Raw genomic sequence first — 56,002 nt, 5'->3', positions numbered from 1 at the left:
CACGGGAGGGGTGCGAACCGATACCCACCACCTCGAGCTGGCCATCTGGACGCACATCAGCCACTAGGCAAACCACTTTGGAGGTGCCAATGTCTAACGCGACTATCATGTTGTGTTCATTTTCCATTATTTTGCTTCCTCGGCCAGCGCCTCTGTAGGCTCTGGCAACCAACTCACCGCTGCACCATTCGTGTAGCGAATATCAATCTGTTCAATCCTATCAGCCACCGCTACAAGCTCGGCCTTGTAGAGATAGATAAACCGCCGTAACCGTGCTTTCGTGTCCTCTCGACCAACAATTACGCGGATACCATTGTCTAACTTTACCTGCCACGCTCCGCGCTTTTCTAACGACAAAGCGACCATTTTCAAGCTCGCATCCTGAAACAACCGGCTTAAATCATGGTACTGCGCCATCAACAACTGCGTCTCTGTAGCCGGCCCATCTAGCTGCGGCAATTCGCCATACTGTTGCGGGCTATCGGGCCAGAAAATATCACCCTGATGGTTCAGCAACCCTTTACTTCCCCAGCGCGCCACCGGGCGCTGCTCTTCAATGACCACCTCTATTGCTGGCGGCCAAACCCGCCGAACCTGTGCTTGGCGCACCCAAGGATGCTCTTGAGCACGATCTTGCAGGGCGGCGATGTCTTGCTCAAGCAGGGGCGCAGAGATCGCACCCGCAACGCTGCTGGCGAGCGCTTGTCGATCTAAATACTGCGCATCCCCAACAACACGAACCTCGCGAATGGGCTGATCCAAATAACTGCGCCCCGCATCGAAACAGATTCCTACTACCCCTGCAAAAAGCCAGAATCCCACCAGTACGGTTAGCGGGCGCCAATACCAATCGCCATCTGCAGTCGCCGTAGCCTGATCTTGGGATACGTGCGCCGACGGGATCGCATCCTGATCATAAACATTAAGCTTCTGCAGACTGGCACTCATGCACAGACACCATCCAAAATGGTAACCACCAGCTCTTCAAAGCTCATCCCAGCGCGCTCTGCCGCCATCGGCACTAAGCTGTGATCTGTCATGCCAGGCAAGGTGTTCACCTCAAGCAGATAAAACTCACCCGCTTGATCTTGCATCAGATCAACACGCCCCCAACCACGACAGCCAATGGCATCAAACGCATTGAGCGCAATATCTGCAAGCTCACTATTTTGTGCACCTGACAGCGCATTATCGAAGTAGTAGCCCGTATCATTGGCTTCATACTTGGCGTTGTAATCGTAAAAGTCATGCGGTGTTTCCAAGCGAATCGCCGGAAGCGTTTGGCCGTTTAATACTGCAACGGTGAACTCCACCCCTGTTACCCACTTTTCAGCAATAACGCTGGTATCGTACTGGGCGGCATCTTGCCATGCAGAAGTTAACTCAGCGAGGCTATTCACCTTGTGCATACCAATACTGGAGCCTTCGTGAGCAGGCTTGACCATCAACGGAAAACCAAGTTGGTCAGCACACGGCGCCAAATCGTCTGCTGTTTTCAACACACAAAAAGGTGGCGTTGGCAGACCAGTACCGACAAATAGCTGCTTACTACGCAGCTTATCCATGCCTAAGGCTGAAGCCGATACACCGCTGCCCGTATAGGGGCGCTTAAGCGTTTCTAGCAAACCTTGAATCGTACCGTCCTCACCGCCACGACCATGCAGTGCGAGGAAAGCACAATCGTAGTCTGCATCACATAGCTGGCGTACTGGATCCAAATCATCCGCATCACCACACAGGTCGATGCCGAATGCATCAACACCTGCTCGCTGCAGTGCCGCCAGCACAGCTGTACCACTTTTTAACGACACCGGGCGCTCAGCTGAGTTACCGCCATATACAACGGCTACCCGCCCAAAGCGCGCCAACTGCTCTTGAGATGCTTGATAACTCATTCTGCCGCCTCCGTGAGATCAAGGCCTGACAGGCGGTGGGCAAGTGCGGTGATATTTCCAGCTCCTTGGGTTAATAACAGGTCACCCGGCTGCAACATATTATGCAAAAGCGCTGTAACCTCTTCGGCATCTTTTACATAGACAGGATCAACAGATCCACGCTGTCGAATACTGCGGCACAGACTGCGACTATCGGCACCTGCGATTGGTTCCTCACCAGCAGCATAAACTTCCATTAATAATAATGTGTCCACGCCGGAGAGAACTTGCACGAAGTCCTCGTAAAGATCACGAGTACGAGTGTAGCGATGCGGCTGATTAATCATCACTAAGCGCTTCTCTGGCCACCCGGCCTTAACCGCTTTGATTGTTGCTTCAACTTCACGCGGATGGTGACCATAATCATCCACCAGCATCACTTCTCCGCCAGGGACGGTTATCGGCGGTAAAACTTGGAAGCGACGCCCTACCCCTTGGAACTCTTGCAAGCCAGCACAGATTGCGTCATCTGCAATGCCTTCGTCCGTCGCAACAGCGATGGTAGCCAGCGCGTTGAGCACATTGTGTTCACCCGGCATGTTAACCACGATATCAAGCGGCTTGTGGCCATCCGGACGCATAGCGGTGAAGTGCGTATGCATACCCTGCTGGCGAATATTCTCAGCACGGTAGTCGGCCCCTTCGTTGAGTCCGTACGTCACCACAGGCCGGCTGACCGCTGGTAGAATCTCACGCACAACCTCATCATCGGTACACAACACGGCGAGCCCGTAGAACGGTAGGTTATGCAAGAAGTCGATGAAGGTTTGCTTCAGTTTATTGAAGTCGCCACCGTAGGTATCCATGTGGTCGGCATCAATGTTTGTGACAATGGCAACCATGGGCTGCAGATGCAAAAACGATGCATCACTCTCATCCGCCTCGGCGATGAGGTAGCGGCTAGCCCCCATACGAGCATTCGTGCCCGCACTATTTAAACGGCCACCAATCACAAATGTCGGGTCTCGATCACCCTCGGCAAACACTGAAGCAAGCAAGCTCGTTGTGGTGGTTTTTCCGTGTGTTCCCGCAACAGCAACGCCATGGCGATAACGCATCAGTTCTGCCAGCATCTCCGCACGACGCACCACCGGAGTACGTGCACTGCGCGCAGCACTCACTTCAGGGTTTTGATCATCAACAGCACTGGAGATCACCACAACATCAGCACCGCTCACATTATCTTCATGATGCCCAATAAAGACTTTGGCTCCCATCTTTTGAAGACGTTCAGTGGTTGCTGATGCTTTTATATCTGAACCGGTAATCGCATAGCCTTGGTTGCACAGTACTTCCGCGATACCGCACATGCCGACACCGCCGATGCCAACAAAGTGGATCACTTTAATACGGCGCATCTCTGGCACTTCGTATACGGTGGGCCCTTTTGCTGTCTTTGTCATTTCATACTCTCCAGACAAACCGCAGCCACGGCAATCGCGGCATCTATGCGTGCAACACTCTGGGCTTTTTCTCCCATCGCTTGCAGTGTTTCCCGGTCTGCTTCTGCTGTTAGTAGTTGTTTTATATCGTCTGTATTGAGCTGTGCTTGCTGTTTTAGCCATGCACCACCCACTTCAACCAAATAGCGCGCGTTTGCTGTTTGGTGGTCGTCCACGGCGTGGGGGTAAGGCACCAGCAACGCCGGAACACCAGCGGCCGCTAACTCACTGACGGTTAATGCGCCTGCCCGGCAGATAACAAGATCAGCCCACCCATAGGCTTGTGCCATATCATCAATAAACGCGGTAACCTCTGCGGTAACACCTCGCTGTTGATAGGCGCTTTGTGTGGTCTCTAAGTCGTGGCGGCCCGTCTGGTGACGCACCACAGGGCGCTGTGTTTCGGGTAGTTCGGCGATCACATCAGGGATCAAGGTGTTCAGCGCTCGCGCACCTAAACTGCCACCTACGACCAACAAACGTAGTGCGCCAGAACGCTCTGCATAGCGCTCACGCACAGGAGGTAACGAGAGAATATCCTCACGGACAGGGTTGCCGATTCCAACGCGGCTATGACCGGCTGGGAAGGCACCACTAAAGGCTTCAAGCACTTGATGTGCGATTCGCGCTGATACTCGGTTAGTCAAACCTGCAACGGCATTCTGCTCATGAATAACCAAAGGAACACCGCTCAGCTTGGCGGCCACGGCACCCGGCCCCGACGCGAAACCGCCCATGCCCAATACAACACTCGGCTTCACGTGGCGTACAACCTTCCAAGCCTGATAAACCGCCTTGACTAGTTTAAAAGGCGCGAGCAGCAAGCTCCTCAGCTTACCTTTTCCGCGCAAGCCCTGAACATCGATCGTATGCAGCTTAATACCGGCATCAGGCACAATACGCGCTTCGATACCTCGCTCAGTACCAATCCAATGGATCTCGATTCCTTGCTTCTCCAACTCACGAGCCGTTGCCAGTGCTGGGAACACATGCCCACCTGTTCCGCCTGCCATGATGAGTGCTGTACGTTGCCCCATTCGCTATGGCTCCTTACCTGAGGCCAGCGCATTTACCGAAAAACGCGACCTTTTAAGTTCATAATCAATACGCAATACAATGGCGATCATCGCGCTGCACACTAACAAGCTACTGCCGCCATAGCTGAGTAGCGGTGCAGTAAGCCCTTTAGTGGGCAATGCACCCACATTAACACCAATATTGATCAGCGCTTGGCCAGCAATAATGAGCCCAAAGCCATAGGCGACATAACCTTTAAAAAACTCGCCCTGCTTCTCAGCTTGGCGTCCGACTAAAAAGATGCGCGCTATCAATATGGCGTACAGCACCACAACAAAAAGAGCACCGAGCAACCCAAGCTCTTCGGCCAATACTGAGTAAACGAAATCGGTGTGAGCTTCCGGTAGGTAGAATAGCTTTTGAACGCTATTACCCAGCCCGGTACCAAACCACTCGCCACGACCAAAAGCGATTTGCGCTTGAGATAGCTGATACCCTGCACCGAACGGGTCTGCCCAAGGATCTTGGAATGATTTTAAACGTGCTAAACGATAAGGCTGCGCAATAGCCATGACCGCCACTAAGCCAACCGCGCCGATCAACACTGTTAGAAACTGGAACAAGCGCATGCCACCTAGGAAAATCATTCCCATCACCGTGGCCATCAAAACCACTGCCGCGCCGTAATCAGGCTCCAGCAATAGCAGGAAAACAAAAAATGCGAGCGGCAGCACAGGTTTTACAAACCCTTTCCAGCTACTACGTACCTCTGATAAGCGTCTAACAAGGTAACCTGATACATAGATCACCATGCAGAACTTCGCGACCTCAGAGGCTTGCAAGTTGATCGGCCCCAAACTGATCCAACGCTGGCTACCGTTAACCGCGCGTCCGATACCGGGAATAAGCACAATCACGAGTAGAATAGCGCCTAGCAAAAGCAGCCAAGGCCCATACTTTTCCCAAAAGCTAATTGGCAAACGCACCACAATCGCTGCCAATATGATGGCGAGCACAATGTAGATGCCGTGGCGTAGCGAAAAGAAGAAAGCACCGCCGAACTTCGCCGCCGCAACATCCATCGACGCCGATGTGATCATAATGAAACCTGTTAACACGAGCGCGATCGCTGCCCCCAATAACCAAGGGTCAAACGGCACTACACTGCGCTCTGGCAGCGCGTACCAGCTTTTCAGACCGCGCGTCGCGTTCATAATGCCGCTACCGCCGCTACCGCCGCGACAAAGGCGTCACCGCGTGCGCCATAGCTCGTAAACATATCGAGGCTAGAACAAGCAGGCGAGAGCAAGACGACATCACCGGGCTCAGCCAACTGGCACGCTAGCGCTACGGCAGCTTCTAAAGACGCAACATGGCTCACGGGCTGACCGCTAAGGGCCGCCTCGATGCGCGTTGCATCTTTGCCGAGTAACAGGGTGTGGCCGACATAGCGCTGAATCGGTGCTAGCAACTCATCAAACTCAGCACCTTTGCCATCGCCACCAGCGATCAAAATAATGTTATTGCCCGCCGGTAACTCTGGGCCCAAGCCTACTAGGGCTGCAACGGTGGCGCCGACATTGGTTCCCTTAGAGTCGTTGTAATAGGTCACGCCCTCTTTTTCTGCAACCCATTGGCAGCGATGCTCTAAACCTGGGAAGACACGCAAGGTTGCTAGCATAGGCTCTAGTGGCAACCCAGCTAACTTGCCTAGCGCCAATGCCGATAGCGCGTTAGCCACATTGTGACGCCCCGGCATACGGATCTCAGCGACCGGCATCAGCTTGTCTGTACCCAAAGCTAACCACTCGCCCGCATCATCTTCGATTAGACCAAACACCTGCGGCTCTGGCGTTCCTAGACGATACCCCCACAAGGGAACTCCCATAGGCAACAGCGGATGGGTGAGTATGTCATCGCGGTTTTCAACAGCGTTTTCACAGCCACGAAACACTCGATGCTTAGCTTGGTGATAAGCCTGCATACCGGAATAACGATCAAGATGATCTGGGCTCACATTCAAAACCGTCGCCACCTTCGCCCGCAGATCGTTGGTTGTTTCCAATTGAAAGCTGGAAAGTTCCAACACGCACAGGTCGATAGGCGAGCCATCTAGCATATCTAAAACCGGCGTACCTAAGTTTCCACCAACAGCCACGTTTAGGCCCGCCGCTTTTGCCATCTCCCCCACTAAGGTCGTGACAGTGCTTTTTGCATTGGATCCGGTGATTGCGACAATCGGTGCGTCCACCTGCTGACAGAATAGATCGATATCTCCGCTCAGCTTCACGCCACGGGCAACTGCGCGCTGTATTGCAGGATCCATTTGGCAAACGCCGGGGCTTAGCAGGATATGAGTGGCGCCCGCAAATGTCTGATCTGTTAGCGGTCCAAGGTGCAGAGCAACATTGGGGTAATCTGCGCGCAACGCCTCAAGGTTAGGCGGTGCTTCGCGCGTATCCGCCAAAGCGAATGCTGCACCACGCTTTTGAAGATAGCGCGCGCAGGACAGCCCGGTTATCCCCAGACCAATCACCACATAGCGCGTATCCGATGCGATCAGACCCATATGATCTCCTAACGTACTTTTAGCGTAGCTAAACCAATCAACACCAAGACCACCGTAATAATCCAGAAGCGCACGATAACGCGTGGTTCCGGCCAGCCTTTTAACTCAAAGTGATGATGAATCGGCGCCATGCGAAAGATTCTTCGCCCCGTGAGCTTGTACGATGCCACCTGTAAAATGACCGAAACGGTCTCCATGACGAAGACACCGCCCATAATGACGAGCACCAGCTCCTGGCGCACAATCACAGCCACAGTACCCAACGCTGCGCCCAGTGCTAGCGCGCCCACATCGCCCATAAAGACCTGAGCGGGGTAGGTGTTAAACCATAGAAAGCCTAAACCTGCGCCGACAATAGCGCCGCAGAAAACAATCAGCTCGCCAGATCCGGCGATATAGGGAATATGCAGATAGTTGGCAAAATCCACACGTCCTGAAAGGTACGCAAAAACGGCTAGGGCACCAGCCACCATCACGGTGGGCATGATCGCCAGACCATCAAGACCATCGGTCAAGTTGACCGCGTTTGATGTCCCCACGATAACGAAATAAGTGAACACAATGTAAAAGATGCCAAGTTCAATCATGACATCCTTGAAGATTGGCACAATAAGTTGTGTTTCGGCAGGACTTTGCGCCGTCGCATACAGTACCGTTGCAGCACCGAAACCGCCCACAGACTGCCAAAAGTACTTCCACTTCGCTGGCAATCCGCGAGAGTTTTTCTCAACAACTTTACGCCAGTCATCAACCCAGCCAACGGCACCAAAGATAGTAGTCACAATCAAGACAACCCAAACGTACTTATTGCTAAGGTCTGCCCACAACAGCGTGCTAATTGCGATAGAGAGCAAGATCAACGCACCACCCATGGTAGGCGTACCCGATTTGCTCAAGTGAGATTGCGGGCCGTCATCACGAACTGACTGGCCTATCTGTTTCGTTTTCAGATAGTTGATCAATATAGGACCGGCAAACAACGATAACCCAAGCGCCGTTAGTACGCCCAAGATGCCGCGCAACGTAAGGTACTGGAAAACGGTAACAGCAGAGAAATACTGGGAGAAAAACTCCGATAAAATTAATAGCATCGGGGCTACACCTCCGCTCGCATGTTCACAACGACCTGCTCCATCGCTGCACTACGCGACCCCTTTACTAACACTGTCATATCTGAATGAGCCAACTGACTTAATTCCTCTACCAACTGTTCTTTGCCTGCAAAGTGCTGAGCACCTGAAGGCCTCTGTTCTTCGTAAGCCATCTTGGCGTGCACTGATAATTCACCGACAGTAAAAAGATGCTCAATACCTTGCTGCGCAGCGTATGCACCAACTTGTGCATGAAGTTGCGCCGCATCGGCGCCGAGTTCGCCCATATCTCCGAGCACTAAGACACGCTCGCCCGGCAACTCCGCTAACATACTGATTGCCGCTTTGACTGAACCTGGATTAGCGTTGTAGGAGTCGTCTACCAAGCGGCAGCGGTTAACCCCTGTTTCTAAACGCATCCGCCCCGCAACCGGCTGAAATGCAGCTAGACCTCGCGCAACCGAGGCTAGACTGCGCCCATCAGCCAGCGCCAGTGCCGCGGCGGCTAACGCGTTTGATACGTTGTGCTGCCCCATAATCTTTAGCTCAACTGAGGCTTCACCCTGCGGTGCACAGAGTACAAAGCGGTAACAACCATTCGCTGACAACTGAATATCACGCGCATGATAGGTTGCTTTCGTATCCTGCTGCGAGAAGGTAACCACCCTCTTTTGTCCCAAGCGGGTAAGCCAATCTGCGTGATGAGGGTCATCAATATTGACCACCCCAATCCCATCATCCGCGAGTCCATCGTAGATTTCGCCTTTTGCCGTCACCACGCCTTGCAAACTACCAAACCCCTCTAGATGAGCACCCATGGCATTGTTAACCAGCGCGAGATGAGGCTTCGCTAAACCTACGCTATAAGCGATCTCGTTAGGGCCACTTGCGCCCATCTCAATCACGGCAAATTCATCTTTAGGTTGCAGTTCGAGCAGCGTCAGCGGCACACCGATCTCGTTATTCAGGTTCCCACGTGTTGCGAGCGTTTCACCTGATTCACGCATGATAGCCGCCAACATCTCTTTAACTGTCGTTTTTCCGCTACTACCAGTGATTGCATACAACCGGCCGGAAAAAAGCTGACGATTATAAGCGCCCAGCGCGCCTAATGCGATACGTGTATCGTCTACTACGAGTTGCGGCACATCCAGTGGTAGCAAGCGCTCCACAACGAGCGCAACGGCCCCGTTAGCAACGGCTTGATCAGCAAAGTCATGCGCATCGAAACGCTCACCACGCAGCGCCACAAATAATGCCCCTTGCGGCAAAGATCGGGTGTCCGTGCTAACCGCGTTTACGCTAATATTTTCGCCCTCCAGCCGAGCAGAGAGCGGTGCGACTAGTTCACTCAACGAAAGCGCTCGCATCATATGGCTAATCCTCCTTTGAGAAGTGCCAGAGCGACTTCCTGATCACTGAAATGGTGCTTAACACCCTGTATCTCTTGATAGTCTTCGTGCCCTTTACCGGCAATCAGAATAAAGTCGTCGGCACCTGCTTGCTCAATCGCCATCCCAATGGCAGCCGCCCGATCAACGTTATACTGAACTGACGCCAGATCGCTAAAGCCTGCGAGAATCATATCGATAATATCTTGAGGCACCTCAGAACGCGGATTGTCACTGGTAACAATGACATGATCTGCTAACGCTTCTGCGACTTTTGCCATATCCGCACGCTTACCGGTATCTCGGTCGCCGCCACAGCCAAACACAACCCACACGTTAGCACTGCAGTGAAAACGACTTGCTTGAAGCGCTTTCTCTAGAGCATCAGGAGTGTGAGCATAATCAACCAACACAGTAGGCTTTGCAGGTACAGATAGCAGCTCCATGCGTCCAGGTACCGCGTTCACTGTTGTAGCCGCTGCTGCCACTTGCTCTGCGGTATAACCCATGCCGAGCAGCATCGTGGTAACTAAGCTCAGGTTAGCGACATTAAAACGCCCAATCACCGCAGAGGTGATCGCGATCTTTTGGCCGCCAGACTGGAGAGAGAACGATACGCCATCCGCATCAAGATGAACGTTTTCAACACGGTAGTCCGCGCCTGAGTGCTCGCCTACACTCTTAACCATCAGCCCACGGGCACTTAAATCGCCGAGTAGCATCGACCCGTACTCATCGTCCGTGTTAATCACTTTAACCGGCGCATCGTAATCCAAAAACAAGCGCGCTTTTGCGGCGCCGTATTCTGCCATGGTGCCGTGATAGTCTAAGTGGTCCCGGCTGAGGTTAGTGAAGCCCACGGCATCAAACTGCACCCCAGCTATCCGAAATTGATCAAGTGCATGTGAACTTGCCTCCATCACCACCGCTTCTGCACCTTGCTCTAGATACTGCGCTAAACACTGATGCAAACTGATAACATCAGGCGTGGTGTGTGATGCGACTTCAAGCTGGCCAAGAAAACCGTTTCCGACGGTTCCCAGCACAGCGGTTTTAACGCCCAAGTTTGACAACATCTGCGCAGCAAAATGCGCACACGACGTTTTGCCGTTGGTACCCGTGATCGCCAATACGCGTAACTGTTCGCTTGGAGCACTTAGCATATCGCTCACCCAAGCGCCGGTAGCTTTGGCTAACTCATCAACAGTGAAGACCGGTATCGTCAGGGCTTCTGGCAGCGGTAGATTTGCGTTATCACTATCAATGACTGCTGCCACCGCGCCCTTTTCTTGCGCCGCAACGAGGTAGTCAATACCACGATGATTAACGCCATCTCGCGCCACAAAAAGCGCACCCGCACTGACCTTGCGGCTATCAATGGCGATACCCGTCACTTCAAGATCGGCATACGCTGCTCCGATCTCGACGATACCGAGTTGAGTTAACGTCTTGGGGATAAAATTCAAACCTAATTTCCCGCTACTTGTTGCTGTTTACTTTCTGGCCACTTGTCAGGCGCAACATTTAAGATGCGCAGCGCATTAGCCGATACCCTCGAAAATACAGGCGCCGCCACTTCACCGCCGTAATACTCCTGGCCTTTCGGATTATCAACCATGACAACCACAACCAAGCGAGGGTCAGACACCGGCACAATACCGGCGAAGAATGATATATATTTATCGTCTGCATAGCCTGTGCTTAGCACTTTATGCACCGTGCCGGTCTTACCTGCCGAGCGATAACCATGCACAGCCGCTCGGCGGCCTGTGCCGCCTGGGCGGGTCACTGTTTCCATCATCTCAAGCACTGAGTCAGCAATATACTCAGGCATGACACGCCGGCCAGTAGGCATTTCGTGTTGTTTTAACAGTGTGGCGGGTAAAGCCACACCACCATTGGCCAGCGGTATATAAGCCTGCGCGAGCTGTAACGGTGTGACAGACAGACCGTAGCCGTAGGACATCGTAGCGCGCTCCACAACGCGCTTCGCTGGATAAAACGGCAGACGCCCAGTTCGCTCCCCCGGAAACCCCGTCTCCGTCACCTGTCCCAAACCGATATTGTGTAACAAGTTGCGAACCGACTCAGGCTCCATGCTCAACGCAAGCTTACTCACGCCGATATTACTGGACTTGGTGATAATGCCAGTCAGATCTAGCTCACCATAGTTACGGTGGTCGCGAATGGTGCGCCCTTTGATGCGCATAAAACCGGGTGAAGTATCGACAATAGAATCCGCTTGATATTGGCCACTCATCATCGCTGCTGCGACAGTCAGTGGTTTCATTGTGGAGCCGGGCTCAAAGGTATCGGTCACGGCACGGTTACGCAGCCCATTCCCATCCACTTCACTGCGGTCATTTGGGTTGTAGGCAGGCTGATTCACCATCGCTAACACTTCTCCAGTGCGCGAATCTAGGATTACCGCAGAGCCCGAGTCTGCTTTGTGAGACGTGACAGCCGCTTTCAACTCGCGATAGGCCATGTACTGAATACGCAGATCAAGGCTGAGCTGCACATCCTTGCCCGGTTTCTCCGACTCGATCGATTTGATGTGCTTAATTGTGCGCCCAACGCGGTCCTGCATCACCAGCTTTCTGCCGGGTTCTCCCCGTAGCCAGTCGTCAAAGGCCAGCTCCAACCCCTCTTGCCCGTTGCCATCAATGCCTGTGAAGCCAACCACATGAGTCGCAACTTCACCCGCTGGGTAATAGCGCTTATATTCGCGATCAACATGCACACCGGGTACTTTTAGGTCACCAATCTGATCTGCAAGTTCAGGCGTTACTTGACGCTTCAAATAGATAAACCGCTTATTGGCTTGCTTAGCCACCCGAAGCGTCTCTGCCAGATCAGCACGCGGCATATCCAAGAGCGTTGCCAAGTACTCTAGAGAGGGATGAAACGAGTCGGAACGAGCAGGATCGGCCCATATCGTCGCCACCGGCGCACTGACAGCCAGTGGCTCGCCATTACGATCACTCACAATACCGCGGTGCGCAGGAATTAACGTGGTGCGCAAGCTACGCGCATCCCCTTGGCGCTGCAAGAAATCTTGATCTAGCGTATAGAGCGATACGAGCTTAGTAACAATACCACCGCCCACGAGCACCAACAGCACAAAGACGAAACCCAAACGCCAGCCACGCGCAGCCGCCGACAGGCGGATATCCTCTTGCTTAGCGCTCATATTGGACGATCTCGACATGGTCTGGTGAGGGAGTCGCCATCTTTAACTGCTGAGTGGCTAGCTGCTCCACGCGGCTATTCGCGCCTAACGCACTTTGTTCCAGCAATAACTGACCCCACTCCACTTGAATTTCATCCCACTGCTGGATCAACTGTTGTTGATCATTAAAGAGGCGACGATACTCAAACGCGGAGTAGATCACACTAAGTGCACTAAACACCACCAGCACGGTTAACAATGCAGAGACAACCAATGGGCGCACCACGGCATCAGCAGGCAGTAAAGACTCCTTCACCTGCGCTTGTGCCTGTGGTTTAGGTTTGGATTGCGCGCTTCGCTCTGGCTTAATCCAAACGCCTAATTTGTCTCCAATTGAAAGATCCATGTAGTGGCTACTTTAACTTGGTTGCAACACGCATAACGGCGCTACGTGACCGCGGGTTATGATCAACTTCGCGCGCCGACGCTCTAGACATTTTGCCAACCGCCTTTAAACGCTTGTTGAGCATATCGTCAGTAATTGGAATACCCGGCGGCAGGTGCTCATCCCCTTTTACATACTTGCGGATAAAGCGCTTCACGATGCGGTCTTCTAACGAGTGGAAGCTGATAATCACCAAACGCCCACCCACCTTTAACGCTTCGAGCGAATGCTCTAGGCAGTCCTCAAGGTCTTGCAGCTCTCGGTTGATATGAATACGAATGGCCTGAAAAGCACGTGTTGCCGGGTGTTTACCCTTCTCCCACGCAGGGTTAGCGTCAGCAACAATCTTGGCGAGTTGAGCCGTTGTTGTGATGGGCGCTTCCTGGCGAGCGGCGACGATAGCTTTCGCCATCCGGCGGCCAAACTTATCCTCACCGTAGGTAAAGATCACATCAGCGATTTCTGCCTCAGAAGCGTGAGCGAGCCATTGCGCGGCGCTTTCACCCTGAGTGTTGTCCATCCGCATATCGAGGGGGCCATCGGCCTGAAAGCTAAAACCCCGCTCAGGGTCATCAAGCTGTGGAGAACTCACGCCAAGATCCAGCAAAATACCATCGACACTGCCAAATTTGCCGCGTGCTTGAGCAAACTCATCCAGTTGAGCAAACGAGCCGTGCGCAATCTCAAATCTTGGCTCATTGGCGAACCTCTCTTGAGAGTGAGCAATCGCTTCTGGGTCTTTATCGATCGCCATTAAACGACCAGCGTCAGACAACTCATTCAAGATAAGTGATGAGTGCCCGCCACGGCCAAACGTGCCGTCGATATAAAAGCCATCTCGGTCCTCAACGAGCGCATTCACCGCTTCGTCCAAGAGCACAGTAATATGTTGATATGTTTCTTCTGTCACCAAAGTGGCTCCAATCTGTTTACAGCGAAAGCGTCGCTAACGCTTCAGGAATCGTGGTGCTGCCGACATCTTCCAAGTAGCTATCGCGAGTTGCGTTCCATCGATCTTCATCCCACACCTCGAACTTACGGCCCTGTCCAAGTAAAATGATGCGCTTTTCAAGCCCCGCATACTCTCGAAGCGGAGCAGGCACAAGCACACGCCCGCTTTTGTCCATATCAAGATCGGTTGCATGACCAACCAGCAAGCGCTGCAGGCGTCTTGTCATCGGATCGAAGCTAGGTAGCGCATCTATCTGGCGCTGAATCTTTTCCCATTCGTCGGTTGGGTAGAGCAGTAAGCAGCGCTCCTCGGTATCGATGGTCATCACTAAGTGGCCAGCACATTGATCGGCAATCTGGTCACGATAACGTGCCGGGATCGCCATGCGCCCCTTCACATCAAGGTTGACCTGATTTACGCCCCGAAACATGAATCACCACTCGCTCGCCACTCGACGACCAAAATAAGACACAAAAACCCACAATTCCCCACTACGACACACTATAGAAACTAACCCTATCTAATGCAAGGCGATACCTCGCGCAAAACCAACGACTACGCGACCTGCAAAGAAGCTCAGATAGAAAAGTTCTTGTGAGTTCAACGCATTAGGGAAATGCTAGGAGAGCACGAGATCCAAAAACAAAGCGGGGATTTTTTTCAGCGTATTGATGAACCCAACACCGATATAGAGAAAGCGGCGCAGCTGCGTGATTGCAACTGCGTTTTGACAGGCACGAACGCCCAATAATTAGTGCTTAGGGCGCCCAATCGCGATAGAGATAACCGCAACAACAGCCAGCGCCGCGCAGTAGTAAATCGAACCCACCAGCGCAAGCGGAGAGAGCTTCGCGATAGACGCTGCAAGCAATACCTGAGCACCGTACGGAATAAAACCCTGCACAACACAGGCAAAGATATCCATCAAACTCGCACTGCGACGAGGGTCAACCCCATAACGCTGTGCTAGATTCTTCGCAACATGCCCAGTGAGCACGATCGTAACAGTATTGTTTGCCGTAGCTAAGTTGGTTAAGCCAACAACCGAGGCGATACCTAGCTCGCCAGCTGCAGCTGGTCGGCGCCGCGCAGGCACCAGACGCTCAACAAGCTCGCAGATATACTCTAAACCGCCACGCGCTTGCACCAAAGCACCCAGCCCCCCAATAAACATAGAGAGAATCATGATCTCCTGCATGTTCGTAAAGCCTGCGTAGGCATCCTTGGAAAGCACCGCAAAACTGTAATCAGGGACCAGTAAAAAGCCTGTAAGGCCTGCTGCCAAAATACCAATAAACAACACAACCAGAACATTAACACCAGCCAGCGCCAAACCAAACACCAACAAATAAGGCAGCGCCAAGAAGCCATTTGTAAGCTCCGAAACCTCAACTGATTCGGCGTCACCAGCCACCGCTAATAGAGCGACCGTGATCAATGCTGCGGGAAGCGCCAACTTGAAGTTAAGTTTGAACTTATCGCGCATTTCGCAGCCCTGTGTCCGCGTTGCTGCGATAGTAGTATCGGAGATGATCGATAAGTTATCCCCGAACATAGCACCGCCAATCACCGCCCCCATCGCGATTGGCAAATCCAAACCCCCTGCCTCAGCAACACCCAGCGCAATCGGCGCAACCGCCGCGATTGTGCCCATCGAGGTACCCATTGCCGTTGCTATGCCCGCACTGACAATAAACAGCCCTGGCAACACCGCCCACTCAGGAACAACAGACAACCCTAGCGCCACAGCCGCATCAACACCACCAATAGCTTTGGTCACGCTCGCAAAGGCACCAGCCAACAAGTAGACAAGTACCATGGTGATAATGGTGCTGTGACCCATCCCTTGAACAAAGTCATCCAACCGGCGTGTCAAACTACCTTCTGCTAACAACACCGCTAATGCGATCGCGGGAATAATCGCCACGGGGGCTGAGATTTGATAAAAAGCAAACTCGACGCCTTGGTTTTGGTAGTACAGCCCACTACCGACAAACATCGCCAAAAAAAGCCCTAACGGCAGCAGCGCCACAGGTGAAGATCTCATTACATAACCTCTTAGTACTCAGAAACCGCGCAAAACGCAGCCGGTAATTATACCAAAGTCTAACCACGTAAAAAGAGACCAGCACAGGAACGTTTATTCCATTTAAGAATAAAGCAATACAAAAGCTTTAAGGGCACCAATGCTCAGCACTCGATAAGGCAAAAATGCTATTTAAATAGGGGGGGAATAAAAAGAGTAAATCGAAGAGTTTGAAGAAAACCTGAGTCCGCCTATAAGCCGGGTTCTGTAATAGACAGCCATTCATCTAGGGTGCACATCGCTATGCACCTCCAGCAACCTACCCGGATCCAGTGCGGGTCACACCTAGCGGATCCCTATTTGGTCTTGCTCCCAGTGGGGTTTACCATGCCGTGGAATGTTGCCACCCACGCGGTGCGCTCTTACCGCACCCTTTCACCCTTACCGTCATCTTGCGATGCTTAGGCGGTCTACTCTCTGCTGCACTTTCCGTCGACTCACGCCGCCCAGACGTTATCTGGCACCTTACCCTGTGGAGCCCGGACTTTCCTCCCTTCCACAAATGTGGAACAGCGACTGTCCGGCGGACTCAGGGCGCAAAGAATACCAGCATATAGCGACAGCGCAACTTATTTACGCTCAAGCGCCACTTGGTACAGTTTGTTTTTCTTGTAACCTGTAATTTTTGCAGCCAGTGCAGCCGCCTGTTTAACAGGCAGCTCCTCCAGCAACACATCAAGTGTTTTCAACGCGGCCGCATCAATATCTTCACTTACCTGCGCTTGAACACCCTGCACCAACACGACAAACTCACCTTTCTGCTGATTTGGATCTGCCTCAACAAAAGCGATCAGCTCTTGTAATGCTGCACCATGAATAGTCTCAAAGGTTTTAGTGAGCTCTCTGGCAAGCACCACATATCGATCGGCACCCAATACCTGTTGCATGTCACTCAGTGATTCCACAATGCGATGGGTTGATTCATAGAACACTACAGTTCTAGGCTCATCGACAAACTGCTCAAGAAACTGTTGGCGATTACTCTTCTTAGCCGGTAAAAAGCCCTCAAAGATAAAACGATCGGTCGGCACGCCCGCGGCACACATCGCAGCGATGACCGCGCTACATCCCGGGACAGGAACCACCTTAAAGCCCGCCTCCCGGACGGCGCGCACAACGATAAAGCCCGGGTCGGAAATAAGTGGCGTACCAGCATCCGAGATTAACGCAACACTCTCTCCGGCAGCCAGCTTATCGATAATCGTTTGCTGGCGCTGGCGTTCATTGTGATCATGCACTGATATCATCGGAGTTTTAATGTTAAAGTGCGCCATTAAACGGCTACTATGGCGCGTATCTTCCGCCGCGATAAGAGCAACGGACTGCAAAACCTCCACCGCTCTGGGTGACATATCATTTAAGTTTCCGATTGGTGTCGCCACAACAAAAAGAGATGCGTCCGCCATTTTAATTCCATCCATATTCAGGGTGCTAAAGTATATGACGAATGTGAAACGCCTGTCTCTCACTGTTGTAGTTTCAAGCTTGTTTGCTGGCTGCGCCGCGCCGCCAACCACCTCGCCCACTGTTTCACAAAGCAGCGCAATCGAAATAGCAGACTACGATAGCGAAGTGCAAGCCCTGCTGCGCCGCGCTGATATCGAGCAACCGATCGCAGCCGCTGAATTAAAACTACGCGCAGCAGAGCGTTTGGTTACACAAGGCCAGCCAGAGCAAGCAGCCAAGGTACTGGCAGATGTTGATACATCTAACCTGCCGCCAAAGTTGCGCTTTGACATCATTCGTATTCAAACCGAGCAAGCACTGAATAATCAGCAAGGCGAGCAAGCCTTGAGCTATTTAGCGTATATGCCATCGCTTAGCACTCTTCCGCCGGAAGACCTGGCGATTTCAGAACAGCTCTATATCGATGCATACCAACTCAGTGGGCAAGCGCTTGAGCAAGCCCATATCCTCATCGATAGCACACAATATATCCAAGATGAGGCGCAACTGCGTGATCTGCATGAAAAGATCTGGATCGCACTGCAACAAGTGGATGACGCTGCGCTTTTCGCAGCAATACAACAACCAAATAACGACTATGTTTTCCAAGGCTGGCTTGAGCTCGCGGCCGCCACACGTGCAAACAGCGGCAGTGATATGGACAGCTGGCTGGCCATATGGGAGGCTCACCCTGCAGCGCTTTTCCTGCCCTCACCCCTACTTGATAGCTCGACACCACGCGCAGGCGGAGATGCCATCGCAGCCAATCGCATAGGCGTGCTGCTGCCACAAAGTGGCAGACTCGCACAGGCAGCCAATGCGATTAAGCAGGGAATCATTACCGCACACCAAGCAGCCCAGCAAAATGGTTTTGCTCCTGAACTCGCCTTTATCGACAGCAGCACACTGAGCACGCCGCAAGCGATCTTCGACGCAGCAGCCCAGTACAATGTTGACATGCTGATTGGGCCGCTCGATAAGAGCAAAGTGACCGAACTCAGCCAAATGGACCAGCTACCACTCCCTGTGCTTGCTCTAAACTACGCGGATAACGGCGCATACAACCTCTATCAGTACGGCCTATCCGCCGAAGATGAAGCCAAACAAGCAGCAATTAAAGCCATTAATGATGGAAAGCGAATCGCCCTAGTACTCACGCCTGATACCGATTGGGGGCAGCGCTCACAACAGGCTTTTATCGAGCAGTTTACTGAGCTTGGCGGACAGATCGCTGATGCTGCTAGCTTTACCGCAGCTAACCTTAACCAAACCATCGCCACCCTTTTACAAGCGGATCAGAGCCAAGCACGCGCCAAACAGCTGCGCAAGATCACGGGCTTAAAGTTCGAGTTTGAAGAGCGTAGCCGTCAAGACGCCGATGTACTTCTGCTCGCAGCAAGAGCACAGGACGCGCGCTTAATAAAACCGGTCATGGCCTACTATTTTGCTGGCAAGTTACCGGTGTATGCGACCTCTCAGATCTATGGCGGCACACCAAATTCACAGCGCGATGTTGACCTGAACGGCATCACGTTTGGTGAGATGCCGTGGGTAATGCTACCGCCAAGCACCATTCATCAGCAGATCGCGGCGCAACACAGCAACGCGAACTCACGTTTCGGACGTCTCTATGCGATGGGAGTTGATGCTTTCAATTTGCACCCCTATTTGCAGCAGCTCAGCAACGAACCGAATAGCGAACTGCCTGGCGAAACCGGCACGCTATCGGTTAATCCTCAAAATCAAGTATCACGCAAGCTGGTGTGGGCCACCTTCAATCAAGGCGTACCCCAACTACCAAGCAGCAGCGATGCACCAACCAATCTAGAGTAACCATGAATCAGGGACGACCAAACGGCAAGGATGCCGAGAATCATGCAGCAGCATGGCTGGCCGAGCGAAATATCATCATTTGTCACCGTAACTACCACTGCAGATACGGAGAGATAGATCTCATTGGCCTTGATGCAGACACGCTTGTTTTTTTTGAGGTTCGCTATCGGAGTAATCAACGCTACGGTGGCGCGGCAGCATCGGTTAACTATGCTAAACAAGCCAAACTCATCAAAGCTGCATCGCTTTACCTTGCTGCATCGCCGCAATACGCAAACCATGTGTGCCGGTTTGACGTAATTGCCTATGAAACCCCTGAACTGAGTCAGCCATTGTGGTATAAAGACGCCTTTAGAATATGACGCTGGATCACGCCTGAATGGAACTAGAAGACAGAATTATTAACCTGTTCCACAACTCGATGGACACCAATGCCCACACCATCGAGCAATACACTCCTCTGATTGCTCATGCGAGTGAGCTGATGCTCGCGACGCTTGCATCTGAGCTCAAAATTCTGTGTATCGGTAATGGCGGTAGCGCTGCTCTAGCGCAACACTTCAGCGCACTTCTTCTAAGCCGCTTTCGCAATGAGCGCCCAGGCCTACCCGCTCTCGCACTCGGTGCCGATAGCGCAGCATTGACAGGCGTTGCAGAGGAAAGCAGCTTCAGCGATGTGTACTCAAAACAAGTACGCGCATTAGGGCAACCTGGCGACATCTTGCTTGTTGTCTCCAGCCAAGGAAAATCTAACAGCCTCGTTCAAGCGGTTCAGGCAGCTCACGATCGAGAGATGTCGGTGATTGCAATAACCGGCGGAGATGCGTCAAATATCTCCGCACTTTTGCGCCCTGATGAGGTCGAAATCAGCGTTCCATCAGAAGACAACGCAATGATCTATGGCGCTCACGTGCTCATTCTTCACTGTTTGTGTGACCTTATTGAATTCCAACTCTTTGGAGCTTAGCAATATGAACAAGAAAGTTCTCAAGCCTCTCACTGTAATCTGCTTGCTTAGCACTCTGGCAGGATGTTCGAGCATTATCAGCGCAACGCGAGAAGAGCCGATCAGAGAAGATGCCGGCAGCCGCACGATGGGAGCCTATGTTGAAGATGAACTTATAGAGAACAAAATACTAGTCAATCTCAGCAAAGGCTCTACAAGCGTCAAAGAAGCACATATTGGCGTTACCAGCTACAACGGTGTCGTTCTTTTAACAGGACAAGTGCCAAGTGAAGCAGCTAAGTCAGAAGCAGAACAGATCGCGCTAGCTACTCAAAAAGTACGCAAAATTCATAACGAGCTTGAGATCGCCGGCCCAACCTCTACGATCATGCGTACCAACGATGCCTACCTCACTAGCCGAGCTAAGCTACAATTGCTCGCTGATGAGAGCGTGGAAGGTGGCCGCATCAAAGTGGTCACTGAAAATGGCTCAGTTTATTTGATGGGTCTTGTAACGCGAGAGGAAGCCGAGAAAGCGATCAATATCGTTCGCACTATTCCCGGCATTCAACGTATCGTTAAAGTCTTCGAATACATCTCTCAGCGTTAAGCTATATTATTTTACAACCTTAAGGGCCGGTCTACTGCTTTGCGGCGGGGTCGGCTCCGGGGGTGTCGGCTCTGGCTGAAGCTCGTACAGATCCGCACCCGGCTCCATACCAAATCCCATACCAGCCCCTGACTCCCGTGCATAGATAGCCAACACAGCAGCCATCGGAACATACACGTTCATCGGTACACCACCAAAACGCGCGCTAAAGCTGATAGCGTCATCATCTATCATCAAGCTTTGAACCGCGCTAGGACTGATGTTTAAGATAATCTGTCCGTCGGAGATAAACTGCTCGGGCACCATTACGCCTGAAACCATTGCGTCCACGGCAATATGAGGGGTTTCATTTGCATCGACCACCCACTGATGCAATGCTCTTAACAAGTAAGGACGGCTTGGATTCATATCGCCTCCAAAATAAAAAGGGATGACATGTCATCCCTTCTGGAAAAGACCTGCTCTTAGTCGCGCATTTCGCGCTCAGCATCCGAGAGGCTCTCGCGGAATGCTTCACGATCAAAAATACGCGCCATGTAATCTACCAAGTGTGGACACTGCTCTTCTGTAATCTCTACACCGAGTGCTGGCAAACGCCACAACAAGGGTGCTAAGCAGCAGTCAACGAGCGTAAACTCTTCACTCATGAAGAATGGCTTCTCACCAAAGATTGGCGAAACCGCAACCAAGCTATCACGCAACTCTTTCCGCGCCTCTTCTACTTCCTCGTCAGTGCCTTGATCGGCTACTAGGAAGTCTACCAGCTTGCACCAATCCTTCTGGATACGGTGCATGTACAAGCGACTCTCAGCTCGAGCCACAGGATAAACTGGGAGAAGTGGAGGATGCGGGAAGCGCTCATCTAAGTACTCCATCATGACATTCGGCTCATATAGCACCAATTCACGATCAAGCAACGTCGGTAGACTATTGTAAGGATTTAGCGCGGCAAGATCCTCTGGCAAGTCCTCTACACGACTATCGATTACATCTACCGCAACCCCTTTCTCAGCCAGCACAATACGTACACGATGACTGTAATGGTCAGAGCCATCCGAGTAGAAGGTCATGGAGGAACGTTTAGCGACTACTCCCATCAAGAAATCCCCGTTTCACTTTCTTTAATAACGAAACAAGCACGGCCTGCAAAAGACAGGCCGTGCACAATGAACTGATTTTAACAGATATTATCTGTCAATATCAGTGCACATCTCTCCAGTACTCTTTCTTCAGCGCTAGCGCGATAAAGAAGAAGATGAAGAGGAAGATCAATACATTTGTACCGATACGGTGTGAATCCAATTTCGACGGCTCACCCATGTAAACCATGAAGTTTACAAGGTCGTAGATTGTCTTATCGAACTCTTCCGGAGTTTGCTGACCTTTCGCTGTGATTGAGAAGCAACCACCCATCTCCAGACCAGTCAACGGATCAATCTTACGCTCGCTATGAAGCAATTCTTCTGGTGTACAGTTCAGAGTTTGAACACCTTGCAGATACTCCAACACGTTCGGCATACCCACATCAGGGAATACTGTGTTATTTACACCCCATGGACGGCTCTCATCTTTATAGAAGCCGCGCAGGTATGTATACAACCAGTCAGCGCCACGCAAACGCGCTTCCAAAGTAAGATCTGGTGGCGGATTACCGAACCACTTACCAGAATCTTCCTTCGTCATCGCAATCGTCATTTGCTCACCTACTTTTTGGTCGCCCAAAAGCAAGTTTTCTTCAGCAAGCTCAACAGGAATACCCAAATCGTTTGCTGCACGCTCGTAACGCTGATAACCCGCAGAGTGACAACCTAAACAGTTGTTCACAAAAATCTGCATACCGCGCTGTAAGGATGCTTTATTGTGTAGATCAACATCCATATGATCCAACGGAACACCCGCACCACCCGCTGCAAAACCTGTTACAGGAAGCAGTGCCATAACAAAAGCCACTAAATACTTTTTCATTAGCCTGTCACCCTTTCTGGAACTGGTTTAGTTTTCTCCATCTTCGTGTAGAACGGCATGAAGAAGAAGTAAGCGAAGTAAAGGGCCGTACAGATCTGCGCAACTAGAGTACGTGTCGGTGTAGAAGACACAACACCCAAGTAACCTAGAATCACGAAGCTTACTGCGAAGATCAACAACCAGACTTTACTCATCCAGCCTTTGTAGCGCATTGATTTTACAGGGCTACGATCCAGCCAAGGCAGAACGAACAGGATAGCAATCGCTGCACCCATCACCACAACACCAGGGAACTGAGAACCAGCAATAGGTGGAATAGCACGTAGCATCGCGTAGAACGGCGTGAAGTACCATACAGGAGCGATGTGTGGTGGTGTTTTCAGTGGGTTAGCAGGCTCGAAGTTAGGTGCTTCGATAAAGTAACCGCCACCTTCTGGGAAGAAGAACACGATCGTACAGAAGACGAACAAGAACACAACTACACCAACAATATCTTTGACCGTGTAGTAAGGATGGAATGGGATACCGTCACGTGGGACACCGTTCTCATCTTTGTTCTCTTTGATCTCGATACCGTCTGGGTTGTTAGAACCCACTTCGTGCAGTGCAATAATGTGCAATACAACCAGTGCCAGCAGAACAATCGGCAATGCGATAACGTGCAAAGAGAAGAAACGGTTTAGTGTAATACCAGAGATCAGGTAATCACCACGAATCCACTCTGCCAACTCAGGGCCAACAAATGGAACTGCTTGGAACAGAGATACGATTACTTGAGCACCCCAGTAAGACATTTGTCCCCATGGAAGCAAGTACCCCATAAATGCTTCTGCCATCAGCGCTAGATAGATCGTCATACCGAAGATCCACACCAACTCACGCGGCTTACGGTAAGAACCGTACATAATGCCTCGGAACATGTGTAGATAAACAACGGCGAAGAACGCTGAAGCGCCTGTAGAGTGCAGGTAGCGCAACAGCCAACCATACTCAACATCACGCATAATATATTCAATTGAAGCAAACGCACCTTCAGCAGAAGGGTTGTAGCTCATTGTTAGCCAGATACCTGTAACAATCTGGTTAACAAGCACAAGTAACGCCAGCGAGCCAAAAAAGTACCAAAAGTTAAAGTTTTTTGGCGCATAGTACTTAGAAAGGTGGTCTTCCCACATTGCAGTTGCTGGGAAACGATCATCGATCCACCCCATCAAACCGCCATTTCCTTTATTACGGTTACCGGCCATTATGCAGTCTCCTGATCCACACCAACGATGATGATGTCATCACCCTCAAATTTATAAGGAGGAATTACCAAGTTCGTTGGCGCTGGCGAGCCTTTCATAACTCGACCAGAAAGGTCAAAACGTGACCCGTGACACGGACAGTAGTAACCACCTACCCAATCCTCGCCCAAATCTGCTGGTGCAACCTCAGGACGATATGTCGGCGAACAGCCCAAGTGCGTGCAAATACCTACCAAAACTGCCACATCCGGACGAATAGAGCGCATTGCATCTTTGGAAACGTAAGCTGGCTGCTGCTCAACCGCAGAGTTCGGATCTGCTAATTTGCTCGCATCCAAGTTCTTCAGATTTTCTAGCGCTTCTTCCCCGCGGCGCACGATCCAGACTGGCTTACCGCGCCACTCAACGATCATTTGCTGACCAGGCTCTAGCTTGCTGATGTCAGCTTTCGCTGGTGCACCGGCAGCCTTCGCTTTAGCACTTGGACTCCACGAAGCTACGAATGGGACTGCTGCTCCAACGGCTCCGACTGCACCAACGGCAGACGTAGCACCAATCAGGAGACGGCGCCGACCCTTATTCACGCCCTCATTGCTCATCAAGTTTCTCCCCCTCAATTGACTAGGCTACTTACTCACGAAGTAGTCGCCAGCCACTCAGTATAAAAAACCAATAAAATCCGGTTCTTGAAAATGGCCCAAATAGTAATGAAAATACCCTTATCTTACAAGGTGAAATACAGCCCTCTGAGCACCTATAAGACTAAGTATTGACCTGATCCAGACCCAAAAAAAAACGCCCGCCCCAATAGAGGCAAGCGTTTCCTTGATAATCGTACCAGCAGGGGCTGGCAGCCGATTAGCGCTTCGAGAATTGTGGCTTTTTACGTGCTTTACGTAGACCCACTTTCTTACGCTCAACTTCACGAGCGTCACGCGTAACGAAACCAGCTTTACGTAGTGATGGACGCAGAGTTTCGTCGTATTCCATCAGTGCACGAGTAATACCGTGACGAATAGCACCAGCTTGGCCGAAACCGCCGCCGCCTTTAACTGTTACGTATACGTCAAACTTCTCTAGAGTTTCTGTAAGCTCTAGTGGCTGACGAACGATCATACGCGCTGTTTCGCGACCGAAGTAAACTTCGATAGTACGATCGTTAATAGTGATGTTACCTGTACCTGGACGCAAGAAAACACGAGCAGTAGACGTTTTGCGACGACCTGTACCGTAATACTGAGTTGACATAATCTACTATCCCCTTAGACGTTCAGTTCTTTTGGTTGCTGAGCCTGGTGTGGGTGTTCTGCACCAGCGTATACTTTCAGCTTAGTGTACATCGCACGGCCTAGAGGACCCTTTGGCAACATACCTTTAACTGCAAGCTCGATAACTTTTTCAGGCTTGTTCTCGATCATGATTTCGAAGTTAGCCTGTTTCAAACCACCTGGGTAACCTGAGTGGCGGTAGTACATTTTGTCTGAACGCTTGTTACCAGTAACAGCAACTTTTTCTGCGTTGATTACAACAATGTAGTCCCCAGTATCTACGTGAGGAGTGTATTCTGGCTTGTGCTTGCCGCGTAGACGACGGGCAATTTCAGTAGCCATACGACCCAGAGTTTTGCCCTCTGCGTCAATCACATACCAGTCGCGTTTAACTTCGGCTGGTTTAGCAACAAAAGTAGTCATCGATTGTTCGCCTTTCTTTAAACTAAGCCTAGCAATTAAAAATAATTACCGACTTACCTTATAATTATTGGTTGCCTATCGAATTTTGAGAGACAACTTACGAATACCCATATTTGGGAGCGCGCATTATACACAGACCATACAGCTTGTGCGAGCATTAATTACCCGAAATTAAGCTTTATGGGCGCGAGCCAAATACTCGTGAGACTGCATCTCTAGAAGACGGCTTTGCGTACGCTCGATCTCAAAGTTCAGGCGACCATCAGTATAAATTTCGTGAATCGGTGCTTGCGCCGAGAGAATCAGCTTCACACCGCAGTCGTAGAACTCATCGACCATATTGATAAATCGGCGTGCCGCATCATCGTTACTGCGCCCTAGCTGAGGAACATTGGATACTAGAACAGCGTGATAAACCTTAGCCAGCTCAATGTAGTCGTTTTGCGAGCGCGGCCCTTCACACAACTCTTTAAAGTCAAACCAGATCACATCCTCGCATGAACGACGCGATTGAATACCACGGCCATTAACTTCAACAATCTCAGCATCAACCGCCTCATCAAGATCAGGCGATAGGCTCTCGAAGCTAGTATTCAAGCTCGCATCCGCTTGGCTATCCAATGGGTAGTGATATAACTCCGCCTGCTCCAATGCACGTAAACGATAATCCACTCCGCCGTCGACGTTAACAACTTCAGTGTGCTTATTCAGCAATGCAATAGCAGGTAAAAAACGAGCACGCTGTAAGCCATCTTTGTAAAGGCCATCGGGAACAATGTTAGAGGTCGCAACTAACGAGACTCCGTTCCCAAACAGCTTCTCAAATAGCCCGCCTAAGATCATCGCATCGGTAATATCTGATACAAAGAACTCATCAAAACAAATGATGCGCGCTTCTTCGGCGTACTGTTCAGCGATTGTATCGAGTGGATTTTTTGTTCCATCGAGGGCTTTAAGGTCTGCATGAACACGCTGCATAAAACGGTGAAAGTGGGTCCGCATCTTACGCTCGATTGGAAGGCTATCGTAAAACGTATCCATCAGATATGTTTTACCCCGCCCGACACCGCCCCAAAAATAGAGCCCCTTCACAGGTTCAGGCGCTTCTGCTTTACGGAAGCGGCTTGTAAATTTGCCCAGCACCGATGCTTTAGGCTGCGGCTGATTCTCTTGCGCAATGAGATCATCGAACAAGCGCTGTAGATGTTTTACAGCAGTCTCTTGAGAGGGGTCATACGAGAAGTCGTCTCGTTGCAGATCCTTTTTATAACGCTCTAGCGGTGTCATAAAAGCGAAGCACTCCACACATATCGCTGTTCAGAAAAGAGGCCGCACTTTACCGATTAGCCCAACATTTGGCAAATCAACAAAAGGCGTACTCTATAAGAAGCCAAGCCACTCTAAGCTAAATGGCAACAGAAACGCGGTAATCACACCGGTCAATCCCATTGCCAATCCAGAGAAAGCGCCCGCTTTGGCACTAATACCAAAAGCATAGGCGGTACCCATACCATGCGCAGTGACGCCGATAGCAAAGCCTTTCACTTCATCATCTAGGCCACCTAACAGTTTGAATACCCAAGGCGCAAATGAGCCACCCAACGCTCCGGTCACCAAAACAAGCCCTGCAGCCAACGAAGGGTATCCACCTATTTTTTCAGCCACACCAATCGCGATCGGCGAGGTAACCGACTTCGGCGCTAAAGACATCAAAACCGCATGTGGTAGCTCAAATAGCCAGCCAATAAGGAGTACAGAAACGACCGCCACTCCTGCTCCGATCAATGCGGCAGCAAATAAAGGAAACCACATACGCTTGATGCGCTCTGCGTGATCTACCAGAGGAACCGCCAACGCGACCGTCGCTGGGCCTAACAAAAAATGGATAAACTGTGCTCCCTCGAAGTAACGCTCATAACTCGTGCCGGTCAGCAGCAAAAAAATGATGATAATCGACAGCGAAAGCAGAACCGGGTGCAAGAAAGCCGAGCCACCCATACGTCGATTGAGTTCCATACTAAATGCAAACACTGATAGCGTCACAATGAGCCACAGCAGCGGAGAGGCAGAGAAATAGACCCAAAAATCCATTAATGACGCCCCTCTTTAGAGCGCATCAGAAAACGCAGCAAACCTGCGACAACCAGCAATGTAATAAACGCACTAACCGATAACGCCAGCACTAACGCTAACCAATACTCGGCTAGATACTCCAAATGCACCATCAGGCCAACACCCGCCGGCACAAACAGTAACGACAAGTGCTTCAAAAGACCCTCACTGAACAAACGCAGCTGCTCAGGTACGTGCCCAAAAATGAGCAGTGCAAAAAACAGCAGCACCATACCCACAACGGGCCCCGGCACCGGCGCATCTAACGCCATGACAAGCACTTCCCCGCACAGCTGAAAAACCAGCAGTATGAGCAAACCTAAAAAAAGCATCCTTACACCTCTGCGTGAAACGACGTCCAACCTTTAAATAGCGCCAACACCCCAAACAGGATAAACAAAGCGCCAGCGATGCGATGCACCCAAAGTAGCGAGATGCGCTCAGCTAGCCGGTTGCCTAATAACGCGCCCAAAAGCGTCGTACCAACCAATGCAAGACTAGCCCCCAGCCAAACAGAAAACGCACTCGATTGGGTCGCAAGGGTTGCCACCATCAGCTGCGTTTTATCACCAAACTCGGCGATAAAAATCGTCATGCCTGCAGCCAAGAACACACTTGAGCCGACGCTGGCGGATTCTTCAGTTCCGTCTTCATCATCAACTCGTAAAGCTGCAATACCAAAGCCGATGAAAGCCAAGCCTGCCAGCACCGCGGCGACCCATGTCGGTATCCAAGTAGCCACCACAGCTCCCGCCAAGACTGCAACCAAATTGAGTACTAGGAAGGCAACAATGGCACCACTAACAACGGGGAGGAGACGGTAGGTTGCGGCCATAGCCACCACCACGAGCTGGCTTTTATCGCCAAACTCAGCCAAAAAAACGAGCGACAGCGCTTCAGCCAGCTCGGACAAATTCAACATCTTGATTTCCAACTAAGCGGTACTAACCGCGACGGCGTACCATCTCGACAAAATTGCAAGGCTTGTGACGACTATCTAGCTGCTCAGAGATGATACGTCCCCACGCAGTACGACACGCACCGGTCGAACCTGGAATACAGAAGATCAGAGTTCGATTAGAAACACCCGCAATCGTACGCGATTGAATCGTCGAGGTTCCGATCTCCTCATACGATACGGCTCTGAACAGCTCGCCGTAACCAACAATCTCTTTATCAAACAGCGGCGCTACTGCCTCAGGCGTGCTATCGCGAGAGGTAAAGCCCGTTCCACCGGTAATCAACACGGCGTGCACCGCATCATCCGCGACCCATTGAGCAACAATGGCGCGAATTTTATACATATCATCCACGACGATTTCGCGCCTAACCACATCGTGTCCATCAGCTTCAGCAGCCTGCTGTAGATAGTCGCCAGAGGTATCATTTTCAGGTCCCCGAGTATCGGAAACCGTTAAAACCGCTAAGTTAAGGGGTTGTCGCGCGTCGCTGTCGTTCGCATGAGCCATGTTTTTATCCTCAAGTCACTAAAACTACTGGCCGCCAAAAAGGATAGGCTTATCCATCGCTAACAGCAGTTGCTTTAAGTCGTTATTATGGGTCTTCCAATCCCCGGGTTGAAACCAAGGGAACGCTTGCTGAAACACCGGCTCAGCCCAGCGCCGGCCAATCCAAGCGAGGTACTTTACCATTCGTACAGCCCGCAAACCATGCAACATCGGTAGCTCACTACGAGGAAACTCTCGGTATTGCTCATAACCTTCTATGACTTCGGACAGCTGCTGGCGCTGCTCAACTTCCGTACCTGAGAGCAACAAGAAGAGATCTTCAATGGCAAAACCCATACGCGCATCATCAAAGTCGAGTAGCTTGATCCCATCGGCCACCAGCATGTTCCCAAGATGCAGATCGCCATGGATCACTAACGACTGTGCAGCCATCGCTTGCTCAGCCAGCACCGCTCCAATCTCAGCGACTATCTGGCGAAAGTCAGCCTGCTGAGCGGTCGGCACCCAGCACTCGAGCAGATAGTTTGCAGAGGTTTGCAACTGCTCAAGCGGCATAAGTGCATGGCGTGCTGCGAATCGATAGGGTTCGGTCCAAGCATGTAACCGACCGACCAACTCACCAATAGCATACAGCGAATCCAAGTCTTCCAAATTAGGCGCTTGGCCGATAATTTTTGGATAGAGCGCAACATCAAAACCAGCCTGCTTAACCAAAGCGCTGCCGTTCTCTCCTATTAGCGGTGCTACCACCGGCAAACCTGCTTGCGATAGCGCAGCTAGCAAGGAGGCCTCCTCTTCAATTTGCGCCAAAGCCCAACGTCCGGGACGATAAAACTTGGCGATTAAGGCACCACCCTCTTCTAGCCCCACCTGATAAACACGATTTTCGTAACTATTTAGCGGATAGCAGCGGCCATCACTGTAATAACCCTGCTGCTCAATCGCATCTATCACAACATCAGGCGTTAATGCCTCGAATACATTTTGCTGACTATTCATACACCGTTATCATATCCGTCATTCGGGGCATGCTAGTATACAACCCAACCGCTATTCATCTAGGCACCACTGTAAACTTGGCCTAATCGCTTTAGAATGGAGTCCGCAATCGATGCCAAAGCTCACAAAAGTCGTAATACCTGTTGCAGGCCTCGGCACCCGTACATTGCCTGCGAGCAAAGCGATTCCTAAAGAGATGCTGACGGTTGTGGATAAACCGGCTATTCAGCATGTTGTCGAAGAGGCGGTTGCTGCAGGGTTTACCGAGATTATCCTTGTAACCCGCAGCGGTAAAAGCGCCATCGCTGACCATTTCGATTCTCACTCAGAGCTAGAGCAAATATTAGAGAGCAAAGGCAAGTTAGAAATCCTAGCGAGCATTCGTCGCCTGCTACCGCACGGCGTATCTCTGTGCGCAATACGCCAGCCCGAACCCAAAGGCTTAGGCGATGCAGTACGCTGCGCAGCACCCTTAGTTGGACAGGAAGCCTTTGCAGTGATGCTTCCTGATATGCTTATTCACCACCCCAGTAATGTAAACAGCACAGACCTGTGCGGAATGCTCGCACGTTACCATCACCAAAACTCACCACAAGTGATGGTCGAGGCGGTCGCTGAAGCGAACGTAGTCCACTACGGCATTATCGCCACATCACAACCTAGCCAATCGAGCTGGCCGCAAACTCTGAAGATCAAGCAGATCGTTGAGAAGCCCTCTCACCAAGATGCGCCATCCAATCTTGCCGTGATGGGCCGTTACATTCTGCCGCCGGAAATTTTTGCCATCTTAGAGAACACCCCTCCCGGAGCCGGTGATGAAATACAGCTAACTGACGCCATCGCACAACTGTTAAAATCAACCACCACGGAAGCTTACCTGATGCAGGGTAAAACCTACGATTGTGGTAACAAACAAGGCTTGCTGCGGGCAAACTTGATCTTTGGCCTTAACCACACCAGCGAAGGCCAAGACTTCCGCGCGTTCGTAAGCGATATTATTTCTCAATCAGGTGGAGAGTAAGGATTGACCATTACATCAAGCTCATCTTGGCAGACACTGCAAGATCATGCACAACAGATGCAACACAGCCACCTGAAAGAACTGCTGCTCGACGAAAGCCGCTTCAAGACCCTAAGCTTTGCCCACGGCCCGCTACTGATTGACTTTTCAAAGCAACGTATCGATCAGCACACGCTCAAACACCTAGTGGAGCTTGCAAAGACCGCAGACTTGCCGGGCTGGATAACACGCCTATTCAACGGCGACCCAATCAATACCTCTGAAGCTCGGCCAGCATTGCATACTGCGCTGCGTGAGCAAGCGCAAACATCACTCGAGGTGGGCGGGCATAACATTATTCAAGATGTGCAAACCAACCTGTCTCGCATGGAGAAAATTGTCGAGCGCATCCATTCAGGCCAGTGGCGCGGTTATGCGGGGGAGCCAATCGACACCATAGTCAATATTGGCGTGGGAGGCTCGGACCTTGGCCCTTATATGGCATGCAGCGCTCTGCGAGGTGCACGCGTCAACGCCGGGCGCCACTTAAAAGTGCACTTTGTATCCTCTATGGATGGCAGTGAGCTGGCCGACATTTTAGGCTCTTTGAACCCAGCCACCACGCTCTTTATCGTTTCATCCAAGTCATTTACCACTATTGATACGCTCAGCAATGCCCATACAGCGCGAAAGTGGCTGCGCGATGCCAGTGGCGTCAACGACACCATCATCAACCGCTGCCACTTTATTGGGATCTCAGCTAACCCAGCGAAAATGTCCAGCTGGGGGATTGCCGACGATAACCAGCTCGAGTTCTGGGATTGGATTGGCGGACGCTATTCCATGTGGTCCGCCATTGGCTTGCCCATCGCTCTGCGCATCGGCATGGATGGTTTTCGCGAGATGCTGCAAGGCGCACACTCCATGGACCAGCATTTCCTCTCTGCGCCACTGAACGAAAATCTGCCCGTTTTGCTGGGTTTGATCGGCGTTTGGAACGTGAACTTTCTCGATATTCACGCGCATGCCATTCTTCCCTACGATGGCCGTCTCATCCATCTGCCCGCCTACCTCGAACAGCTCGAAATGGAGAGCAACGGCAAAAGCGTTAACCGCGTCGGTGAGTCACTCGATTACCGCACCTGCCCAGTACTGTGGGGTGAAGTCGGCCCAAATGCGCAACACGCGTTTTATCAGCTGCTGCACCAAGGCACTGAATCGGTGATGTGCGACTTTATTGTCTCAGCACGCCGCTATGAAAAGACCGACAACGAAAGCCTGCGTTCACAGCACACCCTGACGCTAGCGAACTGCCTTGCGCAGTCTCGTATTCTTGCGATTGGTAGCGCTGTTCAACAGAATGATCAGCCCGTTCCAGGTCACAAGCAGTACCACGGCAATCAGCCATCGACAACTCTGCTACTCGATGAACTAACGCCCTTCTCCTTCGGAAGCTTGATCGCCCTTTACGAGCACAAAGTTTTTGTACAGTCCGTCATTTGGGATATCAACCCGTTTGACCAGTGGGGTGTTGAACTCGGCAAAACGATGGCAACCTCACTACTTAAGCCTCTGCAGCATCAAGCGAGCGACTCCGAGTTTGACCCATCCACCCATGGCCTTATGCGCCACATCCATCAGCAACAGGAGCGCTCGTAATGGAACTGACAATTTGGGGACAAGAGCTGGTCGGCTGGGTGGCCGCAGCGGTGCTAAGCCAGCAAGGGCATAATATCTATTGGGTTACCGAGCAGACCGATGCTGACATTTTGTCGTTACTCGACAGCACAACCATCAATGAACCCCAACTCAAGGCGCTCGTTCAAGAGGGCAGCCAATCCGGTAACATTGGCCTCATAAGCCCACAGCAGGCTTTAGGTAACGACCGCCACCTATTTGCTCTGGCCGCAAACGAGTTACTGCTCGCAAAGAGTTATGTCGCGCAGATTGCCGCGTTCAATGATGATAACCGAGTCCATATCATCAATATGAGCCACTTTGGCGTCGGGAGCAGTGATGATCTGCAGCGCCAGTTCCCGGAGCAAAGCGCCAGCATTGTGAGCTACTTTGCTGAAAACATGTCTGAAGGCGAAGCCATCAGCCAATTTGCCTCGCCCTCCGCGATCACGTTCGGCTGCCACGCCTCATGGGCTACCAAAGACTTTCGCGCGCTACTGGGTACACTCATTGCTCCTAGCACTGAGTTTTTCGAAGTCACCCCTCGCGAGGCAGAGCTAACTAAATTTGCGATTACCGGCATGCTGGCACTACGTATCGGGTTTATTAATGAGATGGCCAACCTCGCTGAACAACTTGGCGCCGATATCGATATCATCCGCCGCAGCATGGGCGCAGATCAGCGTATTGGCCCGCACTACTTAGCGCCGGGTTGTGGCTTTGGTGGGGGCAATTTCTCCCGTTCAATCCGCGGCTTAGCGAGCTTGTTGGAGCGTAATCAGCAATCTGCGCTGCTTGAAACCGTGCTTGAAGAGAACGAGAAACAGAAAGAGCTACCCTTTCGTCGCCTTTGGCAGTACTTCGATTGCAACCTCAAGGGCCGCACCATCGCCATCTGGGGCGCATCATTCAAACCGGGCTCAGCATCCATCGATGGAGCGCCTAGCATCCGCTGTATTGATGCCATTATTGCGCAGGGCGCCCACGTACAGGTACATGACCCGGAAGCGCTCGAAAACGTGCGTAGCCACTATCAATACCACCCGCAAGTTCACGCGACCGATAATAAACTCGAGGCGCTGCGGAACGCCGATGCGTTGCTATTGCTAACAGATTGGCCAGAGTATCTAGACATTGATCATCACGTAGTAAAAAGCGAACTGATCACCCCCCTGATTATCGATGGCCGTAACATGTTTGATTATCAAACCATGCGCGATAGCGGTATCGACTACTTCGGAGTAGGTAAAACATGCGCGAACTAGACATACCTATCCATGACGTCTGCCAACTGGCACAGCAGGCAGGCGCGGCGATCATGACGATCTACGAGCAAGGCTTTGAGGTAACAACAAAAGCCGATAACTCACCACTGACAGAAGCCGACTTAGCATCACACCAAATACTTGAGTGCGGATTGCAACAATTAACGCCAAGCTTTCCGGTGTTATCTGAAGAGTCATCAGCTACCGCTATTGCGCAGCGCCACAACTGGCAAACCTTTTGGATGCTGGATCCGCTAGATGGCACAAAGGAGTTCGTAAACCGCAACGGCGAGTTCACCGTCAACATTGCATTGATTCATAAAGGCGACCCGGTATTCGGCGTTGTTTATGTACCTGTTACCAAGGAACTGTATTGGGGCGGCGAAAGCTATGGTGCTTGGCGGCAATTCGACAACAAAAGCCCCACGGCGATTAGCGTGCGTGAGCCTCAAACGCCTCCTATTGTGGTGGGTAGCCGCTCCCATTTAACGGATGAAGTTAAACAGTTTATTGAGCAAATACCGGCAGCGGAACTCACGTCCATTGGCAGCTCATTAAAGTTTTGTTTGTTAGCACAAGGCCAAGCAGACCTCTACCCAAGACTAGGCCCGACGTCCGAGTGGGATACCGCAGCAGCAGACGCCGTATTAAGAGGTGCAGGTGGACAGGTGATTGACTTAAATACGCAGCAAGCGATGCGTTATAACCAACGAGAGACGCTGCTTAACCCTAACTTTGTTGCCTTCACAGCGCGCGGAACATGGTGGGGTGCACTGCTTTTGGCACATACTCGCTATCAAGAGCGCAACGGCCTTTAACCGCTGCGCCCAACCAAACCTAGGCTTTATAGCCGTTCGGATTTTCCGACTGCCAGCGCCAGTGATCCGCTACCATGCGCTGCATATCATAATGCGCAGACCAACCTAACTTCTCTAAACTGTAAGCTGGATCAGCGAAGCACTCGGCAATATCACCGGCACGACGATCAACAATTTGGTAGGGAACCTCTTTCCCACTCGCCGCAGCAAACGCCTTAACCACATCAAGTACCGAGTAACCGTTACCTGTGCCTAGGTTGTACGCCTGACAGCCATGCCCTTGCTCAAGCACTGCTAACGCTTTTAGGTGGCCATTCGCAAGATCTTCAACATGAATATAGTCACGCACTCCCGTGCCATCAGGGGTTGGGTAGTCGCCCCCAAAAACGCTGAGCTTATCTCGCTTACCGATTGCGACTTGAGCAACAAACGGCATTAGATTATTGGGGATGCCTGCAGGGTCTTCACCAATCAAGCCGCTTTCATGAGCGCCAACAGGGTTAAAGTAGCGCAGCAATGCAATGTTCCACTGCGTATCCGCCGTTGCGATGTCACGCAGGATATTCTCTACCATCAGTTTCGACTGACCATAAGGGTTCGTGGTAGACAACGGAAAGTTCTCTCGGATTGGCACACTGGCGGGATCGCCATATACCGTCGCAGACGAGCTAAACACTAAATTCTTACAGTCTGCTTCTGCCATCGCGGCAAATAAATTGAGGGAACCCTCAACGTTGTTCTGATAGTAAAGCATCGGTTTTTCAACGGACTCGCCCACGGCTTTTAAGCCCGCAAAGTGAATCACCGAATCGATACGGTGCGCCTCAAAGAGCGCCTTCAGCGCTGCTTTATCGCGGATATCACCTTCGATAAAAGTCGGCCGAGACCCAGTGATGCGCTCGATGCGATTAAAAACCTCAGGATGGCTATTGCTCAAGTTATCGAAAACAACAACGTGCTCACCTGCATTGATTAACTGTACTGCGGTATGACTACCAATATAGCCTGCGCCCCCTGTAACAAGCACTGCCATGCTGCTCTCCAACTGCCTAATGATCGGTAGCTATAGTGTAGCTAAAGGAGGTGTCTAGCACCTGAATCAAGCCTACAAAGTACGCTATCAACAGGATAATAGCGCGACACAAGGTATAGTATTTTAATACTTTCCAAAAATCGTATTACAAAAGCTCTATTTTATCGCACGCTTGCTCCATCACTTAGCAGGAGCAACCCAATGAACAAGACCGACCTTATCAGTACCGCTGTCACAGAGCACTTAAAGGAGGGAGATCTCCTATTCATCGCGATCGATAGCTTTCTCTATCGGCAAGTGGCCCAAGGCACGGGAAGTTGGTGTTCTCACGTTGGCGTTGCCATTCAACAGCACGGCCGCTGGTACGTTGCCGAGAGCGCAATACCCAAGGTGCGTATAACGCCGCTAGATAAGTTCATCGCACGCGCAAAGAGTGGACGTATCGCTGTCCACCGATTCAACAAGGGCATATCCGACACTCAATTAAGCGCATTGAAGCAAGCTGTGCAGTCACACCTTGGAAAGTGGTATCACTTAGGTTTCAACTATGACGACAAACGCATGTTCTGCTCAAAGTTCACCGCATTGGTGCTCGAGAGCGCCTTGGGTATCAAGCTTGGAGAGGTGGAAACGCTGGAACAGCTGATCACGAAAAACCCACAAGCCAATGTGGGCTTCTGGCGCTGCTGGTATCTGGGCTTTATTCCTTGGAAACGGCGCACCATAACACCAGAGAGCCTGTTGAAAGACCCACGCCTACTGCCAATCTTTAATCATTAGGCATAAAAAACGGGGTTCCAAAGGAACCCCGTGAGCCAAGGGACTTGCTTAAAAAGTATTGGACGCGCTTACAGCGTCAAGCGGCGAATATCGCTCAACAACGCGTTAACGTACGTCAAGAAGCGGCCAGCATCACCACCATTGATTGCGCGGTGATCATAAGATAGGCACAGCGGTAACATCGTACGTGGTTCGAACTCTTTACCATTCCAGCGCGGCTTGATGTCAGCTTTGGAGATACCCAAGATACCGACTTCCGGCGCGTTAACGATTGGCGTGAAGCCTGTACCACCGATACCACCGAGGCTTGAGATCGTGAAGCATGCACCTTGCATTTCGTTCGGCTTCAACTTGCGATCTTTAGCTTTGCCTGCCAGCTCAAGCGCCTCTTTAGATAGTTCGTAGATCGTCTTCTTATCTGCATCTTTGATAACCGGAACCATAAGGCCGTTTGGTGTATCGACCGCAATACCGATGTTGACGTATTTCTTGAAGACCAAGTGCTCGCCATCAGCGTGTAAAGACGCGTTGAACTTAGGATTTGCCACCAACGCTTTGGCAACTGCCTTGATCATAAACGGCAGCGGCGTAAGCTTGACGCCCTCTTTCAACGCTTCCTCTTTCATCGACTTACGGAACGCTTCCAGCTCAGTGATATCCGCCTCGTCAAACTGCGTAACGTGCGGGATATTCAACCAGCAGCGCGCCATATTGTCGCGTGTCACTTTGGCAATTTTACTGAGCTTCTCAACTTCAACTTCACCAAACTTGCTGAAGTCCACTTCTGGAATCGCAGGGATACCAGAGCCAACAGCGGCGGTTTGCTTTGGCTGCTCAGCGAGTTGCTTCAATGCGCCTTTTACGTATGCCTGCACGTCTTCTTTGAGGATTCGACCTTTACGGCCTGTACCCGCAACCAACGTCAGATCGACACCAAACTCACGTGCCACGGCACGTACCGCTGGGCCAGCATGAACCTGACGGTTTTTCTTCTCCAGTGCGACAACATCTTGTACCGCAGGCGCGCTCGGTGCAGGTTGCGCGGGCGCACTTGGCTTAGCGACAGGTGCCTCTGCTTGCGGAGCAGGAGCAGGAGCAGGTGCAGGTGCAGCACCAGCAACTTCTAGCGTTAGAATAAGGTCGCCTTCATTACAAGTTGCGCCCTCTTGAATACTAACTGCTGCAACAACACCAGACGCTGGAGAAGGCACTTCCATAGACGCCTTATCAGTCTCTAGCGCAATCAGGCTATCACCTTCAGCAATCTCATCACCGACTTTGACCATCACCTCGATTACGTCAACGTCTGTTGCACCGCTCAAATCTGGTACAGCAACGTCCTGTGCGCCGCCGCTAGCCGCTGGTTGTTCTGCAACTTGCGGCGCAACCGGTGCAGCTTCAGCCACTGCTTGTGGCGCTGCCGCTTCTGTCGCACCGCCAACACGCAGTGTTAATACGAGATCGCCTTCATTGCAGGTACTACCTTCTGCAATCGCAACACTTTCAACAACACCCTCAAGTGGTGATGGTACTTCCATTGACGCTTTATCTGTTTCCAGCGCGATAAGGCTGTCGCCCTCTGCCACGCTATCACCGGCTTTGACAAGCACTTCGATCACGTCAACATCCGTTGCACCGCTCAAATCTGGTACACGTACCTCTTCAACAGAGGTTGCAGCTTGTGGCGCGGCGGCAGCCACAGGCGCTGGCGCTGCTTCAGCAACAGGTGCCGGTTCCGCTGCCGGAGCAGCCGCTGCGGCTTCACCTGCTTCTAGTACTAAAATGGCATCACCTTCGTTGCAGGTGTCACCCTCTTTAATCAAAATTTCGACAACAGTACCGCTTTGCTCAGCAGGTACTTCCATCGATGCTTTATCCGTCTCCAGCGCGATCAGGCTATCGCCTTCAGCAACTGAATCACCCGGAGCAACCAGCACTTCTACAACATCTACGTCTTCTGCGCCGCTTAAATCTGGAACTGTAATGGTGACTTTACTCACAATAATGTCCTCTACTTATCCTTTGCCAATAGTCAGTTCAAACCGGACTTAAACAGTCCACGGTGCTGGACGATCAGCCTTGATGTTGAACTTCTTAATGGCTTTAGCAACGACAGAGCCATCAACCTTACCCTCTTCCTGCAACGCTTTAAGCGCAGCAACAACAACGTAGTAACGGTTAACTTCGAAGAATTCACGCAACTTGTTACGCGTATCTGAGCGGCCGTAACCATCAGTACCCAGAACTTTGTAACGGTGCGGAATGTATTCGCGTAGCTGGTCAGCAAACAGACGGATATAGTCAGTAGACGCAATGACTGGACCTTGACGATCTTGCAAGCATGCGGTCACGTACGGCACCTGCTGCTCAGCTTCTGGATGCAGCATGTTGTGGCGCACCGCAGCCTGAGCATCACGACGCAATTCATTGATCGATGTTGTGCTCCATACGTCGGATTCGATACCAAACTCTTCACGCAGGATCACAGCTGCTTCGCGCACTTCACGTAGGATTGTGCCGCAGCCCATCAACTGAACTTTAAGCTCAGCATCTTTACCCTCTTCCAGAAGGTACATCCCTTTAATGATGCCCTCTTCAGCGCCTTGCGGCATCTCTGGGTGAGCGTAGTTTTCGTTCATCGTCGTGATGTAGTAGAAGCGGTTCTCGCCCTCTTTGTACATGCGACGCAAACCATCTTGTACGATCACGGTCAGCTCATAGCCGTACGTTGGATCGTAGGAAACACAGTTTGGAATCATTTGTGCCATCAATTGAGAATGGCCATCTTGGTGCTGCAAACCTTCACCGTTCAGCGTTGTACGGCCAGATGTTGCACCGATCAGGAAGCCACGCGCTTGCATATCGCCAGCAGCCCAAATCAGGTCCATGACACGTTGGAAGCCAAACATGGAGTAGAAGATGTAGAACGGCACCATAGTGCAGTTGTTGTTCGCGTATGAGGTAGCACACGCGATCCAAGCAGACGTCGCACCCGCTTCGTTGATACCCTCTTCAAGGATTTGGCCTGTTTTTGACTCTTTGTAGAACATGATCTGGTCTGAGTCGTGCGGCACATAGCGCTGGCCCGCAGAAGAGTAAATACCGAGCTGGCGGAACATACCTTCCATACCAAACGTACGTGCTTCGTCAGGAACAATCGGCACAACACGCTCACCCATATTCTTGTCTTTAACCAACGAGCTCAGCACGCGGTTCAAAGACATCTGGGTTGACAACTCACGGCTACCACTGCCTTTTAAGTTGTTAGAGAACGCTTCCAGCGCTGGTGTTTCCAAACGCTCAAACTCGGTGCGGCGAACGGGATAGAAACCACCCAACTTCTCGCGGCGCTCGAACATGTACTTCATCTCTGGTGAATCAGGAGATGGACGGTAGTAAGGCACATCCTTCAACTGCTCATCAGATAGCGGGATGTTGAAGCGATCGCGGAAATCTTTCAGATCATCCAGCGCAACCTTCTTCATAGAGTGCGTATCGTTCTTCGCTTCACCAGACTTACCTGTACCGTAACCTTTAACGGTTTGCGCCAAGATAACAGTCGGCTGGCCTTTATGGTTCATAGCAGCGTTGTAGGCAGCATAAACCTTGTAAGGATCGTGACCACCGCGGTTCAGGTTCATAATGTCGTCATCGGACATATCCTTAACCATTTCGAGTAGCTCTGGGTACTTACCGAAGAAATGTTCACGCGTGTAAGCGCCACCGTTGGCTTTGTAGTTTTGCAACTCACCATCGCAAACCTCGTCCATACGCTTCTGTAGCAAGCCGTGCTCGTCTTTCTCGAACAATGGATCCCAGTGACGACCCCACAGGCATTTAACGACGTTCCAGCCTGCTCCACGGAATACGCCTTCCAGCTCTTGTACGATTTTGCCGTTACCACGTACCGGACCGTCCAAGCGCTGCAGGTTACAGTTGATAACGAATACAAGGTTCTCAAGCTGCTCACGACCCGCCAACGCGATCGCGCCCAAAGATTCTGGCTCGTCACACTCACCATCACCTAAGAAAGCCCATACTTTACGATCACCACGGTTGATCAAGTCACGTGCAGATAGGTAACGCATCACGTGAGCTTGGTAGATCGCCTGAATTGGACCAAGACCCATAGAAACCGTCGGGAACTGCCAGAAGTCCGGCATCAACCAAGGGTGTGGATAAGACGACAAACCATTGCCATCAACTTCGCGACGGAAGTTATCCATCTGCTCTTCTGTCAAACGACCTTCTAAGTAGGCGCGAGAGTAGATGCCTGGCGAGATATGGCCTTGGAAGAACACCATATCTGATTCTTGGCCGCCTTCATTACCACGGAAGAAATAGTTAAAACCGATATCGTAAAGCGTCGCCGAAGAGGAGAAGCTCGAGATATGCCCACCAAGGCCGTCATCGTTGTCATTGGCACGCATAACCATTGCCATCGCGTTCCAACGAATGAATGAACGAATGCGACGCTCCATAAACAGATCGCCAGGCATACGCGCTTCGTCTTTAGGCGCGATAGTATTGCGATAAGGTGTTGTTAGCGAGCAACCTGCATCGATGCCGATATCTGATGCTTTGCGGCCAAGCTGAGCTAAAAGGAAGCGGGCGCGCTCATCACCGTCGCTTTTGGCAACAGATTCTAAAGCATCCATCCACTCTTGAGTTTCAATTGGATCTACATCTTCAACTGTTTTATCTAGCACTTTGCCTTCTCCACGTATGCTTGTTAAGCACTATCCCTTAGGTTTTATGGAACCTTTAATAAGGTTTCTATGAGAGCTTCAGCACAAACTACACGCCTATCTCTTCTTGTAGTTAATTTTGTAGTAATACTACAAAAATGAACAAATACTGTCTAGATTAATTGCTCAAAAATGCCGCAACCACTGAATCTTAGAGCATTTTGTAGTTTTGCAAAAAACTACAATTTATGGCGCAATATTCGATCGACGCAACGCCCTTTCCAGACGTGTATTCTCTTTACCCTGCTCTAACAACGCATCCTCAACATAAGCTAAATGATCGTGCGCAGCGCGCTGGGCTGCTTCAGGTTTTCCGGAAAAAATGGCTTCCATCAACTTATAGTGTTGATCGTGAATCTTCTGTCGATATCCTGGCTTTGGATAGATATTCTGCAGGTTATCACCGATATGTTGGCGCAGTAGGCTAAACAGAGCACGCATCATATGGAGTAGCACCATATTGTGGGTCGAAGCAGCAATCGTGAGATGGAAATCCACGTCAGCCTCAACCTCTTTAAGAAACTCTTTCTTATCGTGACACTCTTGCAGTGTAGCGTAGCTCGCTTTGATAGCTTCCTTATCAGCTTTCGTCGAGCGCAGCGCTGCATAATAGGCAGTTACCCCCTCGAGCGCATGACGGAACTCTAGTAGGTCATATTGCGCTTCAGGATGCGTCTTAAAAAGCTCCAGCAAAGGGTCCTTGAACGAATCTCCCAACTCCTCCGAAACGTAAGTACCGCCACCTTGGCGACTGTAAACCAACCCTTTTGCAGCGAGTTTCTGCACAGCTTCGCGCAATGAAGGACGCGACACTTCAAACTGCTTCGCTAACTCCCGCTCAGGTGGCAAACGCTGCCCAGGCTTTAGAGTCCCTTCCAAGATCATCTCTTCCATACGCTCAACGATAACATCAGAGATTTTCGGTTGTTTTACACGCTGATAACTCATTTCAATCAATCCAACCAAGATGCACAAGTGCAACAAATTTTTAACTAAACAACATTTAGGGCTCTGCTTTTTTGCACTACACTGAAGTTGACGTGAGTGTCAGAAAAATAACAAGCAAACCTCACAAGCAACGCTCTCTCGGCTGTTGCACCCGTAACAACGTCAGCATGGGCAGCTGGTTTATTCAGCGTCACAGACCCGACAATTGACGAAAAAATTATTGACAAGCTCTGAACAAAATAAATACAGTACCAGTTCAATTGATGGTAAATTGGTAATACCAATTTTTCAAGTCATTCGGTGTAAGATCTACTCAAGTAGATATTTGACCCCGATAGATTCATTACAAAAACAAAAACGTCATTGAGGATGAGACATGAAAAAGTTCACTAAAACTGTGATCTCTGCGACTATCCTAGCTGCAGCTGCAGCTTCCGCGACACCAGCCCTTGCGAAGAACGTTCTACTTAAAACACCTATCGCGTTTGGTTCACACCTTCCTGCACTAGGCACGCCTATCGTTTGGGTTGCAGACCAACTGAAGCTTGTTTCTGATGGCTCCCTGAAGATGAAAGTATACGAGCCAGGCAAGCTGGTTAGCCCGAAAGAGATCTTAGGTGCAGTTTCTTCAGGCAAAGTGAACTCAGGTTACGCAACAGCAGGTTACTGGCAGGGTAAAATGCCAGCTGCAGCACTGTTCTCTGCTGTTCCATTTGGTCCAGAAGCAGGTGAGTACATGGCATGGATGTACTACGGCAACGGTCTAAAACTGTATCAAGAGATGTACGACAGCAACGGTTACAACGTAAAAGTTATTCCGTGTGCAATCATTTCTCCAGAAACATCAGGCTGGTTCAAAAAGCCAATCGAGAAACCAGAAGACCTGAAAGGTTTGAACATGCGTTTCTTCGGTCTGGGCGCATCAGTAATGGAGAAACTGGGTGTTTCTACGACTCAGCTACCGGGTGGTGAAATCTTTGGTGCCCTAGAGAAAGGCGCGATCGACGCATCTGAGTTCTCTCAGCCAGCCATCGACCAACGTCTGGGCTTCCAGAAGATTGTTAAGTACAACTACTTCCCAGGCTGGCACCAGCAAGCGACTATCTTCGAACTGCTAGTGAACAAAGATACTTGGGGCAAAATGTCTAAAGGCCAGCAAGCTATCGTGGAAAACACCTGTAAAGCTTCTATGACCAACGCTATTGCGGAAGGTGAAGCGATGCAGTTCCCTGTGATGCAGAAAGCGAAAGAGAGCGGTGTTGAGATCCGTTACTGGAATGACGAGATGCTAAACACATTCCGTAGCGCGTGGGATGAAGTAGCCGCAGAGAAATCCGCAGCAGATCCATTCTTCAAGAAAGTATGGGATGACATGAGCGAGTTCCGTAAGGGTTACGACCTATGGGAATCTAACGCATTCCTGCCTCGCACTCGCTAATTTAATAGCACCCTCCAAGGCAGGTCACTCACTCGGGTGATCTGCCTTTTTATCATAAGAAATAACGTAGGTAGTTCACGTGACTGAGAATGAATCCCTTCCCTCAGTACCCCTGTCTGACATGATAGATCGCTTTATCCAGCGTATCGGTGTGACAGTCGCTTGGTGCTATGTACTGTTAGTACTGGTTATTATTTTGCAGGTTATCCTGCGTAAAGGATTTTCAAACGGCTTAGTTGCTCTGGAAGAGCTACAATGGCATCTGTACGCAATTGGGGTCATGTTTGGCCTATCCTATGCGCAGACCACTAACTCCCATATTCGCGTTGATCTGTTCTATTCACACTTCCGCGCCAAAACAAAACATATTATTGAAATACTCGGCATTCTGATATTGGTCTTACCATTCGTGGTGATTATCTTCCTACACAGCCTTGATTTCTTCTATGAGTCATATCGCATAAACGAGAGCTCGGAATCCCCTTCAGGCTTACCTTACCTATGGGCGATGAAAGGCGTTATCCCGGTAACGTTCGGGTTACTTGGGTTGGCTGTGCTGTCCCGCTTGTATCGTGATGTTGTTTTACTGTTTCGTGGAGAGTAAGAATGGACGCCAATGAAATTATGGTCATTGCGATGTTCATCTCGTTCATCGCGCTTCTATTTACCGGTATCCCTGTTGCTTGGGTTCTTGGCGGCATCGGTATTATTTTCGCCTTTATCGGGCAATTTGCTGACAACAACCTCGATACCATCACAGGCCTCGATTACACGACGCTTGGCCTGGTCGTAAACCGACTCTGGAAAATAATGGACAACTGGATTCTGGTTGCCCTACCTATGTTTATCTTCATGGGCATTATGCTGGATAAGTCCGGCGTTGCAGAAAAGCTCATGAAATCAATGCAGGAACTGTTCGGTCGCGTTCGAGGCGGTCTAGCTGTGACTGTGACGGCTATCGGGATTATCCTTGCAGCATCGACTGGTATTATCGGTGCGTCGGTTGTGCTTTTGGCAGTAATGTCACTTCCAGCGATGACAAAGCAAGGCTACGCCATGCCGCTAGCGCTGGGCACCATTGCATCCGCTGGTACACTGGGCATTCTCATTCCACCTAGTATCATGCTTGTTATCATGGCAGACCAATTGGGCTTGTCCGTGGGCGACCTGTTCATGGGTGCGGTATTCCCAGGCTTAATGCTTGGCGGGATGTACATTGCTTACATCTTGACTTACGGTTTCTTAAAGCCTGAGGCAGCGCCCATACCTGCTGATGCAAAACCGGTTAACATGACAACTGTAATCAATGTTTTGAAAGCCGTTTTACCTACGGTTTTGCTAATTTTCGTTGTATTGGGTTCTATCTTCGCGGGTGTCGCAACACCAACAGAAGCATCCGGTGTTGGCGCGCTCGGAGCCACCCTGCTAGCGATGTATAACCGCCGCTTCAACTTTAAGGTGCTTAAAGAGGTGATGGCGGGCACGATGAATACAACGGCATATATCTTTGCCATCTTCATCGGTGCAACGTGTTTTGCGCTTGTACTGCGCGAGCTCGGCGGCGACGAGTTGATCGAGTCGTTCCTAACAGGCCTACCGTTCGGTCCATACGGCATCATCTTCTTTATCTTGGGTATTATCTTCCTACTTGGCTTTTTCCTTGACTGGATCGAGATTACATTGATCATTTTGCCGCTACTGGCACCTGTTATCTCTGCACTCGGCCTAGATATCAATGGATACGGCGTTGTTGATAACCCTGAGCTGGTTTGGTTCGTTATGCTCGTCGCGATGGCCTTGCAGACCTCGTTCTTAACGCCGCCCGTTGGGTTTGCTCTCTTCTATCTCAAGGGTGTTTGCCCACCGAACGTTAAGCTGACCGATATCTACAAGGGTGTTATCCCCTTCATCATCCTCCAGTTGATTGCACTGTTGGTGCTCGTCTTCTGGCCGCAGCTTGTGCTTTGGCTCCCCGCCAACGCATACAGTTAGATCGACCTCTCTGGTGGCCAAATCTGGCCACCAGCTTTGTTAACAATGTTGGATTACCACTATGCAACAGCAAGCCCTTGTGGACACCCTTCGCAATATTGTTGGTGAGAAGAATGTTTTAACCAACGAGAACCAAACTGAACACTACCGTACTGGTTTTCGCTCTGGGCAAGGCAGCGCACTCGCCGTTGTTTTCCCAACAACTCTGCTGGCGCAATGGCAAGTTCTAAAAGCCTGCGTGGAAACAGATACCATTGTGATCATGCAGGCAGCCAACACCGGTTTGACCGAAGGCTCTACCCCTTCTGGTGATGACTATGACCGTGAGATCGTTGTTATCAACACAACCCGGATGGACAAAATCTACCTGCTTAACAGTGGTGAGCAGATAGTTAGCTTTCCCGGCGCAACGCTCTTCAAACTAGAAAAACTCCTAGCGCCTCTCAATCGAGTGCCCCACTCCGTCATCGGCTCGTCCTGTATTGGTGCCTCTATCGTGGGCGGTATCGCGAACAACTCAGGGGGAGCTCTGGTCAAGCGCGGGCCCGCATATACTGAGCTCGCACTGTTTGCGCAACTCAACGCCGAAGGCGAACTAGAGCTTGTGAACCACTTGGGCATCCACTTAGGCAACACGCCCGAAGAGGTCCTCACTAACCTCGAAAACCACAACTTTAAAGAGTCCGATATCGACTACGGCCAGCAGTTGGCCTCTGCACAGGATTACATCGAGATCCTGCGGGATGTGGATGCTGATACACCAGCGCGCTACAACGCAGATACACGCAGACTTTACGAAGCCAGCGGCTGCGCAGGCAAACTGGGTGTTTTTGCAGTGAGGCTTGATACTTTCCCAACAGCGGAAAGAGAACAAGTTTTCTATATCGGCACGAATAACCCAGCACACCTAACACAGCTACGCCGGGATATTCTTACGAACTTTAGCAATGTGCCTGAAGTCTGCGAATATATGCACAAGGATATTTATGATATTGCCGAGAAGTACGGCAAAGATGTCTTTGTGATGATCAACTACTTAGGAACCGATCCGCTACCAAAGCTATTTGCGATGAAAGGTGCGATTACCGCATACCTAAACCGCTTTAGTTTCCTACCAAAGGATATTCCTGACCGAGCCATGCAACTGGCCAGCAAGCTGTTTCCCAACATCATCCCCAAGCGAATGCGCGAATATCGCGAGAAATATGATCACTATCTCATTCTTAAAATGAGCAACGACGGGATTGATGAAGCCAAAGCATTCCTGCATTCATTCTTCGCAGACAAACAGGACGCCGACTACTTCGAGTGTGATGCCGATGAGGCGAAAAAAGCCTATCTACACCGCTTTGCAGCAGCAGGTGCGGCGGTCCGCTATCAAACGATGCACCAAAATAAAGTCGAAGACATTCTCGCTTTGGATATCGCCCTACGCCGTAATGATGAGCAATGGGTAGAACAGTTGCCGCCAGAGATCAGCCAGCATATTGAGCACTCGCTCTATTACGGACACTTTATGTGCCACGTATTCCATCAGGACTACATCCTGAAAAAAGGTGCGGATGCAAAGAAAATTAAAGCACAAATGCTCGAGCTATTGGCCGCTAAAGGCGCAAAGTATCCCGCTGAGCACAACGTCGGCCACCTCTATGAAGCGGAAGAGGGCCTGCGCGACTTCTACAGCGAGTTAGATCCAACCAATAGCTTTAATCCGGGTATTGGCAAAACACCAAAACATAAATGCGGCTGCTCACACTAAGTGGCCGTTGTTCGCGAATAGATAAAACTGAGGTAAGTACGATGTCCCTGCCAGAAGTTAGCACGATTCTTTACACAACATCGATGGGCGACCACACCAGCCCTGTATTTAAATATGCGGTTAAACTGGCCGACAGCTTAAATGCAAAGATTGTGATCCTGCATGTTGTTGAACCCATCGGGACGATGGGCTCTGCCCTTATCAAAAACTATGTACCGGATGAGCTGATTAAGCAGATGCATGATGAAGGCATCAACCAAATTATCAATGAGATGCAAACACGCGTAGAACGGTTCTGCGAAAATCAGCTCTCCGATCTGGCCAACCCTATCTCCCCGAACTTCGAGTTCGCAGTGGTCGAAGGTAACCATACCGATACCATTTTGCATGAAGCGCAGACACGTGGTGCGGATATGATTATTATGGGAGCCGAAAACACCTTTGGGCACCATAGCTCAACAACGCAACAGGTTGTTAAGCAAGCAAAAGTTCCTGTGGTGGTTGTACCAACAGGTAAACAACTCAGCTAACCCCTTACCAAGGAAGACCGATGGAAAGCACCACCCTAGATCTACTAGAACGGATTTTTTTAACGGTCTTCCCACTTGTTGCAATCGTTAGCGTTGGCTACGTCTATGCCAAAAAACGCCCGACTGATATGTCGGTTGCGAATGCGATCAATATCGACATCTTTGTTCCTGCACTGATCTTCTCAGTACTCTCGGCAAAGTCCTTTGATCTGCTCAAATATCAAGAGCTCGCCATCGGGGCGGCTATCATTGTCTTAGGCTCCGGCCTGCTGCTATTCCCAGCCTGTAAAATCCTTAAGGTTAGCCCGAAGACGTTTTTACCCCCCATGATGTTTAGCAACAGCGGAAATCTGGGTTTGCCGCTGGCGGTACTTGCCTTTGGTGAGGCAGCGCTTCCAGCAGCCGTGGTGCTCTTTCTCGTTGAAAACTTACTCCACTTTACGGTGGGGCTGTACATTCTAGACCCAAAAACTAACCCTATTCATATTCTGCGTATGCCGATGATTATCGCCACTATCGCAGGTTTGGTGTGGAGTGGCTTTGACTGGACTGTACCGACAGCGGTCGCCACCTTCATCGATATGCTAGGACAGATATCAATACCATTGATGTTGTTTGCATTGGGTGTGCGCATGACCAGCGTTGACTTTTCAAACTGGAAAATAGGATTGTGGGGCACCATCCTCTGCCCACTTAGCGGGCTTGTGATCGCATTAGCGTTAAGCCCCTTCCTCAATCTCGATGCCGAACAGCTTGCGTACTTGATACTATTCTCGACGCTTCCGCCTGCAGTATTAAACTATATGGTTTCGGAGCGCTACCAACAGGAACCTCATACTGTTGCTTCCATCGTGCTGCTAGGCAATATGGGCAGCCTCTTGGTTATTCCCGTTACACTCTTCTTTGTGCTGTAACGTATGCATATTGGTATCGACCTTGGGGGAACAAAAATTGAGTTGATTGCCCTCGATAATAGCGGCGTGGAGCTGCTCCGGCAGAGAGTGGCAACACCTCAAGGCGATTACCTCGGCACTGTGGATACAATAGTCACTTTAGTGACGCACGCAGAGCAGCGTCTTGGTGCAACCGGCACGGTTGGTATTGGCATCCCTGGCACGATATCTAGAGACTCGGGAATCGTAAAAAATGCCAACTCCACCTGCCTAATCGGCCAACCATTACAACAAGACATAGAACACAGATTAAAACGTGAGGTTCGTTTCGCCAACGATGCCGACTGCTTTACGTTATCGGAAGCCACCGACGGTGCCGGCCAAAATGCAGATATTGTCTTTGGCGTTATTCTAGGCACCGGCGTCGGCGGCGGTATTACCGTTTGCAAGCAGTTACTCGAGGGGGCTAATCAAATTACTGGAGAGTGGGGACACAACCCTCTACCTTGGCCACAACAGGCTGACCTCCCCTCGCCACCTTGCTACTGCGGGCGCTCAGGATGCATAGAAACCTATCTAAGCGGGCCGGGGTTTAGCAAGCTGATCGGGGGTGAGCTAAATCTTGAGAAGTATTGGCAGCAGCACCATGAATCCGAAGCATGTGACCATTACCTAGATCGCTTAGCGCGATCACTCGCAAGTGTGATTAATATCCTAGATCCGCACACCATTGTATTAGGTGGCGGCCTGTCTAACATCGAGCGGCTTTATTCCGAAGTACCGAAAAGGTGGGGGAAGTATATCTTCTCAGACCGCGTTCATACGCAAATAAAACGAGCAGTCCATGGTGATTCAAGCGGTGTCAGAGGAGCGGCATGGTTATGGCCGCTCCGGTCAGGCAACTAGAAGCTACCCTGTATTTCAGACTCTATTTGCGCCAAGGCATCGTTTGGATCTGCAGCCTGTGTGATTGGACGGCCGATCACCAAGTACGTACTGCCCTGCTCTAGCGCTTTACGTGGCGTCATAATACGCTTTTGATCACCAGCATCGCTATTTGCTGGGCGGATACCCGGCGTGACTAAGCTGAACTCAGGCGCTGCTATTTCGCGAAGCATCGGTGCTTCCTGGGCCGAACAAACCACACCGTCCAAGCCGCACTCTTGTGTTAGCATCGCCAAGCGTTTTACGTGTTCTTGAGGCTCGATATTCAAACCAACCTCAGCTAAATCCTGCTGCTCCATGCTGGTCAGCACCGTCACACCAATGAGTAACGAGCGCTGCCCGTTCACTTGCTCTAGCTCCTCACGCGCAGCACACATCATCCGGCGCCCGCCTGACGCGTGTACATTTACCATCCAAACTCCCATTTCAGCAGCTGCACGCACCGCTTTGGCAGTTGTATTAGGGATATCATGGAATTTTAGATCCAGAAAAACATCAAAGCCTTTTGCGTGTAAGCGCTCAACCATCGCCGGACCAGAACGAGTAAACAGCTCTTTACCTACTTTAACTCGGCACTTAGAGGGATCAAGACGATCAGCCATCTCCAATGCATATTGCTCTGCTGGGTAATCCAACGCCACGATGATTCGCTTATTATCTTTGCTCACACTCAATTCTCTAATCTATCAATAAGTTGGGCTTTAACTACTCGCCTTCCAATCCTTGAACTGGCTTCGTAGAACTCCATTTCCTGCAGGAGGGACAATGCCAAAGCAACACCTTGCCAGCATATCCGCAATTCTGACACCGGTAACGTGGCTTTGTCATCTCTAATGTGCCAGTTAAACTACGCAGCGTTCTCAAGCTATCACGCGCACTCTCACCACCATAACTCAGATGCAGATCAATAAGGCGGTTGAAGCCCTTAATCGTTGGGTAATGCTTCAGCTCATCTGTTATGTAAGCTCCAGCAGCATATGCACCGCGGTCTTCCTTGATTAACTCAGCAATTGCGAGCATCACGGACGCCGATGGGGCAACGCTCATGCAGTGCTCAAAATAGCGCAGCAACTCATCGTTAGTGCCCAACTCGTCATGGCAGCGCCGCATCATTGAAACCGTTTCAGAAACAAATGCAACATCTTGCTTTTCGACGCGTTGCAAGTGCTTAATCGCCAGCTTCCAGTCCTTATGCGTCATCTGCAACTGCGCCAAGAGCAACGACGTGCGCACGCAGTTAGGATCAATCGACGCTGCTTTATCTAGCAAGCGCTGCGCTTCATTCAGGTCATCACTGTTGATCTGGTGAGCCGCCCTTTCACAATAGTAATGTGCCACTTCATGTGCTATCTCAGCGCGCGCCTGAGGCTCCAGCAGAGCTGAGGCCTGAGTAGCTTTGAACCACTCTCGCTCTTTCTCATACAGCTTAATGAGCAGACGCAATGTATGGTTCCGAGTTGAAGCAGGGGGGTCTTGACGGACAATATCGCTAAGTAGCGTTTCAGCACGGTCTAATAGACCTATTGCATCATAATCTTTGGCTAGCGCGATTTGCACTTTCAGGGAATCTGAGCGGGAAAGATCTGGCCTTGCTAACAAATTCTGATGGACTTTAATGGCCCTTTCGACATCGCCTTTTCGACGGAACAAACGAGCAAGCGCAAGATAGGCGGGTATTGTTTCGCTATTGACTTCGAGAGCACGAATAAAGGCGTCTATTGCCTCATCCGTGCGATCACTCAGCAGATAATTAAGGCCGACGAAGTACTCATCATGGAGTGGTGCCGGCATGGCTGGTCGTGTCTGTTGAGATCTACTACGGTTGCCAAGCAACCATCCAACAATCAATGCAACAACTACAACTGAAAAGACCAGCCAATCGTCCATCGCTAGGTTGCGTCTTTAAGCGCAGCATTCCTCAGTTGATCAAGTTCACGACCATTCGCTGCAGCACGACGGCGCGCACCCATCAAGCGAGTTTTAAGCGCAACAATAGCTACGCTACTCAACATAAACCCGAGGAAACCGCCCAAGACAAACGCTGCGATAAGCCAAAGAGACAGACTCATCTCTGGCAGCGTTATAAACACCAGATCTATTGCAACCTTATCCGTGTTGTGAATCGTGAACATAATGCCAACCATCAAAATAACTACGGACAGCAGCAATACAATCAGTGTTTTTAACCAGCGCATCTTTACCTCCAAATCGCGGCAGTATTTAGTAGCCGTTTTCTAAGCTATCGTTGACCTGCTCGCGTAGATCCTTTCCAGGTTTAAAGTGAGGGACATATTTTGCCGTTAAAGTAACAGAATCGCCAGTTTTTGGGTTTCTTCCGACACGAGGTGCTCGATAGTGTAGCGAAAAGCTACCAAATCCACGGATTTCGATGCGCTCACCGTTGGAGAGCGCCTCCGTCATGTGGTCTAACATCGCTTTGACTGCCAACTCAACATCCTTCACAGATAGCTCTGGGTGCCGGTCAATCAGGTGTTCTATGAGTTCTGATTTCGTCATGACTCCGTCTCCGCTAGTCTCTCCAATCGCCTAAGCTGCGAAACCGCAGCTTAGAACTACCTACCTGTATCAAGAATCTTGATTCTTGTTCATTTGTTGCTTGATAAGATCACCGATAGTGGTTGGACCATCATTATCAACAGCGGCTTCTTGAACAGACTTCAGTGCTTCCCGTTCTTGTTTTTGTTCCATCTGTTTAATAGATAAGACCATTAAGCGGTTTTTACTATCCACAATGCTAATCATCGCTTCGACGCTATCACCAACCGCGAGCTGAGCAGATAAGTCTTCTGTTCGGTCACGAGAGAACTCATTAACACGCAACAGCCCCTCAACACCTTCTGCAAGCGCAATACGCGCCTCCTTACTGTCAACCGATGCGACCGTGCCGGTAACAATACTGTGACGTGGGTGACTGCTCAGGTACTCGGTGAATGGGTCGGTATCAAGCTGCTTGATGCTCAGAGCGATTCGCTCACGCTCAACATCAATCGTTAACACCACAGTCTCAACCTCTTGCCCTTTCTGGAAGTGCTTAACCGCTTCTTCACCAGGCTCATCCCAAGAAAGGTCAGATAGATGGACAAGACCGTCAATATTGCCCTCAAGACCAACGAATACACCAAAATCAGTAATGGACTTGATCTTACCGGTGAGTCGATCACCCTTCGCATGTTTAGCCGCAAACGCATCCCAAGGATTTGCCTTACACTGCTTCATACCAAGCGAGATACGACGACGCTCCGCATCGATGTCCAAGATCATGACATCGACTTGCTGACCCACTTGCACAACTTTCGACGGATGAACATTTTTATTGGTCCAGTCCATTTCAGAAACGTGTACAAGCCCTTCAATGCCATCAGCGATTTGTGCAAAACAACCGTAGTCAGTTAAGTTCGTGACCTTAGCTGGTACTTTGTCACCCGCCTTAAACTTACTAACTGTCTCTTCCCACGGATCCGCCATCAGCTGCTTGATACCGAGAGAAACGCGTGTTTTCTCACGGTCATAGCGCAGCACTTTGACATCAATTTCATCACCTACAGTTAGCACCTCACTCGGGTGCTTAACCCGCTTCCAAGCGATATCCGTGATATGCAACAGGCCATCGATGCCACCGAGATCGATAAACGCACCATAATCAGTGATATTTTTAACGATACCTTTGATAACAACGCCTTCATCAAGCGTTTCAAGGAGTTTTTCACGATCGGCACTGTGCAACTCTTCCAGCACGGCACGGCGGGATACAACAATGTTATTGCGCTTAACATCGAGCTTTACGAGTTTGAACTCTAGCTCTTTCCCTTCAAGGTGAGCGGTGTCACGCAGCGGACGAATATCTAACAACGAGCCTGGCAAGAACGCATTCACAGCACCTACCGATACCGTAAAACCACCCCGTACTTTACCGGTGATCTGGCCGGTAACGATCTCACCGTTTTCATAAGCGGTTTCCAAAACAGCCCATGCTTCTGCGCGTTTCGCTTTATCACGTGATAACTGCGTAGACCCGAATCCGTCTTCAACGCTTTCTAGCGCAACACGAACTTCGTCGCCCTCGGCGATGGTTAGCTCGCCATTTTCATCTTCAAACTGCCCACGAGGAATGACGCCTTCTGATTTGAGCCCTGCATTCACAATCACGAAATCATTTTCGATTGCGACGACAATACCAGTGACTATGGATCCAGGAGCCATGTTTAGCTCCTGCAGACTCTCCTCAAAAAGATCAGCAAAACTTTCGCTCATAATCAAACCTTCCTCGTGCGTGCTAGCTAAAGTCTATCGCAGCCCCTTATGTCGAGCTTCTTCAAGAACTGCGTTCAAAACAGCATCAATCGTCATCTGGGTCGAATCCAAGATGATAGCGTCATCGGCGGGCTTCAAGGGCGCTACACTGCGGTTCATATCACGTGCGTCTCGAGCTTTCAAGTCCGCTAATATTACTTCAAGGCTAGCATCGACCCCCTTATTAATCAACTGGTTATACCGTCGATTAGCTCTCTCTTCGACACTCGCATCTAAATAGACTTTTAATGGCGCGGAGGGAAAAACAACAGTTCCCATATCACGGCCATCAGCAACAAGCCCTGGGGCTTCGGCGAACGCTCGCTGACGCTCCAGCAATGCGTCTCGTACGGCTGGTACTGAGGCCACTCGCGATGCATCGCTGCCAACCGCTTCAGCCCGAATCGCCTGCGTCACCTCTTCACCTTCTAAGATGATCTGCACACCCTCTTCACCTTCTGCTGCCACGAACTGCACATCCAAGTGAGCAGCCAGAACACAGAGTGCTTCTTCGTCTTCAATACCCACGCCATGATGGCTAGCAGCAAGAGCAGTCAAGCGGTAAAGTGCACCGCTATCAAGCAAACGCCAACCAAGCGCCTCTGCCAATAGTCGACAAATGGTTCCCTTACCAGAGCCACTTGGACCATCTACCGTGATGACCGGGACAGAGTTATTACTTTGAGACATCCGTCTCCTCCTTATGAATCTTCAAGCCTGCCTTACTAGCAACCTCGGCAAAATCTGGGAATGAGGTCGCAACATTGGCACACCCCTTAATGACCACATCACCCTCTGCACGAGCAGCAGCAACAGCGAGCGCCATCGCAATACGGTGGTCATCACCGCTGGTAAGCTCAGCGCCGTTCAATAGCGCTTTGCCTCTAATACGAATTTCAGTTGGCTCTACGCTGATTGACGCGCCCATCGATAGTAGCGCTTGCGTAATGACCTCTATCTGGTTGCTCTCCTTATGCTCAAGCTCAGGCACACGTGCAATCACTGTTTCACCGTTTGCAAGGGCTGCTGCAACACAGATAACCGGAAAATCATCAATGGCATGCAACATTTCACTTGCGTCAACCGATGTCCCGACTAGCTCGGAGGAACGGACATGAATATCAGCCACCGGCTCACCATCCAAATCATGTTCCTGAGAGAGTGTAATTGCACCACCCATCCGACACAGCACATCAAGCACAGTTTTACGGCCAGGGTTTATGCCTACTCGCGTTATCAGCAAGTCAGATTGCTCGGTGATAAGCGCCGCTAGGATAAATAGCGCTGCTGAAGAGAGGTCTGCGGGTATTTGCAGGTGCGTCCCGCACAAACGCTGAGCCCCTTCAAACGCGACACTCCCATCACGAACCGTCACGTTCGCACCAAACTGGCGCAACATGCGTTCAGTATGATCACGCGTCAGAGAGGGCTCCGCTATCTCAATCGCA

General features: G+C 50.8%; 55 protein-coding genes, 1 other RNA gene and 1 pseudogene (1 of these 57 cut by a window edge). 16 read left to right on the top strand and 41 right to left on the bottom strand.

Going from position 1 to position 56,002, the window contains the following annotated elements; translation table 11 throughout:
• From EOE65_RS18150 to rsmI, 17 genes and pseudogenes are all read right to left on the bottom strand, one after another.
• Window positions 1-127 (bottom strand): annotated as a pseudogene (locus EOE65_RS18150) (cell division protein FtsA); the annotation flags it as partial.
• Window positions 127-948 carry a cell division protein FtsQ/DivIB gene (locus EOE65_RS12660; RefSeq protein ID WP_127694682.1) on the bottom strand — a complete coding sequence of 274 codons (822 nt, stop codon included), beginning with the start codon at window positions 946-948 and terminating at the stop codon, window positions 127-129. The gene EOE65_RS12660 and the pseudogene EOE65_RS18150, both read right to left, overlap by 1 nt.
• Window positions 945-1,895 carry a D-alanine--D-alanine ligase gene (locus EOE65_RS12655; protein ID WP_127694681.1) on the bottom strand — a complete coding sequence of 317 codons (951 nt, stop codon included), beginning with the start codon at window positions 1,893-1,895 and terminating at the stop codon, window positions 945-947. Before EOE65_RS12655 ends, EOE65_RS12660 begins: the two co-directional genes overlap by 4 nt.
• On the bottom strand, window positions 1,892-3,337 hold the full coding sequence (gene murC, locus EOE65_RS12650) for a UDP-N-acetylmuramate--L-alanine ligase (protein ID WP_127694680.1): 1,446 nt from the start codon (window positions 3,335-3,337) through the stop codon (window positions 1,892-1,894). Before murC ends, EOE65_RS12655 begins: the two co-directional genes overlap by 4 nt.
• A complete protein-coding gene (murG, locus tag EOE65_RS12645; protein ID WP_127694679.1) occupies window positions 3,334-4,413 on the bottom strand; it encodes an undecaprenyldiphospho-muramoylpentapeptide beta-N-acetylglucosaminyltransferase in 1,080 nt (359 codons plus the stop codon). The genes murC and murG overlap by 4 nt, the downstream gene beginning before the upstream one ends.
• A 3-nt stretch (window positions 4,414-4,416) precedes the next feature.
• Complete coding sequence (gene ftsW, locus EOE65_RS12640; RefSeq protein ID WP_127694678.1) at window positions 4,417-5,607, bottom strand: putative lipid II flippase FtsW; 1,191 nt, start codon at window positions 5,605-5,607, stop codon at window positions 4,417-4,419.
• Window positions 5,604-6,962 carry a UDP-N-acetylmuramoyl-L-alanine--D-glutamate ligase gene (murD, locus tag EOE65_RS12635; protein WP_127694677.1) on the bottom strand — a complete coding sequence of 453 codons (1,359 nt, stop codon included), beginning with the start codon at window positions 6,960-6,962 and terminating at the stop codon, window positions 5,604-5,606. Before murD ends, ftsW begins: the two co-directional genes overlap by 4 nt.
• 8 nt (window positions 6,963-6,970) lie before the next feature.
• Entirely contained in the window at window positions 6,971-8,053 is a 1,083-nt protein-coding gene (gene mraY, locus EOE65_RS12630; protein ID WP_127694676.1) for a phospho-N-acetylmuramoyl-pentapeptide-transferase, read from the bottom strand.
• Window positions 8,054-8,058: 5 nt separating this feature from the next.
• On the bottom strand, window positions 8,059-9,426 hold the full coding sequence (locus EOE65_RS12625) for a UDP-N-acetylmuramoyl-tripeptide--D-alanyl-D-alanine ligase (protein ID WP_127694675.1): 1,368 nt from the start codon (window positions 9,424-9,426) through the stop codon (window positions 8,059-8,061).
• Window positions 9,423-10,910, bottom strand: a complete 1,488-nt coding sequence (locus tag EOE65_RS12620; protein ID WP_127694674.1) for a UDP-N-acetylmuramoyl-L-alanyl-D-glutamate--2,6-diaminopimelate ligase — start codon at window positions 10,908-10,910, stop codon at window positions 9,423-9,425. Before EOE65_RS12620 ends, EOE65_RS12625 begins: the two co-directional genes overlap by 4 nt.
• 2 nt (window positions 10,911-10,912) lie before the next feature.
• On the bottom strand, window positions 10,913-12,637 hold the full coding sequence (locus tag EOE65_RS12615; protein WP_127694673.1) for a peptidoglycan D,D-transpeptidase FtsI family protein: 1,725 nt from the start codon (window positions 12,635-12,637) through the stop codon (window positions 10,913-10,915).
• On the bottom strand, window positions 12,627-13,022 hold the full coding sequence (gene ftsL / locus EOE65_RS12610; protein WP_127694672.1) for a cell division protein FtsL: 396 nt from the start codon (window positions 13,020-13,022) through the stop codon (window positions 12,627-12,629). The genes EOE65_RS12615 and ftsL overlap by 11 nt, the downstream gene beginning before the upstream one ends.
• Before the next feature lie 7 nt (window positions 13,023-13,029).
• The gene (gene rsmH / locus EOE65_RS12605; protein ID WP_127694671.1) at window positions 13,030-13,971 is read right to left on the bottom strand and encodes a 16S rRNA (cytosine(1402)-N(4))-methyltransferase RsmH; all 942 of its coding nucleotides are present in this window, start codon (window positions 13,969-13,971) and stop codon (window positions 13,030-13,032) included.
• A gap of 19 nt (window positions 13,972-13,990) precedes the next feature.
• Window positions 13,991-14,443 (bottom strand): division/cell wall cluster transcriptional repressor MraZ, encoded by a 453-nt coding sequence (gene mraZ, locus EOE65_RS12600; protein ID WP_127694670.1) that lies wholly within the window; start codon window positions 14,441-14,443, stop codon window positions 13,991-13,993.
• A 321-nt stretch (window positions 14,444-14,764) separates the two neighbouring features.
• Complete coding sequence (locus tag EOE65_RS12595) at window positions 14,765-16,060, bottom strand: Na+/H+ antiporter NhaC family protein (protein WP_127694669.1); 1,296 nt, start codon at window positions 16,058-16,060, stop codon at window positions 14,765-14,767.
• Between the two features lie 217 nt (window positions 16,061-16,277).
• An RNA gene (rnpB, locus tag EOE65_RS12590) (RNase P RNA component class A) lies at window positions 16,278-16,631 on the bottom strand.
• Between the two features lie 37 nt (window positions 16,632-16,668).
• Window positions 16,669-17,505 carry a 16S rRNA (cytidine(1402)-2'-O)-methyltransferase gene (gene rsmI, locus EOE65_RS12585; RefSeq protein WP_127694668.1) on the bottom strand — a complete coding sequence of 279 codons (837 nt, stop codon included), beginning with the start codon at window positions 17,503-17,505 and terminating at the stop codon, window positions 16,669-16,671.
• A gap of 34 nt (window positions 17,506-17,539) precedes the next feature.
• Between rsmI and EOE65_RS12580 the strand changes: the two genes are divergently transcribed.
• The 4 genes from EOE65_RS12580 to EOE65_RS12565 are packed head-to-tail and all read left to right on the top strand — an operon-like array spanning window position 17,540 to window position 20,934.
• Window positions 17,540-19,378 (top strand): penicillin-binding protein activator, encoded by a 1,839-nt coding sequence (locus tag EOE65_RS12580; RefSeq protein WP_127694667.1) that lies wholly within the window; start codon window positions 17,540-17,542, stop codon window positions 19,376-19,378.
• 2 nt (window positions 19,379-19,380) lie between these two features.
• Window positions 19,381-19,740 carry a YraN family protein gene (locus EOE65_RS12575; RefSeq protein ID WP_127694666.1) on the top strand — a complete coding sequence of 120 codons (360 nt, stop codon included), beginning with the start codon at window positions 19,381-19,383 and terminating at the stop codon, window positions 19,738-19,740.
• A 17-nt stretch (window positions 19,741-19,757) separates the two neighbouring features.
• Window positions 19,758-20,345, top strand: coding sequence for an SIS domain-containing protein (locus tag EOE65_RS12570; protein WP_127694665.1), 588 nt, complete (start codon window positions 19,758-19,760; stop codon window positions 20,343-20,345).
• A gap of 4 nt (window positions 20,346-20,349) precedes the next feature.
• Window positions 20,350-20,934, top strand: coding sequence for a BON domain-containing protein (locus EOE65_RS12565; RefSeq protein ID WP_127694664.1), 585 nt, complete (start codon window positions 20,350-20,352; stop codon window positions 20,932-20,934).
• A gap of 6 nt (window positions 20,935-20,940) precedes the next feature.
• On the opposite strand, the gene EOE65_RS12560 is transcribed toward EOE65_RS12565, so the two are convergent.
• From EOE65_RS12560 to EOE65_RS12500, 13 genes are all read right to left on the bottom strand, one after another.
• Complete coding sequence (locus EOE65_RS12560; protein WP_127694663.1) at window positions 20,941-21,342, bottom strand: ClpXP protease specificity-enhancing factor; 402 nt, start codon at window positions 21,340-21,342, stop codon at window positions 20,941-20,943.
• Window positions 21,343-21,398: 56 nt separating this feature from the next.
• Entirely contained in the window at window positions 21,399-22,031 is a 633-nt protein-coding gene (locus tag EOE65_RS12555; RefSeq protein WP_127694662.1) for a glutathione S-transferase N-terminal domain-containing protein, read from the bottom strand.
• 103 nt (window positions 22,032-22,134) lie between these two features.
• Window positions 22,135-22,899, bottom strand: coding sequence for a cytochrome c1 (locus EOE65_RS12550; RefSeq protein ID WP_127694661.1), 765 nt, complete (start codon window positions 22,897-22,899; stop codon window positions 22,135-22,137).
• A complete protein-coding gene (locus EOE65_RS12545) occupies window positions 22,899-24,146 on the bottom strand; it encodes a cytochrome b (RefSeq protein WP_127694660.1) in 1,248 nt (415 codons plus the stop codon). Before EOE65_RS12545 ends, EOE65_RS12550 begins: the two co-directional genes overlap by 1 nt.
• Window positions 24,146-24,745 carry a ubiquinol-cytochrome c reductase iron-sulfur subunit gene (petA, locus tag EOE65_RS12540; RefSeq protein ID WP_127694659.1) on the bottom strand — a complete coding sequence of 200 codons (600 nt, stop codon included), beginning with the start codon at window positions 24,743-24,745 and terminating at the stop codon, window positions 24,146-24,148. The genes EOE65_RS12545 and petA overlap by 1 nt, the downstream gene beginning before the upstream one ends.
• A gap of 259 nt (window positions 24,746-25,004) precedes the next feature.
• Complete coding sequence (gene rpsI, locus EOE65_RS12535) at window positions 25,005-25,397, bottom strand: 30S ribosomal protein S9 (protein ID WP_127694658.1); 393 nt, start codon at window positions 25,395-25,397, stop codon at window positions 25,005-25,007.
• Window positions 25,398-25,408: 11 nt separating this feature from the next.
• Window positions 25,409-25,837, bottom strand: a complete 429-nt coding sequence (gene rplM, locus EOE65_RS12530) for a 50S ribosomal protein L13 (protein ID WP_127694657.1) — start codon at window positions 25,835-25,837, stop codon at window positions 25,409-25,411.
• A gap of 171 nt (window positions 25,838-26,008) precedes the next feature.
• Window positions 26,009-27,124, bottom strand: coding sequence for a cell division protein ZapE (gene zapE / locus EOE65_RS12525; protein WP_127694656.1), 1,116 nt, complete (start codon window positions 27,122-27,124; stop codon window positions 26,009-26,011).
• A 93-nt stretch (window positions 27,125-27,217) separates the two neighbouring features.
• Complete coding sequence (locus tag EOE65_RS12520; RefSeq protein ID WP_127694655.1) at window positions 27,218-27,928, bottom strand: LrgB family protein; 711 nt, start codon at window positions 27,926-27,928, stop codon at window positions 27,218-27,220.
• Window positions 27,928-28,281 carry a CidA/LrgA family protein gene (locus EOE65_RS12515; RefSeq protein ID WP_127694654.1) on the bottom strand — a complete coding sequence of 118 codons (354 nt, stop codon included), beginning with the start codon at window positions 28,279-28,281 and terminating at the stop codon, window positions 27,928-27,930. The genes EOE65_RS12520 and EOE65_RS12515 overlap by 1 nt, the downstream gene beginning before the upstream one ends.
• A gap of 2 nt (window positions 28,282-28,283) precedes the next feature.
• Window positions 28,284-28,871, bottom strand: coding sequence for a TMEM165/GDT1 family protein (locus tag EOE65_RS12510; protein ID WP_127694653.1), 588 nt, complete (start codon window positions 28,869-28,871; stop codon window positions 28,284-28,286).
• Between the two features lie 22 nt (window positions 28,872-28,893).
• Window positions 28,894-29,418: a molybdenum cofactor biosynthesis protein B gene (gene moaB / locus EOE65_RS12505; RefSeq protein WP_127694652.1), complete on the bottom strand. Its 525-nt coding sequence runs from the start codon at window positions 29,416-29,418 to the stop codon at window positions 28,894-28,896.
• A 24-nt stretch (window positions 29,419-29,442) separates the two neighbouring features.
• Window positions 29,443-30,417, bottom strand: a complete 975-nt coding sequence (locus EOE65_RS12500) for a serine/threonine protein kinase (RefSeq protein ID WP_127694651.1) — start codon at window positions 30,415-30,417, stop codon at window positions 29,443-29,445.
• Window positions 30,418-30,529: 112 nt separating this feature from the next.
• On the opposite strand from EOE65_RS12500, the gene EOE65_RS12495 reads away from it, so the two are divergent.
• From EOE65_RS12495 to cysQ, 4 genes are read left to right on the top strand one after another with little or no spacing between them, the layout of a single operon-like run.
• Window positions 30,530-31,438, top strand: coding sequence for a UTP--glucose-1-phosphate uridylyltransferase (locus tag EOE65_RS12495; RefSeq protein ID WP_127694650.1), 909 nt, complete (start codon window positions 30,530-30,532; stop codon window positions 31,436-31,438).
• A 3-nt stretch (window positions 31,439-31,441) separates the two neighbouring features.
• Window positions 31,442-33,076: a glucose-6-phosphate isomerase gene (pgi, locus tag EOE65_RS12490; protein ID WP_127694649.1), complete on the top strand. Its 1,635-nt coding sequence runs from the start codon at window positions 31,442-31,444 to the stop codon at window positions 33,074-33,076.
• The gene (locus EOE65_RS12485; RefSeq protein ID WP_127694648.1) at window positions 33,076-34,359 is read left to right on the top strand and encodes a nucleotide sugar dehydrogenase; all 1,284 of its coding nucleotides are present in this window, start codon (window positions 33,076-33,078) and stop codon (window positions 34,357-34,359) included. The genes pgi and EOE65_RS12485 overlap by 1 nt, the downstream gene beginning before the upstream one ends.
• Entirely contained in the window at window positions 34,347-35,177 is an 831-nt protein-coding gene (gene cysQ / locus EOE65_RS12480; protein ID WP_127694647.1) for a 3'(2'),5'-bisphosphate nucleotidase CysQ, read from the top strand. Before EOE65_RS12485 ends, cysQ begins: the two co-directional genes overlap by 13 nt.
• A gap of 19 nt (window positions 35,178-35,196) precedes the next feature.
• On the opposite strand, the gene galE is transcribed toward cysQ, so the two are convergent.
• Window positions 35,197-36,210, bottom strand: a complete 1,014-nt coding sequence (galE, locus tag EOE65_RS12475) for a UDP-glucose 4-epimerase GalE (protein WP_127694646.1) — start codon at window positions 36,208-36,210, stop codon at window positions 35,197-35,199.
• A 201-nt stretch (window positions 36,211-36,411) separates the two neighbouring features.
• On the opposite strand from galE, the gene EOE65_RS12470 reads away from it, so the two are divergent.
• Window positions 36,412-36,990: a YiiX/YebB-like N1pC/P60 family cysteine hydrolase gene (locus EOE65_RS12470; RefSeq protein ID WP_127694645.1), complete on the top strand. Its 579-nt coding sequence runs from the start codon at window positions 36,412-36,414 to the stop codon at window positions 36,988-36,990.
• A 68-nt stretch (window positions 36,991-37,058) separates the two neighbouring features.
• Here the strand turns inward: EOE65_RS12470 and aceF are convergent, their stop codons facing one another.
• The 3 genes from aceF to pdhR all read right to left on the bottom strand — a co-directional run bounded on the left by aceF (window position 37,059) and on the right by pdhR (window position 42,686).
• Complete coding sequence (gene aceF / locus EOE65_RS12465; protein WP_127694644.1) at window positions 37,059-38,990, bottom strand: pyruvate dehydrogenase complex dihydrolipoyllysine-residue acetyltransferase; 1,932 nt, start codon at window positions 38,988-38,990, stop codon at window positions 37,059-37,061.
• A gap of 48 nt (window positions 38,991-39,038) precedes the next feature.
• A complete protein-coding gene (gene aceE / locus EOE65_RS12460) occupies window positions 39,039-41,699 on the bottom strand; it encodes a pyruvate dehydrogenase (acetyl-transferring), homodimeric type (protein WP_276317523.1) in 2,661 nt (886 codons plus the stop codon).
• Between the two features lie 225 nt (window positions 41,700-41,924).
• Window positions 41,925-42,686 carry a pyruvate dehydrogenase complex transcriptional repressor PdhR gene (gene pdhR / locus EOE65_RS12455; RefSeq protein ID WP_127694642.1) on the bottom strand — a complete coding sequence of 254 codons (762 nt, stop codon included), beginning with the start codon at window positions 42,684-42,686 and terminating at the stop codon, window positions 41,925-41,927.
• A 376-nt stretch (window positions 42,687-43,062) separates the two neighbouring features.
• On the opposite strand from pdhR, the gene EOE65_RS12450 reads away from it, so the two are divergent.
• The 7 genes from EOE65_RS12450 (at window position 43,063) to EOE65_RS12420 (ending at window position 50,204) form a co-directional block, all read left to right on the top strand.
• Entirely contained in the window at window positions 43,063-44,124 is a 1,062-nt protein-coding gene (locus EOE65_RS12450; RefSeq protein WP_127694641.1) for a TRAP transporter substrate-binding protein, read from the top strand.
• A gap of 79 nt (window positions 44,125-44,203) precedes the next feature.
• Window positions 44,204-44,728 carry a TRAP transporter small permease subunit gene (locus tag EOE65_RS12445; protein ID WP_127694640.1) on the top strand — a complete coding sequence of 175 codons (525 nt, stop codon included), beginning with the start codon at window positions 44,204-44,206 and terminating at the stop codon, window positions 44,726-44,728.
• Window positions 44,729-44,730: 2 nt separating this feature from the next.
• Complete coding sequence (locus tag EOE65_RS12440) at window positions 44,731-46,116, top strand: TRAP transporter large permease (protein WP_127694639.1); 1,386 nt, start codon at window positions 44,731-44,733, stop codon at window positions 46,114-46,116.
• A gap of 61 nt (window positions 46,117-46,177) precedes the next feature.
• On the top strand, window positions 46,178-47,875 hold the full coding sequence (dld, locus tag EOE65_RS12435; RefSeq protein WP_127694638.1) for a D-lactate dehydrogenase: 1,698 nt from the start codon (window positions 46,178-46,180) through the stop codon (window positions 47,873-47,875).
• A gap of 41 nt (window positions 47,876-47,916) precedes the next feature.
• On the top strand, window positions 47,917-48,405 hold the full coding sequence (locus EOE65_RS12430; RefSeq protein WP_127694637.1) for a universal stress protein: 489 nt from the start codon (window positions 47,917-47,919) through the stop codon (window positions 48,403-48,405).
• 20 nt (window positions 48,406-48,425) lie between these two features.
• Window positions 48,426-49,319, top strand: a complete 894-nt coding sequence (locus tag EOE65_RS12425) for an AEC family transporter (RefSeq protein WP_127694636.1) — start codon at window positions 48,426-48,428, stop codon at window positions 49,317-49,319.
• Window positions 49,320-49,322: 3 nt separating this feature from the next.
• Window positions 49,323-50,204, top strand: coding sequence for an ROK family protein (locus tag EOE65_RS12420; protein ID WP_127694635.1), 882 nt, complete (start codon window positions 49,323-49,325; stop codon window positions 50,202-50,204).
• Here the strand turns inward: EOE65_RS12420 and pyrF are convergent.
• The 7 genes from pyrF to EOE65_RS12385 form a co-directional block, all read right to left on the bottom strand.
• Window positions 50,201-50,911, bottom strand: coding sequence for an orotidine-5'-phosphate decarboxylase (pyrF, locus tag EOE65_RS12415; protein ID WP_206052679.1), 711 nt, complete (start codon window positions 50,909-50,911; stop codon window positions 50,201-50,203). The two genes, EOE65_RS12420 and pyrF, sit on opposite strands and share 4 nt — an antisense overlap.
• Window positions 50,912-50,948: 37 nt before the next feature.
• Window positions 50,949-52,130 (bottom strand): lipopolysaccharide assembly protein LapB, encoded by a 1,182-nt coding sequence (gene lapB / locus EOE65_RS12410; protein WP_127694633.1) that lies wholly within the window; start codon window positions 52,128-52,130, stop codon window positions 50,949-50,951.
• 2 nt (window positions 52,131-52,132) lie between these two features.
• Window positions 52,133-52,438 carry a LapA family protein gene (locus EOE65_RS12405; protein WP_127694632.1) on the bottom strand — a complete coding sequence of 102 codons (306 nt, stop codon included), beginning with the start codon at window positions 52,436-52,438 and terminating at the stop codon, window positions 52,133-52,135.
• 25 nt (window positions 52,439-52,463) lie between these two features.
• On the bottom strand, window positions 52,464-52,760 hold the full coding sequence (locus tag EOE65_RS12400; RefSeq protein ID WP_127694631.1) for an integration host factor subunit beta: 297 nt from the start codon (window positions 52,758-52,760) through the stop codon (window positions 52,464-52,466).
• A gap of 69 nt (window positions 52,761-52,829) precedes the next feature.
• A complete protein-coding gene (gene rpsA / locus EOE65_RS12395) occupies window positions 52,830-54,515 on the bottom strand; it encodes a 30S ribosomal protein S1 (protein ID WP_127694630.1) in 1,686 nt (561 codons plus the stop codon).
• A gap of 33 nt (window positions 54,516-54,548) precedes the next feature.
• Window positions 54,549-55,244, bottom strand: a complete 696-nt coding sequence (gene cmk, locus EOE65_RS12390) for a (d)CMP kinase (protein WP_127694629.1) — start codon at window positions 55,242-55,244, stop codon at window positions 54,549-54,551.
• On the bottom strand, window positions 55,231-56,002 hold the end of the coding sequence (locus EOE65_RS12385; protein WP_127694628.1) for a bifunctional prephenate dehydrogenase/3-phosphoshikimate 1-carboxyvinyltransferase. The gene runs 1,451 nt beyond the window's last position; only the last 772 of its 2,223 coding nucleotides appear in the window; its start codon lies beyond the right edge, outside the window — the gene reads right to left on this strand; its stop codon occupies window positions 55,231-55,233. The genes cmk and EOE65_RS12385 overlap by 14 nt, the downstream gene beginning before the upstream one ends.

This window comes from Neptunomonas marina, assembly GCF_004005935.1.
In the GTDB taxonomy this organism is placed as follows: domain Bacteria; phylum Pseudomonadota; class Gammaproteobacteria; order Pseudomonadales; family Balneatricaceae; genus Neptunomonas; species Neptunomonas marina.
The sequence above is the reverse complement of the archived record's forward strand: the minus strand, read 5'-3'. Positions and strand labels throughout refer to the sequence as shown.

Coding starts and splice junctions, on each gene's coding strand:
- EOE65_RS12660 (WP_127694682.1), bottom strand. CDS start 948: ATGAGTGCCAGTCTGCAGAAGCTTAATGTTTATGATCAGGATGCGATC.
- EOE65_RS12655 (WP_127694681.1), bottom strand. CDS start 1,895: ATGAGTTATCAAGCATCTCAAGAGCAGTTGGCGCGCTTTGGGCGGGTA.
- murC (WP_127694680.1), bottom strand. CDS start 3,337: ATGACAAAGACAGCAAAAGGGCCCACCGTATACGAAGTGCCAGAGATG.
- murG (WP_127694679.1), bottom strand. CDS start 4,413: ATGGGGCAACGTACAGCACTCATCATGGCAGGCGGAACAGGTGGGCAT.
- ftsW (WP_127694678.1), bottom strand. CDS start 5,607: ATGAACGCGACGCGCGGTCTGAAAAGCTGGTACGCGCTGCCAGAGCGC.
- murD (WP_127694677.1), bottom strand. CDS start 6,962: ATGGGTCTGATCGCATCGGATACGCGCTATGTGGTGATTGGTCTGGGG.
- mraY (WP_127694676.1), bottom strand. CDS start 8,053: ATGCTATTAATTTTATCGGAGTTTTTCTCCCAGTATTTCTCTGCTGTT.
- EOE65_RS12625 (WP_127694675.1), bottom strand. CDS start 9,426: ATGATGCGAGCGCTTTCGTTGAGTGAACTAGTCGCACCGCTCTCTGCT.
- EOE65_RS12615 (WP_127694673.1), bottom strand. CDS start 12,637: ATGAGCGCTAAGCAAGAGGATATCCGCCTGTCGGCGGCTGCGCGTGGC.
- ftsL (WP_127694672.1), bottom strand. CDS start 13,022: ATGGATCTTTCAATTGGAGACAAATTAGGCGTTTGGATTAAGCCAGAG.
- mraZ (WP_127694670.1), bottom strand. CDS start 14,443: ATGTTTCGGGGCGTAAATCAGGTCAACCTTGATGTGAAGGGGCGCATG.
- EOE65_RS12595 (WP_127694669.1), bottom strand. CDS start 16,060: ATGAGATCTTCACCTGTGGCGCTGCTGCCGTTAGGGCTTTTTTTGGCG.
- rsmI (WP_127694668.1), bottom strand. CDS start 17,505: ATGGCGGACGCATCTCTTTTTGTTGTGGCGACACCAATCGGAAACTTA.
- EOE65_RS12580 (WP_127694667.1), top strand. CDS start 17,540: ATGACGAATGTGAAACGCCTGTCTCTCACTGTTGTAGTTTCAAGCTTG.
- EOE65_RS12575 (WP_127694666.1), top strand. CDS start 19,381: ATGAATCAGGGACGACCAAACGGCAAGGATGCCGAGAATCATGCAGCA.
- EOE65_RS12570 (WP_127694665.1), top strand. CDS start 19,758: ATGGAACTAGAAGACAGAATTATTAACCTGTTCCACAACTCGATGGAC.
- EOE65_RS12565 (WP_127694664.1), top strand. CDS start 20,350: ATGAACAAGAAAGTTCTCAAGCCTCTCACTGTAATCTGCTTGCTTAGC.
- EOE65_RS12560 (WP_127694663.1), bottom strand. CDS start 21,342: ATGAATCCAAGCCGTCCTTACTTGTTAAGAGCATTGCATCAGTGGGTG.
- EOE65_RS12555 (WP_127694662.1), bottom strand. CDS start 22,031: ATGGGAGTAGTCGCTAAACGTTCCTCCATGACCTTCTACTCGGATGGC.
- EOE65_RS12550 (WP_127694661.1), bottom strand. CDS start 22,899: ATGAAAAAGTATTTAGTGGCTTTTGTTATGGCACTGCTTCCTGTAACA.
- EOE65_RS12545 (WP_127694660.1), bottom strand. CDS start 24,146: ATGGCCGGTAACCGTAATAAAGGAAATGGCGGTTTGATGGGGTGGATC.
- petA (WP_127694659.1), bottom strand. CDS start 24,745: ATGAGCAATGAGGGCGTGAATAAGGGTCGGCGCCGTCTCCTGATTGGT.
- rplM (WP_127694657.1), bottom strand. CDS start 25,837: ATGACTACTTTTGTTGCTAAACCAGCCGAAGTTAAACGCGACTGGTAT.
- zapE (WP_127694656.1), bottom strand. CDS start 27,124: ATGACACCGCTAGAGCGTTATAAAAAGGATCTGCAACGAGACGACTTC.
- EOE65_RS12520 (WP_127694655.1), bottom strand. CDS start 27,928: ATGGATTTTTGGGTCTATTTCTCTGCCTCTCCGCTGCTGTGGCTCATT.
- EOE65_RS12515 (WP_127694654.1), bottom strand. CDS start 28,281: ATGCTTTTTTTAGGTTTGCTCATACTGCTGGTTTTTCAGCTGTGCGGG.
- EOE65_RS12510 (WP_127694653.1), bottom strand. CDS start 28,871: ATGTTGAATTTGTCCGAGCTGGCTGAAGCGCTGTCGCTCGTTTTTTTG.
- moaB (WP_127694652.1), bottom strand. CDS start 29,418: ATGGCTCATGCGAACGACAGCGACGCGCGACAACCCCTTAACTTAGCG.
- EOE65_RS12500 (WP_127694651.1), bottom strand. CDS start 30,417: ATGAATAGTCAGCAAAATGTATTCGAGGCATTAACGCCTGATGTTGTG.
- EOE65_RS12495 (WP_127694650.1), top strand. CDS start 30,530: ATGCCAAAGCTCACAAAAGTCGTAATACCTGTTGCAGGCCTCGGCACC.
- EOE65_RS12485 (WP_127694648.1), top strand. CDS start 33,076: ATGGAACTGACAATTTGGGGACAAGAGCTGGTCGGCTGGGTGGCCGCA.
- cysQ (WP_127694647.1), top strand. CDS start 34,347: ATGCGCGAACTAGACATACCTATCCATGACGTCTGCCAACTGGCACAG.
- galE (WP_127694646.1), bottom strand. CDS start 36,210: ATGGCAGTGCTTGTTACAGGGGGCGCAGGCTATATTGGTAGTCATACC.
- EOE65_RS12470 (WP_127694645.1), top strand. CDS start 36,412: ATGAACAAGACCGACCTTATCAGTACCGCTGTCACAGAGCACTTAAAG.
- pdhR (WP_127694642.1), bottom strand. CDS start 42,686: ATGAGTTATCAGCGTGTAAAACAACCGAAAATCTCTGATGTTATCGTT.
- EOE65_RS12450 (WP_127694641.1), top strand. CDS start 43,063: ATGAAAAAGTTCACTAAAACTGTGATCTCTGCGACTATCCTAGCTGCA.
- EOE65_RS12440 (WP_127694639.1), top strand. CDS start 44,731: ATGGACGCCAATGAAATTATGGTCATTGCGATGTTCATCTCGTTCATC.
- dld (WP_127694638.1), top strand. CDS start 46,178: ATGCAACAGCAAGCCCTTGTGGACACCCTTCGCAATATTGTTGGTGAG.
- EOE65_RS12430 (WP_127694637.1), top strand. CDS start 47,917: ATGTCCCTGCCAGAAGTTAGCACGATTCTTTACACAACATCGATGGGC.
- EOE65_RS12425 (WP_127694636.1), top strand. CDS start 48,426: ATGGAAAGCACCACCCTAGATCTACTAGAACGGATTTTTTTAACGGTC.
- EOE65_RS12420 (WP_127694635.1), top strand. CDS start 49,323: ATGCATATTGGTATCGACCTTGGGGGAACAAAAATTGAGTTGATTGCC.
- lapB (WP_127694633.1), bottom strand. CDS start 52,130: ATGGACGATTGGCTGGTCTTTTCAGTTGTAGTTGTTGCATTGATTGTT.
- EOE65_RS12405 (WP_127694632.1), bottom strand. CDS start 52,438: ATGCGCTGGTTAAAAACACTGATTGTATTGCTGCTGTCCGTAGTTATT.
- EOE65_RS12400 (WP_127694631.1), bottom strand. CDS start 52,760: ATGACGAAATCAGAACTCATAGAACACCTGATTGACCGGCACCCAGAG.
- rpsA (WP_127694630.1), bottom strand. CDS start 54,515: ATGAGCGAAAGTTTTGCTGATCTTTTTGAGGAGAGTCTGCAGGAGCTA.
- cmk (WP_127694629.1), bottom strand. CDS start 55,244: ATGTCTCAAAGTAATAACTCTGTCCCGGTCATCACGGTAGATGGTCCA.